This is a genomic window from Hyphomicrobiaceae bacterium (assembly GCA_041397645.1).
GTDB lineage: Bacteria > Pseudomonadota > Alphaproteobacteria > Rhizobiales > Hyphomicrobiaceae > Hyphomicrobium_B.
Window position 1 is genome coordinate 1,612,001 of record JAWKWE010000004.1, and the last position, 57,208, is coordinate 1,669,208.

The window sequence follows — 57,208 nt, forward strand, 5'->3', positions numbered from 1 at the left end:
GGCCAGAACGCACATTCTGTTTTGTCCTATACGCCTCGATCTGGGCCGGCGACATCAGGCCGGCATGATTATCCTTGTGGCCTTGGAAGGGGAGGCCGATGCCCTTGATCGTGTATGCGATAAAGCAAGTCGGCCGGTCGTGATCGACCTCATGGAAAGCTTCCAGCAGGCTTTCCATGTCGTGGCCGCCGAGGTTGGACATCAGCGCGATCAGTTCTTCATCCGAGCGCTTGGCGATCAACGCTCGCGCGGCGCTATTCGGGGGGAGGTCGCTCAATAAGCGCTTGCGGAATGCCGCACCGCCCTGGAAACACAGGGCGGCATAGAGCTGGTTGGGGCAGGCTTCAATCCAGGTCCTGAGATCCTCTCCACCCGGCTCCGCGAAGGCTGCCTGTTGCAGCTTTCCGAACTTGATGACCACCACGTCCCAACCGTAGTTGGAGAACATGGTCTCGAATTTTTTGTAGAGGTCTTCGTGCACGACGGCGTCGAGACTCTGGCGGTTGTAGTCGATAATCCACCAGGTGTTGCGAAGACCGTGTTTCCACCCCTCGATTAGCGCCTCGTGAATATTGCCTTCGTCAAGTTCTGCATCGCCCACGATTGCAATCATGCGGCCCTCGGGCCGATCTTTCATCAGCCCGTGGGACTTCGCGTAGTCCTGCACCAGTGATGCAAACAAGGTTTGCGCCACGCCCAGGCCCACCGATCCGGTGGAGAAGTCCACATCGTCGGTGTCCTTCGTGCGCGAGGGATAAGACTGGGCTCCCTTGAGTGCGCGGAAATTCGCAAGCTTGTCGCGCGTCTGGCGGCCAAACAGATATTGAATGGCGTGAAATGCGGGCGAAGCGTGGGGCTTCACCGCGACGCGGTCTTGTGGCTTCAAGACGTCGAAATAGAGGGCTGACAGGATGGTTGCGGAGGACGCGGAGGAAGCCTGATGGCCGCCGACTTTCAAGCCATCGGCGCTCTTGCGAAGGTGGTTGGCGTTGTGAATCATCCACGACGATAGCCACTGCACCTTCTGGTCCAGTGCGTTCAGGATCTCCAATTTCCGTCGTGCAACAGCCATGGCGCTTCGCTCCGGGGGTTTGTTATGAGCGCCGACTTTAGGCACAAACCCGAGACGAAGGATTCCAATTTAGTCCACTTTTCCCGAAATAATTGGACGATGGTACCAAAATATGAAAAAAATTGGATAAATCCACCAATGTGCTGGATGGCGGTCCGGGGCACTACCGCAAATAGGGTAAGAAATCTTCCGCATCTTGAACGTCCGGGCTTCCGGTTTTGGCGTGCGCCAACGGCCCGGTCTTGCGAACGTGAGACCACACAACCCCGTCGGAAAACGTAACGCGCGTCTCGATGGATTTCAGTCCTCCGGTCAACGCGCATGAGGAGCGCACCAGTTCCACGTGTCCCGCAGCAACCGCCTCCGCAATCGCGCCGAACAGGGCGAAGTCGTCTATCGCGCGATCCTCGAAGCGCTCGGTGCAAAGCGAAAGGTCGAATTTCTGATCGTTGCGCAGCACCAGCGTCATGGGACAAGCGCCGGACGTTTTCGGGCGGGCGCTGATGCGCCAGTAGCCGCTTGCGTCGCGGATCTCAATATTGGCCGCATCCTTGAGTGGGTCGGCCCATTGAGTCAACTGTTGAGTGACTGCCGCCAATTCGTTGCGGAAGACGTCATCGGGATACATTGAGCCCCCACCGCTCGTGCCTTGGCCCACGTGGCAGGGCCGTGTCTGTTAGCCAGCGATTTCGCCGTTGTGCGCAACTCTATGATCAAGCGCGGCGGCGAGCAACGCGCGTGTGTAATCTTCCTTGGGATGAGCGAACACGTCCGCTGCCGGCCCCTCTTCGACCACCTTCCCGTTACGCATGACGATGACATAGTTGGAAAGCGCGCGAACCACTTTGAGGTCGTGGCTGATGAAAAGGTAAGCCAACCCCCGCTTGCGTTGCAGTTCGCGCAGCAGATCCACGATTTGAGCCTGTACGCTCATGTCGAGGGCACTGGTGGGCTCGTCCAGCATGACGAACTTAGGTTCAAGGACCATGGCGCGCGCAATCGCGATGCGCTGTCGCTGGCCGCCGGAAAATTCATGCGGATAGCGATCCTGAGCGGCAGCTTCCAGCCCGACTTCGACAAGAGCCTGGGAGACGCGCGCGCGGCGGCCATCCTCGTCCAGCTGCGGCTGCAGGATGATGAGCCCTTCCTCGATGATCTGCCCCACTGTCAATCGCGGCGACAAGGATCCGTAAGGGTCCTGGAAAACGATCTGCATTTCCTTGCGGAGCGGTCGCATCTGCTTTGAAGAGAAGGCGTCGATACGCTGGCCCACGTAGGCGATCGGTCCCTTGGACGAGATAAGGCGCAGGATCGCGAGGCCGAGCGTCGTCTTGCCCGATCCGGATTCTCCCACCACGCCGAGCGTTTCGCCCGCCCGCAGCTTCATCGACAACCCGTCGACGGCCTTCACGTAGTCGACTGTTTTCTGCAGCAGGCCGCGCTTGATCGGGAACCAGACTTTGAGATCGTCGGTCTCGACCACGACCGGCGCATTGGGATTTGCTGCCGGGGGTTGACCTTTTGGCTCTGCCGCCAACAGGTGGCGCGTATACGGGTGCTGTGGAGATTGGAAGATGTCGCTCGCCTTGCCGTTCTCCACGATCAGGCCGTTTTGCATGACGTAAACGCGGTCGGCCATGCGCCGGACAATGCCAAGGTCGTGCGTGATCAGGAGCATCGCCATGCCCATCTCTTTCTGGAGCTGCTTCAGCAGTTCCAAGATCTGAGCCTGAATGGTTACATCGAGCGCTGTTGTTGGTTCGTCGGCGATGAGCAGATCCGGTTCATTCGCCAGCGCAATGGCGATCATCACGCGCTGGCGTTGGCCGCCAGAAAGCTGATGCGGATAGGAACTCAACCGCTTTTCGGGATCGCGAATGCCGACCTTGGAGAGCAGCTCGATGATCCGCGGCCGGGCTTGTGCATCGCTCAGGCCCTTGTGCAGCTTGATGATCTCGCCCACCTGCTTTTCGATCGTATGCAGCGGATTGAGCGTGGTCATCGGTTCCTGAAAGATGATGGAGATGCGGTCGCCGCGAATGGCGCGCATATCCTTCTCAGGCAGCTTCAGAATGTCTTTGCCTTCAAATTTGATCTCGCCGGTCGGATGACTGGCCGATTGCGGCAACAGGCGCAGAATGGAGAGTGCCGAGACCGTCTTGCCAGAACCGGACTCGCCAACAAGCGCAACAGTCTCGCCCTTGGCGATGTTGAACGAAACGCCCTTGACGACGCGCGCGGCTTGCGCGCCCTCGCCGAACTCGACGGACAGGTCTTTGACGTCGATGAGAGGAGCGATTGTCATTGCTATTTGGCCTGCCTGAAGGTTTTGCGCGGGTCGAGCGCATCGCGCACGGCTTCACCCATGAAGATCGCCAGCGACAGGATGATCGACACGGCGATGAAGCCGGAAATGCCGAGCCATGGCGCTTCGACGTGCTTCTTGCCCTGGAGCAACAGCTCGCCGAGCGATGGTGAACCGATCGGCATGCCAAGGCCAAGGAAGTCGAGGGCAGTGAGAGACGAAATCGCGCCCGACAGCCGGAACGGCAGGAAGGTCAGCGTTGCGACCATGGCGTTAGGCAGCAAATGCTTGAACATGATCTGCCAATCGGTGAGGCCGAGGGCGCGGGCCGCGCGCACGTACTCCAGATTTCGTCCGCGAAGGAATTCCGCGCGCACCACGCCGACCAGCGACGTCCACGAGAACAGCAGAAGGATGCCCAGCAGCGTCCAAAATCCGGGAATGAACATCGAGGAGATGATCAGCAACACGAACAGTTCTGGAATCGAGTTCCATATTTCCAGGATGCGCTGGAAGATGAGGTCGATCCGTCCGCCAAAATAGCCTTGAACGGCGCCAGCAAAGACGCCGATTGCCGACGACAGAATTGTCAGCAGCAAACCGAACAGGACAGAGATTCTAAAGCCGTAGATCACACGGGCCAGAACGTCGCGTCCCTGGTCGTCGAGCCCAAGCCAGTTGGTGTTGCCGAAGGCTTCAAACCGCGCGATCTGATCTGCGGGCGCGTCACACAGCGGCATCGAGGTCGCCCATGGCGGCGGCGCGGGATAGCCAAGACAGGTATCCTTGTCCTTCATCCTTCCCGGATAGTCGCGATTGATCGTATCGTAGGAGTAGCGGATCGGTGGCCAAAGCATCCAGCCGTTCGCGTTGATCTCTTCAATGATATGCGGTGCCTTGTAGTCCGTGACTGCGAGGAAGCCCCCGAATTTCTCTTCCGGATAATCGACGAAAACGGGCGAGAGCAATTCGCCCTTGTAGCTGACGAGCAGCGGGCGATCGTTGGCAATAAATTCGGCTAACAGCGTCAGGACGAACAAGGCCGCGAAGATGAGGAAGCTGCGGTAGCCCGCCTTGTGGGCCTTGAAGCGTTCCAGGCGACGGCGGTTGACCGGCGACAAAGAGAACCACGAACGGCGCGCCTTCGGCGTTTCTTTTTGATCGGCGCTCGCGACAGTATCGGATGTCTTCTTGTCCATGCTCACACCTCGCGCGTCTCAAAGTCGATGCGCGGATCGACGAGCGTGTAGGTGAAGTCGGAGATGATGCCGACCACCAGACCCAGAAGCGAGAAAATATACAAGGAGGCAAATACCACCGGATAGTCGCGCTTCTCGATGCTTTCCAGCGACAACAGTCCAAGGCCGTCGAGTGAAAAGATGGTCTCGATCAGTAGCGAGCCGGAGAAGAAGGCGCTGATGAAGGCTGCGGGAAATCCGGCGATGATGAGCAGCATCGCGTTTCGGAAGATGTGGCCATAAAGCACTTGGTTCTCGGTCAGGCCTTTCGCGCGGGCCGCGACGACGTACTGCTTTCTGATCTCATCGAGAAACGAGTTCTTGGTGAGAAACGTCATGGTCGTGAACGAGCCGATCGCCATTGCGATCATGGGCAGCGTCAAGTGCCAGAAGTAGTCGGTGATCTTGCCGAACCAGGACAGCTGATCCCAGTTGTCGGAGAACAGCCCTCGCGAAGGGAACCAATGAAAGAAAGACGAGCCGGCAAAAAGTATGAGCAGGAGTACCGCAAACAGAAAGCCTGGGATGGCATAGCCCACCACCAGCACGCCGCTGGTCCAGGTGTCGAAGCGAGATCCATCTTGGACCGCTTTGCGGATGCCGAGCGGAATTGAAATCAGATAGGTCAGTAGCGTCATCCAAAGCCCGAGCGAAATGGAAACCGGCAGCTTCTCCTTGATGAGGTCGAGCACCGGAATATCCCGGAAGTAGCTCTTTCCGAAGTTGAAGGTCAGATAGTTCTTCATCATCAGAATGAAGCGCTCATAAGCAGGTTTGTCGAAGCCATATTGCTTTTCAAGGCTCTTGATGAAGGCAGGGTCCAGCCCTTGCGCGCCGCGATATTTCGACGTCACGGCATCGGCGGCACCCTGGCCGAGCGCACCGGCTTGCCCCGCGCCAGCGCCAAGGCCATCGCCCGTTCCGCCGCCCATGCGTCCCGCGATGGATGAGGAGTGCCCCATCAGCTGTGCGATCATCCGTTCAACCGGACCGCCCGGTGCAAACTGAATGATGACGAACGAAAACAGCATGATCCCGAAAAGTGTCGGGAAAATCAGCAGAAAGCGTTTGAGCAGGTAGGTGGCCATTGGCGCGCTACTATTCCCTTCGCTTCATTTTGTGGCTTCGCCCGGAGCGGACTTTTCGGTCAAGGCATCCGCTTTGCCCTTATCATACCACCACGTGTCAAGCACGCCTGGATCGTACTTCGCACTCGTGGCAGGCCTTGAATACTTGTCCCAATAGGCAACGTTATGGACGGGCTTGTACCAGTGAGGAACCCAATAGTGGGAGCTTCTCAGCACGCGGTCGATCGCGCGGGTTGCGGTCACAAGCTCTTCACGCGATTTGGCCGCTGTTACTTTGTCGATCAACGCGTCGATTACAGGGTCTGCGATGCCTGACAGGTTTTGAGAACCATCCATCGTCGCAGACCTTGAGCCCCAGTAGCCCCTCAGCTCCACACCAGGCGTAAGTCGCAAGACATAACGCTGGACGGTGACGTCGAAATCAAAACTCTTCATGCGCCGTTCGTACTGCGCCGGATCGACACGACGCGCCGTCGCGTTGACGCCGATTTTGCGCAAGTTCTCGACATAGGGTTGAATGATGCGCTCGAAGGCGTCCTCGAAAAACAGGAACTCGATATCGAGCGTATCTCCCTTGGCGTTATGCTGCAGCCGATCGGGGCCAATGCTCCAGCCGGCGGCCTTGAGAAGGTCAAAGGCTTTGCGCAGATTTTCGCGGTTGTTTCCGCTGCCGTCCGTGACGGGAGGCGAGTAGACCTCGCCAAAGACGCCCGCGGGCACCTTGTCCTTGAAAGGCTCCAGCAGCGCCACCTCTTGCGGTGAGGGTTTGCCGGTTGCCTTCATGTCGGAGTTTTCAAAAAAGCTCTGGGTGCGTGTGTAGAGGTTGTAAAACAGCTTCTTGTTAGACCATTCGAAATCAAAGGCTTGATCGAGCGCTTCCCTCACGCGGACATCCTTAAACTTGTCGCGCCGCGTATTGAGGAAGAAGCCCTGTGCACCAGACGGATTGGCGTCTGGGAGCGTATCGCGAATGAGGCGACCATTCTTGACCGCGGCGACGTTGTAGCCCGTCGCCCAATCGACGGACGTGAATTCCTCGCGGTAATCAAGTCCACCGGACTTGATCGCCTCCAGCTCCGCCGTGCGGTCGCGGAAGGAATCGAAACGGATCTCATCGAAATTATTGCGTCCGCGATTGACCGGAAGATCCTTGGCCCAATAGTCGTCGCGTCGCTTGTAGGTAACGTAGGTTCCAGCCTTGAAATCTGAAATGAGATACGGCCCGGAGCCGAGCGGAGGTTCAAGGCTCGTTTCGTCGAACGGCTTTTTGTCGTAGTAGGCTTTCGAAAGCACGGGCAGACCGGCGAGGATCACCGGCAAATCGCGCACCAATGCACCTTGGAACGTGTATTGCACCGTGGCGTCGTCAGGCGCCTCTGCCTTTACGACTTCGCGCAGCGCAAGACCGATTGCGGGCGACCCCTTCTCTTTCAGAAGTTTAAACGAGTTGATAACGTCGGCGGCAGTGACAGGCGTTCCATCCGAAAACTTCGCCTCCTTGCGGAGTTTGAAGGTCACGGACATGCCGTCGGGCGCAACGTCGACCGTCTCGGCGACTAGGCCGTACATCGAGTCAGGCTCATCTTGCGCGCGCACCATCAAACTATCGAACAGAAGGTCTGTTCCAGTCGCGGCGTCACCTTTGATGATGTAGGCGTTGAACGTATCGTAGGTCGGCGTGCCATTGGTGACGAAACGGCCGCCCTTGGGCGCATCGGCATTCACATAATCGAAATGCTTGAAATCCGCCGGGTACTTCAATTCGCCGAATACGGACAAGCCGTGACGCGGCTCGGCTTGCGCGCCCGTGAGCGGCAACAGGGCGGTCAGAGCAGCCACTGTGACGGCACGGATCATTCCGCGCCGCTTCGCCGCCACTGCAATCCTCGTGTGCGTCATTCGCATCGGTTGGGGTATCCTCGTACTAGCGCCCACGTGCGGCTTGCAGAGCCTTGTCCTTGGCGGCATCCAGCCACCACGATTGAATGGGGGCGGCGGGAGATTGGGACGGCAGCTTTTCCGGCCGTCCGAATTTATCCCAGTAGGCGATGCGATCGACGTTCAGATACCATTGCGGGACCATGTAGAAATTCCACAACAGCACGCGGTCGAGCGCGCGCGTTGCGGCCACGAGACTTTCGCGGTCCTTGGCGGCGACGATATGGTCGATGATCTTGTCAATCGCCGGGTTTTTGATGCCCCCGATATTTGCGCTGCCCTCGCGATCGGCTGCTGCGGAGCCGAAGTAATAGCGCTGCTCGTTGCCTGGTGAATGTGACTGGCCGATGCTGTGGACGACGATATCGAAATCGAAGCTCTTGACGCGGCGCTCGTACTGCGAGCTGTCGACCATGCGCGCCGTTGCGTTGATACCGATCTTCTTCAGGTTCTCGATGTAGGGAAGCACGACGCGCTCGAAGTCGGGCTGCACGAGCAAGAACTCGACGTCCAATGTCTGGCCGGCGGCATTCGTCAGCTTCCCGCCCTTGAGTGTCCAACCGGCGGCTGCCAGTAGCTTCACGGCCTCGCCGAGCTTTTTGTGTAGATCGGATGAGGTTTTGTAGACGGGGTTCGCATACTCGGTGGTAAAGATCTCAGGGGGAACTTCGTCCTTAACCTCGTTGAGGACCTCAAGCTCCTTGCCCTGCGGCAGTCCTTTGGCTGCCAGCTCGGAATTTGCGAAATAGCTGTCGAGGCGCGTGTAAGCGCCATAGAACAGCTTGCGGTTCATCTCCTCGAAATCCATGGCGTATGCGAACGCTTGGCGCACGCGAGGATCCTTGAACTTGTCGCGGCGCAGATTGAAGGCGAAACCCTGCATGCCGGAAACGCGCCCCTCAGGCAGCATTTCCTGTTTTACAAGGCCCTTCTTGCGCGCATCGAAATCGTACTGCGTGGCCCAAGAGGAGGCGGAGGTTTCCGTCCAAGTATCGATTAACCCGGATTTGAAGGCTTCAAACGCAGGCACGCGATCGCGGAAGTACTCAAAGCGAATCTCGTCGAAGTTCCACAGGCCTTTGGAGACAGGTAGATCTTTCGCCCAGTAGTCGGGATCGCGCCCATAGACGATGTTGCGGCTCGCTTCGAACGATTTGATTTTGTAGGGACCGGATCCGAGCGGGACATCAAGCGAGGACTTGGTGATGTCGCGTTGCTTGCCCGAAGCGTCCGTACCCTTCCAATAATGTTCAGGCAAAATGGTCAACTGGCTGACGATGAGTGGAAGTTCGCGGTTGCCCTTCATGTCGAAGGAGAACCTCACTTCGTGCTCGCCGGTCTTTTCCGCCTTCACGACGTTCTTGTAGTAGAGGGCATACTGCGGATTGGCCGCTTTAAGCGCATCCAGTGAGAAGATCACGTCCTCGGGTCGGACAGGCTTGCCATCCTGAAAATGGGCCTCGGGGCGCAGCTTGAACGTGACGGATGAAAAGTCGTCCGGGTGCGAAAGGCACTCAGCGATAAGTCCATATTCCGTCGAGGGTTCGTCGGGGCTGCTGAAGAAAAGGCTGTCGTACAGAAGGCCAAGACCGGCGGCCTCCGATCCCTGAATTGTGAAATTGTTGAAGCTGTCGTATCCGCCCATCGACCATTGGCGCAGCGTGCCGCCTTTGGGTGCGTCTGGATTGGCCCAATCGAAATTCTTGAAGTCCGCGGGCATCTTCGGCTGGCCGAGCAGAGAGACGGCAGGCACGCATTCTTCCGACGACGCTGCCGTTGTCTGCGGTGCATCGCTGTCTTGTGCGTTGGCTGAAGAAGGGGCGAAAACGAATTGAGACAACAGCAAGAGTGCGGCGGCGCCGGTGAAATGAGGCTTGAAGCGCATGTCCGGTGTCGATCCTCCGAGTACCCTTGATGAATTCAGTAGTGCCAGCCTGCGCCTGCTCACGCAGCCCTTGAAATTAGCATGAGCGCATGATGCGGGCACAACTCACGCACACGTCCGCAAGTCGCCTCTGCTCCAACGAAAACGACCCTGCCGAGCGCCGGCAGGGTCGCAGGTTTTCTGGGGTGTTGCGAGTTAACTCGCTGTCATTTTGGCAGTTCCGCCGGGGTGTCGGATTGTGTCGCAAGATAGGCGATCACATCTGCCGCATCGGTCGGATTGGGCAGGCCGTTGAAGACCATTTTCGTACCCGGAACAAAGCCTTTCGGATTGCTGATGAATGCGGCAAGATCTTCGAACGTCCAGTTGCCGCCCTTTTCCTTCATTGCAGCCGAATATTCAAAGCCTTCGGAGCTTGCTTTCGGACGATTGACCACGCCCCACAGGTTCGGGCCGACTGCCTTGGGCTTGCCTTTCTCAATCGTATGGCAGGCCTTGCACTTGTTAAACAGCGCCTTGCCGTTGTCCGCGGAGGCCTTGGGAAGGTCTGCCAAGACGGCCTCGGGGCCTTTTGCAGCGGCCGGGGCACCACCTTCGGCGGCCTTTCCGGCGTCAGCGGCGCCTGCCTCGGCTACGGGCAGGGTAAAACCCGGCTTGGCGGGCGGGCCGGGCATACGCTCCTCGATCAGGACCTTGGTGCCAAAGATCAAAAGAAGAGCCGACAGGACCGCGCCCGCGATTTTGGTGAATTCAAAAGAGTCCATGAACCCCGATCCTCGTTTTTTCTGAATTGCGCCGCGACGCACACTGGGCATATCCCGCCGCAGGAGCTAAGGGAACCACCCTCGCTCTTGCAATAGACGAAAAGTGTGGTCTAGAGCCTAGCCGCGAGACCAATTGTCACGAAGGGCCGAAAGATCGCAGCATGTCGCGCGTTATCACCATCATTCCGGCCCGTATGCAGGCCACCCGCCTCCCAGGTAAGCCGCTGGCTGACATTGTCGGTAAGCCTATGATTGTCCACGTCTGGGAGCGCGCAATGGCGGCAGAGGTCGGCCGTGTCGCAGTCGCAACCGATAACGACGAGATTGCCGCAGCGGTCAGAGCCGCAGGTGGAGAGGCCGTCATGACCCGTGCTGACCACGCCTCGGGCTCTGACCGGGTCTTCGAGGCGGCCTCGCGCCTCGACCCGGATGCTGACGCCGACACAATCGTCAACCTTCAGGGTGATCTGCCAACACTCGATCCCGCGCTGGTGCGGGCATGTCTGTCGCCGCTCAAGGCATCCAAGACCACCGACATTGCGACGTTGGCCGCCGAGATCGTCGTCGACGAGGAGAAGACCAATCCCAACGTCGTGAAAGTCGTAGGCACGCCGCTTGGCGACGGACGCCACCTGCGCGCGCTCTACTTCACGCGCGCTACCGCGCCTTACGGCGATGGTCCGCTCTATCACCACATCGGCATTTACGCCTATCGACGTCCCGCATTGGAGCGGTTCGTCGCGTTGCCGCCGTCGCCGCTTGAGAAGCGCGAGAAGCTCGAGCAGTTGCGCGCGCTTGAATCGGGGATGCGCATCGACGTCGCCACGGTCGACACCGTGCCGCTCGGTGTCGACACGCCTGCTGATCTCGATCGCGCCCGCAAGCTGGTCGTCAAAGCCGAGGCATGAATTTCGAAATGATCAAGAAGACCGGAAGGGACCAGATGCCCAACAGCAACAAAACATCCCAAAAGAGCGGACGTATTTCCTACCAGGGCGAGCCGGGAGCCAATTCTCATCTGGCCGCACACGAGGCGTTCCCCGATCTTGAGGCCGTCGCTTATCCGACATTCGAGGACGCGCTCGCTGCGGTAAAGTGTGGCGAAGCAATCTATGCGATGATCCCGATTGAGAACTCGGTTGCGGGCCGCGTTGCCGACATCCACCATTTGCTGCCTGACGCTGGGCTGTTCATCGTCGCGGAACACTTTCTGCGCGTACGCCATCAGCTGATGGCGCTACCGGGCGCCAGCCTCGACACCATCAAGCGCGTCATGAGTCACACGCAAGCTCTCGGGCAGTGCCGAAACACGTTGCGCAAGCTGGGACTGAAACCGGTGCCGGAGGCCGATACTGCGGGCTCTGCACGAATGGTTTCGGAAAGTAACGATCTGTCCACCGCCGCTATTGCATCGCGTTTGGCCGCCGAGATCTACGGATTGAAGATCCTTAAAGAAGATATGGAGGATCAGACTCACAACACCACGCGCTTCGTCGTGCTTGCCAAGGAACCCGACGACGCGGAACCTGATGATGGACCTGTTGTCACCACATTCCTGTTCCGCGTGCGCAACGTTCCGGCTGCACTTTACAAGGCGCTGGGTGGCTTTGCCACCAATGGCGTCAACATGACGAAATTGGAAAGCTATCAGGAGGAAGGGACGTTCAACGCGACCATGTTCTTTGCCGACATCGAAGGCCATCCGGCGGATCGCTCGGTGCAACTGGCGCTTGAAGAGCTGTCGTTCTTCTCCACCGAGATCAAAGTGCTGGGGACTTATCCGGCGAGTTCCTATCGGAAGGAAGTGGCCGAGATGCTGAAGCCTCCGCGTATTTAGCGAAGGCGGTGCGCCGAGGTTCTGACCGCGGCAGGGAGTGGTGTGATCATGCGTCTGAAGGATAAGGTCGCGATCGTGACCGGAGGTGCTTCCGGTTTTGGGCGGGGTATCACGGAGCTGTTTGCGCAGCATGGCGCGAAGGTCGTTATTGCGGATCTCAACCAGTCCGCTGCGCAACAGGTGGCTGACGCTTTAGGATCTGAGCACGCCTTCGCCATCAAGACGGATGTCGCGCGCAAGTCTGACGTGGAGGTGATGGTGCGCGAAACGGTGGCGCGTTTCGGTGGACTCGATATCGTCGTCAATAACGCTGGCTACACACATAAAAACCAGAGCCTGTTGACGGTAAGCGAGGATGAGTTCGATCAGATCTACGCAATTAATGTCAAATCGATCTATCTGACGACGCTTGCCGCCGTGCCTGAAATGGAGAAGCGAGGCGGTGGCGTCATCATCAATACGGCCTCGACTGCGGGCGTGCGTCCGCGGCCTGGATTGACGTGGTACAACGGCTCGAAGGGTGCAGCGATCACGCTCACAAAGTCCATGGCGGTGGAACTGGCGCCCAAGAAAATCCGCGTCAATGCGATCAATCCCGTTATCGGCGAGACGGGTATGCTTGAACTTTTCATGGGAATGCCCGACACACCGGCGAACCGGGAGAAATTCCTTGCCGGGATTCCTTTGGGCCGTTTCTCCACGCCGCGGGACATCGCGAACGCTGCGCTATTCCTCGCCGATCCTGACAGCGCGTTCCTTACAGGCGTCGCCATCGAAGTGGACGGCGGTCGCTGCATTTGAGCCGCAAGTCTTGCCGCCGTGGTAAGGGTCGTCCTTACGGTTCTGTATGCTGTCTCAAATTGTTGTGTGAACGCATTCTGTGTGTGCGCAATTAACTGCGCGTATGTGATCGAAGCGTATCCATCGAAGACATAGAGTCCTCGAAAGGATGTTGTGTCATGCTCAAACGCACCGGCTCTCCAGACAAGCGCCAGTTCGGCTCCCGTCATACACAGGTGCGCGCATGGATACGCGTGTCTGGTAGACCTCCTGTTCAGTGTACCATTAGCGATGTGTCGAACGCCGGAGCGGTCCTGGACTGCGACGAAACTGTTTGGCTTCCTTTTGCGTTCCGCCTCGTCACGGACGACAAGTCGATAGATCGTGTTTGCGAGATCCGCCACGAAATTGGCCGGCGTAAGGACGTCGAATTCGTCGATCAAGTTATCCAGACTAGCGACGGCCCAAAGCCGTCGAGCGATGACGACTGGGGCGGCAGGCGAAGTGTCCCGCAAACTCGCTAGATATTGATGCGCCAGTAAGAGTTGAAGCGCTCAAAACAACTGCTTCCCACGTGCCATGTCAGGTCTGCTGCTTGTAGCTTTGTTTGCTCATAGGCAACTCGACCGTGCGCACACCAGTACCCGCAAGGAGCGCATTGGCCACGGCGGGAAGAATGACAGGTGTGCCGGGCTCGCCGACGCCCGTCGGCATCTCGGAAGAGTCCACGATGTGGACGTCGATCTTCGGCATCTGCGCGATGCGCATCACCTGATAATCGTGGAAATTCGATTGATCGACTTCACCGTTGGTCAAGGTTATGGCGCTGTAAAGTGCAGCGCCTAGCCCATAGCCAATTCCGCCCTCCATCTGCGCCTTGACGACATCCGGGTTGACCGCGATTCCGCAGTCAACGGCACACACCACACGCTCGACTTGGAACGTTCCATCTTCCTTGACGGCGACGTCGGCAATTTGCGCGACGTAGGAGTGGAAGCTCTCGTGGACCGCCACGCCTCTGTGCACGCCCGCAGGCGTTGGACTGCCCCAGCCAGCCTTTTCGGCAGCAAGCTTGAGCGCGCCGGCGTGACGGGGTTTGTCTTTCAACATCGCAAGCCGGAACGCGACCGGATCCTTGCCGGCCTCGCGGGCAAGAATGTCAATCATATGCTCCGTTGCATGCGCGGTGTGCGTGGACCCGACCGAGCGCCACCACAGCACCGGAACTTTGCTTTTGGGGGAATGCAGGTCGAGCGAGAAGTTCGGAATGGCATAGGGGAGGTTGCTCGCTCCTTCCACCGAGGTTGCATCGATGCCGTCCTTGATCATGCTGGCCGCGAACAGTGTTCCAGCCAGAATGGACTGCCCAACGATACGATGGTCCCAGGCGGAAATGTTGCCGTCAGCATCCAGGGCGGCCTTGATACGGTGCATGTAATAGGGCCGGTAATAGCCGCCTTTGACATCATCCTCGCGGGTCCACACAAGCTTCACGGGCAACGGTGTTTTGAGAGCCTTCACGATTTGGCAGGTCTCCGCCACATAATGGCTGTCGCCGACTGCACGGCGACCAAATGATCCGCCCGCCCACACGGTATGGATAGCGACGTTTTCCGGCTTCACGCCGAAAATTCCGGCCGCGACGCCCTGATCGATCGTCTGCATCTGGGAGCCGGTCCATACGTCGACTTTTTTTCCGTCGAATTGCACCACCGCGTCCATGGGCTCCATCGGAGCGTGGGCGAGATACGGGAATTCGAATATGGCTTCGACGGTCTTCGCACCAGCATCGAACGCCTTTGAGACGTCGCCCTCGACGCGCACTTGCGTGCCCGGCTTCTCCAACAGGAGGCTATAGTCATTGCGGAAGGCGGAAGTGCTGCGCGTCTCGGCGGCGTCGAAGTTCCACTCGGCTTTCACGGCGTCTCGCGCCTTGAGTGCCGACCAGGTCGAGTCGGCAACGATCGCGATGCCGCGATCGACGGCGATGACGTCTTTCACGCCAGTCATTTTCTTGGCGTCGGAAGCATCAAACGAGGTCAGCGTCGCGCCGAACCGCGGAGGCCGCAGCATCGTCGCGATGAGCATGTCCGGAAACGTGAGATCGAGGGTGAACTTGGCCTCGCCGGTGCATTTTGCGCGCGAGTCCACGCGCGGAAAACTCTTTCCGATGTAGACGAATTTGTCGGGGGTTTTGAGGGTTGGCTTCTTCGGCATCTCTTCCTGCCCGGCGCGATCTGCCATCGCTCCGAACGTGGTCTTGTCGCTACCATGGGTGATGATGCCGTCGGAAACCTTGAGCTCGTCTGGTGTTACGGCCCACATGCGGGCAGCAGCGGCAACGAGCATCTGCCGTGCAACTGCGCCAGCCTCCCTGTACTGCATGTAGGAATTGGAAAGGCCCGTGGATCCGCCAACGCCCTGGACGCCAAACGCGAGGTTCTTGTATTTGTCGGCATTGGCGGGCGCGAACTCTGTTTTGATCTGCGACCAGGCTGCATCCATTTCTTCGGCTACGAGTGACGATAGTCCCGTCGCGGCGCCTTGGCCCTTGTCGAGATGCTTGATGATGACCGTCACAGTATTTTCCGGCGAAACGATAACGAATGGATTGGGCGCGAACGTCACGCGACCGTCGGCAGCGCGTACTGGAAGATAGGCGCCGATCACCAAACCCACGCCTGCGCCGCTCGCCAGTTTGAAAAGTGTGCGTCGGCTTATCTTCGACGGCTCGTTCGAGACATCAGGGCTATTGAGGTGGAAAATGCCGTTCTGCTTGATCATCGGTTATGCTCCCGCGCTTGTCTGAAGCGCCTGTCGCGAAGTGTTCTCGTACAAAGCTTTCCGCATGTGGCTACTCAAAACTGCGCCAAATGCTGGTGCTGGCTATGGCTTGCCTGATCCCGTAGACGGACACGGAGCGCCCGCCGCCTGCCAGGCTTGCAAGGATTTGACGAACTGAGCGTGAGGCACGGGGACGGGCTCGCGCGTTCCGCCGGGGGCCCAGCCCCAAAGCACCAGCTTGTCGTGGGCCATGTGCGCCACAAGCTGAGCCACATCGCGCCCGCCGTTCTTGTCTTTGTCGAGAAGAGCCGCGCAAAGAGAAGAGTTATCGAGACCCTCCCAGCCCATCGAGAGCGGTGCCAAATGCCAATTGGGTGCGCCGGGCACACTCGAGTACGCGTTGTTCTCATCTCTGTGGCATGCGTAGCAACGCTTGTTGACGAAACCCATGTTATCGGGCCCGCGCTGCACGTTCATTTGATGAATATGACGATCCTCGCCTTGACGAGGATGGTCGTCTCGTGGATGACAATTCATGCAACGGGGATGTCGCAGAACCGTAGCGATCGGTGCGAAAAGATCGCCGCTCTCGGCGACCGAAGTCGTCGCTGCTGGTGGCGACGAGTTGGGTGCGCCCTCCGCGGCAGGCTCAGCACCGCTTTGTGTAACAGCAATGATGGTCAACCAGATACTTGCGGCGGCCAGCGCTGCCAATGTCTGGAGCGCGCGCCCGGACTGCATTGTAAAATTCCTCACGCTCACCCCGCCTTCTCCTTGAGAAGTGCCGCCGCATCGTGAATGGCGGCGCGAATGCGGTGATACGTGCAGCAGCGGCAAATATTACCCTGCATGGCGTTGTCGATATCGCTGTCGGTGGGATCGGGGATCTGCATCAACAACCCGGTGGCTGCCATGATCTGACCCGATTGGCAGAAGCCGCACTGGGCAACGTCATGCTTGATCCAGGCGGTCTGCACGGCCAGCCCTTCGCGCGTCTGCAGACCTTCGACGGTGGTGATATCTCGACCTTCGCCATCGCGAGCCTGGATTTGGCAAGACCTCACGGCCTCGCCATCGAGGTGGATCGTGCAGGCACCGCACAGGGCCTTTCCACATCCATATTTGGTGCCGGTCAGCCCTTGCGTTTCGCGGATAACCCAAAGGAGAGGCATTTCGGGGTCGCCGTCGAAATCGAGGCTCTTGCCATTGATCTTCAAGGCTATGGCCATACACCCTCCGTTTTGTCTGCTGCCGCCCAAGCCCAGCTAAAAGCCCATATCGGTACCGCGACCCACTTTGGCAACGTACCAATCGATACTTTGATCCATGCAGGGCATCTGACAACACAGGTACGACACGGCTATGGCGGGGTCGATGTTGCGGGTTGCCGAGGGCTGAAACGCACGGATGCGGCCTTTGGTTGCATCGCGGGATGGGCTTGTCCCGGCTTCCTCCGCAGCAAAGTCATCGCGCCGGGGTTGTGCGCCAAAAATTTAGGCTCCATTATAGCGGCCGGGAGGTTGGCGGCGGACGCTTCGTTCGCCAACCGGGTCAGGTCCGGAAGGAAGCAGCCCTAACGAAACTGACGCGGGTCGTTCGTCAGCCTCCTTGTTCTCTTTCGGGCCGCATCGCGTTGCGCATCGCGTAAAGCAGGTCCTCGTTGCGCTGGTCCGAGCAAGGGGCCAGGACCAGCGCGCGGCCTTCAGGTCCGTCCCGGACCGCAGGGACATTCGGCGCCACGCGGACATCATGGCCAAAAAGAAATCGACAGACGACGAGGATACGGCTGTGGGCGCGGACACCGCGGCCAAGCCCTATGTCGTGCTCGCACGCAAGTATCGCCCGCAGACGTTCGATGACCTCATCGGCCAGGACGCCCTGGTCAAGACTCTCAAGAATGCATTTGCGGCTGGACGGATCGCGCAAGGCTACATGCTGACCGGCGTACGCGGCGTCGGTAAAACGACGACGGCGCGTATTTTGGCGCGCGCTCTCAATTACGAAGCGCCGGGTATCGACCGTCCGACCATCGACATGCCGGGTCTTGGCAGGCACTGCGCCGAGATCATGGAAGGCCGCCACCCAGACGTCTTCGAGATGGACGCCGCGTCAAATACCGGTGTTGACAATATCCGCGAAATTATCGAGAGCGCGCAGTACACCCCGTTGGTGGCGCGCACCAAAGTCTTCATCATCGACGAGGTTCACATGCTGTCCAAGGGCGCGTTCAACGCGCTTCTGAAGACGCTTGAAGAGCCGCCTGGGCACGTGAAGTTCATTTTCGCGACGACCGAAATTCGCAAGGTTCCTGTCACGGTATTGTCGCGTTGCCAACGCTTCGATTTGCGCCGCGTCGAGCAACCGGTGCTTTCAGCGCACTTCCAGAAGATCGTAGCGAACGAAGGCGCCAAGGCTGACGACGACGCACTGACGCTGATCGCGCGTGCGGCGGAGGGTTCCGTGCGCGATGGCTTGTCGATCCTCGATCAGGCGATCGCCATGGGTGAGGGGCATGTCACCGCAGCCAGCGTCCGTTCCATGCTGGGCCTTGCCGACCGAGCGCGAATTTTTGATCTCGCGGAATCGATCTTCAAGGGAGACGCGGCTGCCGCGCTTTCCGGCCTGAAGAGTTTGCATCAAGACAGCGCCGAGCCCACGCAGATAATCTCTGATCTCGCGGAAGCTGTGCATATTGTGGCGCGCATTAAGGCCGTAGGCGAAGAGCCGGCGGGGGAAGCCTTGTCTCGCGAAGAGAAGGCGCGCGGTGGCGCACTCGCTGAGCGCCTGTCCATGGCGTACCTGGCGCGCGCCTGGCAGATGCTTCTCAAAGGCATTGAGGAAACCCAGCGTGCCCCAGTGCCATACGCAGCCGCCGAAATGCTGCTGATCCGGTTGGCTTACACTGCAGATCTGCCGACGCCGGACGACTTGATCACGCGGCTTGGCAGCGGTGCGATGCCTTCGCGCAACGCGCCGGCGCCGCGTTCGTCCGATCACCGCGAGGAGCGCGGTCCGCTCAACGAAGCAGCGCAGGGTCCGCGGGCAGAAGATAGAGTGCCGCCGGAGGCTGACAGTCACAACTCTTCTCCTGCCGGGGAGCAAATGGGGAGCGAGCTGTTTGCCGCTCTCGATTCAGAAGGCGACGCAGCCGAGTTCTCGGACATGGGCGAACCCATAGAAGACGATCAGCCGGTGTTGCAGGCCCAGCCGGTGATGATGCCGGACCCGCGTTCGTTTGCCGAGGTGGTCGCGCTCGCAGGTTCCAAGCGTGACATGATGCTGAAGCTGCATCTTGAGGACAACGTTAGTCTGGTGAAGTTCGATGCCGCGACCGGCTCCATCGATCTGCATCTTTTGCCCGGCGCTCCACCTGAGCTTGCCAACGACCTGCGCGAGAAGCTCAATCTTTGGACGGGGCGGCGCTGGATGGTGATGTTGTCGAAATCGGCAGGGGCTCCAGCCATCGGCGCCGTTCGCAGACAGCGTGAGGAATTAGAGCTTGCCGCAATCAAGAGCCACCCTGCGGTGCGCGCGTTTCTTGAGGCGTTTCCCGATGCCAAGATCGCGGATGTGCGGCGGCTGGCTGGTGGCGGCGCGTCCGGCGAGAGCGATGCGGACGATGAAAGCCAGGTCGGCTAAGGGATAGCGTTCCGACCGCCACCGTTTTCGTTATGATGACTGAAATGACGTTTCCAGCGAGGCTGCGATGAAAGACGTTATGGGTTTGATGAAACAGATGGGCCAGATCCAGGCTCGGATGAAGCAGGCGCAAGACGAGCTTGCCGCTATGGAGGTTGAAGGCCAATCGGGCGGCGGCCTCGTCAAGGTCACGCTCGACGGCAAGGGTGAAGTCAAGCGCGTGAGCATCGATCCATCGCTTGCCAAGCCGGACGAAGTCGAGATCCTTGAGGATCTCATCATTGCTGCGGCTGCCGACGCGAAGTCTAAGTCCGATGCAGCGATGCAATCGAAGATGGCTGAAGTCACCGGCGGGATGTTGCCGCCCGGCATGAAGCTTTTCTGAGATTAGGCCCTTTTAGAGACCGGCTGGCACACGCGCGCGGAAAGCGTCCCCGATGTCAAAGAAAATCGCAGGGCCCGAAATCGAGCGCCTGGTACAATTGCTAAGCCGGCTTCCAGGACTTGGTCCGCGCTCCGGGCGCAAGGCGGTGCTTGCCTTGCTGAAGCGGAGAAACGATCTGCTATTGCCTTTGAGCGAAGCGCTCAACGTGGCGGTCGAGAAGATCGCCGAGTGCCCGACGTGCGGGAATCTAGATACGGTTACGCCTTGTAGCGTTTGTCAGGATCCGCGCCGTGACGGCGGTTTGATCGTGGTGGTCGAAGAGGTAGGGGATCTGTGGGCGCTGGAACGGGCGGGTGTCGTGTCTGGGCGCTACCACGTACTTGGCGGACATCTTTCGCCCCTCGATGGCATCGGGCCCGACAAGCTGAATATTGCAAGCCTGATCGAACGAGTGCGCACGGGCAATGTCACTGAGATTTTGCTCGCGCTCAATGCCACCGTCGAAGGTCAATCGACCGCGCATTACGTTTCCGAGCAACTCGCGCCGCTTGGTGTAGCTGTTTCACGGCTCGCGCAAGGCGTGCCCATAGGTGGCGAACTTGACTACCTTGACGAAGGAACGCTGGCAGCGGCAATCAAATCGCGCCGTAGGCTGTAGCCTAACCAACACGACGCGCGTGGCTAAGCGCACGGAACTCCGGCAGGCGTGAACAGGGATAAGCCGAGATGGTAACGGGCAGGCGATGGCGCCCCGCGGCCGGGCCGCCCAAATTCGTCACCGGTTCGGTTTTGCGGCACATCATCGAGATGACCGCGGCCGGTGCACTCGGTCTCATGGCCATCTTTTTCGGTGATCTTGCCAACATCTATTTCCTCAGCGTGGCGGGCGATGAAACGGTCGTCGCGGCGATCGGCTACGCCAGCTCCATTCTGTTCTTCTCCACCTCAATCGGCATTGGGCTATCCATCGCGGCTTCCTCGGTTGTCTCTCCCGCGGTCGGTGCCAACGTGCGCTCGAAGGCGCGGAGGCTTTCAACCCACACCCATGTCCTCGCATTCGGCGTTTCGGCAGTCATCAGTGTTGTGATGTGGTTCTTTATTCCCTGGCTGTTGGAGCTTCTCGGAGCCAAGGACCGTGCTCATGCGCTCGCCAGCATCTACCTTGAAATTCTGATACCGACGATGCCTCTGATTGCGCTTGGCATCACGTCGTCGGCTGTATTGCGCTCGGTGGGGGACGCCAAACGGGCAATGTTTGTGACGCTCACGGGCGCGGTCGTGAACATGATCCTGGATGCCATCTTGATTTTGAAGTTGGGGTGGGGGGTTGAAGGTGCCGCAATTTCATCGGTTCTGGCCCGCTTCGCAATTTTCGCCGTGGGGATTTATGGCGTTGTCGGGGTTCACCGGTTGTGGGGCGCTGTAAAGCCGGACGTGCTTTGGGAGGACGCACGGCTGTTCTTTCGGATCGGTGTCCCAGCCATGTTGACCAATATCGCCACGCCTGTAGGTAACGCCTATGTGACGATGGCGGTGGCGGCATTCGGCAACGATGCGGTGTCGGGCTGGGCAGTGATCGGGAGAATAATTCCCGTAGCGTTCGGCGCGGTCTACGCTTTGTCTGGCGCGGTCGGTCCCATCGTTGGGCAAAATCTCGGTGCACGGAAGCCTGAGCGGATGCGCGCGATCCTGACGCAATCCTTGCTGGTGATGGCAGCATTCACGTTGACTGCCTGGATTATCCTGAGCATCTTGGCGGAACCAATGGCTGCCAGCTTCAATGCCTCGGGCGAAGCGCGCGAGCTGATAATATTTTTCTGCCGAGCGTTGTCGCCGATGTTTGTGTTTCTAGGGGCGATATTTATTGCGAATGCAACTTTCAACGTGCTGGGCAAGCCCCATCTATCGACCGTGTTGAATTGGGCCAGGGCTACTCTTGGTACGGTGCCGTTTGTCGCGCTCGGAGCCCACTTTGACGGTGCCCGAGGGGCATTGACCGGTCAGATGCTCGGCGGGGTCATTTTCGGATTCCTCGCAGTGGCACTTTCCTATCGACTTGTGGCGCGAATCACTCTCAGCATGAAACAACCGTAGTCGTGTTGAGGACGCCGCGCGCGTTGCGCGCATTTTTCTGGGGATAGCACCGCGAGTGTGTCCGCATCTATCTTGGCACAGTAGCTCCTCCACGGCTTATCTGAACTTTGATGGGCCTGTGTCGTTAGTCCGAGAGTAGTCGCGAGGCCTCGCAATTCCGGAATTAGCGAAGCAGGAAGCACGTGAGCTCATCGGTAATCGAAAATTCAAGTGCTGCACGCGTACGACATACGTTGCTCGGGCTGTCGCGTCATCAGAAGCGCGCGGTTTTGGCTGCGGCCGACATGTCGGTCCTGCTGGCGATTCTGTGGTGCCTCGCCTACCTGCGGTACAATTATGCCTTTTGGCCTGCGTCGGTGTTTGGCCATTTGGTCTATTGGTCGGGACCGTTCATAACCGTCGGAACCCTGGCTCATCTTGGCCTCTACCGCTTTGTCACCCGCTACTTGGGCTCCCAAGCGCATACGCGGATCGTGGGTGGTGTCGCCGTTTCGGTCCTGATCTGGTCGCTCCTCGTCTTCATGGCTGGCCAGCACGGGACGCCACGCTCCGTCATTCTCAGCTACGGCGTTTTTGCAGCCATTGCGGTCATCGGCATACGTTACGTTGTTGCGCGCTTCCTTCAATCATCGGGCATTGATCTACCGAAAGTGAAGCAGGGTCTGCCGTCGCATCCGGTTTTGATTTATGGCGCCGGTGAGCGAGGTATTGATCTGGCTCTCGCGTTGCGCCGCAGCCCCGATCGCGATGTTGTGGGCTTCTGTGATACTTCGCCTTCCTTATGGGGGCAGTATGTTGCAGGCTATCGCGTCTATCGGCCGGAAAAGCTCAGCTACATCATCGAACGTTACGGCATCAAAGAAATACTGCTTGCAATCCCTGCTGGCGACCGCAGCGAGCGGCGCATGGTGCTCAGGCAGCTTGAAACGTTCCCCGTAACTGTGAAAGTTTTGCCGTCGCTGGCTGAAATTGCCTCGGGCAAAGTGGCGCTCGCCGATCTGCGTCCGCTTCAAGTTGAGGACCTTCTTGGCCGGGATGCCGTGCCACCGAACCCAGAGCTCTTGTCGCGCGATACGCGGGACAAGAGCGTGCTTGTGACCGGAGCGGGCGGTTCAGTCGGCTCGGAGCTTGTGCGTCAGGTGCTGCTACAGAACCCGCGCCGTATTGTATTGTTCGATCTGTCCGAGCCTGCGCTGTACGAGATCGAGATGGAAGTTCGCGCGATCGTGGACGCAATGGGCCCCGATGTGCGAAAGCCCGAGATTGCCGTCATCCTCGGATCGGTGCTCGATGCACCGCTTGTTATGGATGTCCTGCGCAAATGTGCCGTCGATACGATCTATCACGCGGCTGCGTACAAACACGTGCCGATCGTCGAGAACAATCCGGCCGTGGGTCTCAATAATAACGTGCGAGGCACCGAGGTCGTCGCGGACGCGGCACTCGCTTGCGGTGTCGATCGCATGGTTCTGATTTCGACTGACAAGGCCGTTCGTCCCACCAACGTGATGGGCGCTTCCAAGCGATTGGCCGAGCTTGTTCTCCAGTCGCGCGCTGCCCAAGGGGGAGCGACGGTCTTTACTATGGTGCGGTTTGGCAATGTGCTGGGCAGCTCGGGATCGGTCGTGCAGCGTTTCCGCAGGCAGATCGAAGTGGGCGGTCCTGTGACCGTGACGCATCCCGAGGTTATTCGCTACTTCATGTCGATCCCGGAGGCGGCCGAGCTTGTGATTCAGGCCGGCGCGATTGCGCGCGGCGGCGAAGTTTTTGTTCTCGACATGGGAGAGCCGGTGAAGATCCGGGATCTTGCCGAACTGATGATACGCTTGAGCGGTCTCGATACAGTCAGTGACTCTAATCCCGAAGGCGACATCGAGATCGTCTATACGGGGCTGCGCCCAGGCGAAAAACTCTATGAGGAGCTGCTCATCGGTGGGTTACACACGTATGCTACCGAGCATCCGCGTATTATGAGATCTGACGAGCCATCGCTTTCGTCGAAGGACTTGCGTCGTGAACTCGACGTGCTCGACGCTGCAATGAAGAGCCGCGACATGGAGACCATTCAGGCTGTTCTGCTACGTACCGTAGAAGGCTACCAGCCTGATCCGGTCTTGACCAATACGCCGACCTCGACTTCCACCACGACTTGGGCCCAGCAGCATGGGCAGACCCTCCATTAATATCAGCGATATCGGCAATATGCCGAGCACGGCGCCGCTAGGCAGCTCCAGGCGTTTGCTTGTCGTGGGCCCATCCATGCGCGAGATGGCGCGTCAGCATGGCCGCTTTATCAAATCCTGCGTTCAACGTGGTGTCAGCGTGATGGTTCTCTCGCCGGAGACGTCGGCCAGTGGATCGGAGGGGCTGCTCAGACTTGGCGCACAGGCTCAGTCGATCTCTAAAGGGCCAGACGGGTTTTCGCTTTTTCGCGCACGTAAGGCGGCTCGTGCGTTTGCCGATCAAATTCGCAGCTTTCACCCGTCTGCGGTCCTGACTTTCGGGCCAAGCGTCATACCTGCTGCGGTGAGCGCTGCGCGCCGCGCGGGCGTGGCGCGGGTTGGAGTTCTGCTCGACGAGTTGCCTGAAGGCGGATTGTCCAAGCGCCTGACGCGCGCAGCCAAATCGTCCAGCGTCGTGATCGTTCACAATGCAAAGGATGCGCGTACCGTCGTCGAGGCTGTGGGCGAAGGAACTCATGTTGTACGGGTGCCGGGAACGGGATCTGATCTCACTCTTTCGCTCGGTGAGGCAATGCCTGTTGGGCAGGATCCCGTCATTTTTCTAGCTGCCGCGCGTCTCGATCGATCCAGGGGGATTTACGACTATCTGGAAGCTGCCCGTGTTGCCCGCGAGAATGGCTTGGCTGCTCGTTTCATGTTAGCGGGCCCAGATGGGGTCGAAGAAGGGGCTATCAAGCCAGAAACGCTGTCACGCTATGGCGCACATGTTGACTACATAGGCGATGCTGCCGAGCTTGGAGAATGCATAAGGCAGTGCCATGTGTTCGTGAGCCCATCGCATCGGGAGGGGATGCCGGCCGCTGTGCTGTCTGCACTCGCAAGCGGACGTGCAATTGTTGCCACCGATATCCCCGGCTCTCATGATACGGTGGACGAGATGGTGAACGGGACCCTGTGTGCACCTCAAGATCCCTCCAGCTTAGCGGATGCGTTCTCCCGCATGGTTCGCAATAGGCGGCTCCTCCAGACCATGGGACGTGCCAGCAGAAGCAAGGCCGAGCGGACCTTCTCGGACGCCGCCGTGCACGAGGCCTTGCAGGGTGCCTTACAGATTTAGGTGACGGAGTATCTGAAGATGCGCGTGCTCGTGACCGGTGCAAGTGGATTTGCCGGCCGCGTCCTTGTCGCAGAGCTTGCGCGCAACGGCTTTGTCGTTGTCGCAGGCGTGCGCGACGGCACTGGAGTGATCCCGGGCGCTTCAAGCCTGGTTGCGATGCCAGACCTTTCAAATACCTTCGACGCACGATGCCTCGTGAAGGATGTTGACGCGGTCGTTCATGCGGCTGGGCTTGCGCATTCTTCTCCTGAAATTCCCGAGCGGGTGTACCAAGCCATCAATTGCCAAGCCGCGCGCGCGCTGGCGCAAGCGAGCCGGGAATCCGGCGTGCGGCGCTTTATCTACGTATCGTCGGTACGTGCGCAAACGGGGCCGAGCTCCGATACCGTGCTCACGGAGGCCGATGAGCCAGCCCCAACCGATGCCTATGGCCGTTCTAAGCTCGCGGGCGAGCAGGCAGTGGTTGAGGCCCTGGCGGGGTCACAGACGGACCCTGTGGTCTTGAGACCTGTGCTGATGTATGGCCCAAACGCGAAGGGCAACATGGCGAGCCTGATGCGCTTAGCGCGAAGTCGCCTTCCATTGCCGCTGGGGGGGATTCCAGCGCGTCGTTCGCTGCTGGGACTTACCAATTTCAGCGGTGCCGTGGCCTTTGCGTTGAACGCACCAACGGTCTCGGGCCGGACCTTTCTTTTGGCCGACGCGGGCACCGCCTTGACCGTCGGCGAGATCTTGGCGGCGCTTAGGGCCGGGCTCGGGCGCCGTTCGGGCATCGTGAACGTTCCGCTGCCGGGGATGGAAAAGCTGCTCGTGGCAGCAGGCAAGGCCGACATGGCAGGTCGAGTATTTGGAGACCTCGTGGTCTCGACGGACGCACTTGTTGCCGCAGGCTGGCAGGCGCCGATGACCAGCGCCCAGGGCCTTGCAGCAGTAATGGCCAAGACCGGCGATTGACCGCGGCCCACCTTGTCCTTATTTCACACGCATGAGCATTCTGCCGATTATCACAATTCCAGATCCTGTCCTGCGGAAGATCTCCGAGCCGGTCGAACGTGTCGACGCGGAGGCACTTCGGCTGATGGATGACATGCTGGAAACCATGTACGCAGCGCCCGGCATAGGGCTGGCCGCCGTCCAGGTCGGTGTGCCCCGCCGTGTTGTCGTCATTGATGCCTCCGAGGAGGAGGACACGAAAAACCCGCTCTGTCTGATCAATCCCGAGATCGTCGGCCTGGGTCAAACGACGCGCGTCTATGAAGAGGGCTGCCTGTCCATCCCCGACGTGCGCGTTGAGATCGAGCGCCCGGAGACGGTGACCATCCGCTACATCGATCGGGACGGGAAACTGCAGGAGCTTGCGGCCGATGGGCTGCTCGCGACGGCCATTCAGCATGAGCTCGATCACCTCGATGGTCAGCTGATCATCGATTTTCTATCGCGGCTGAAGCGCGATATGGTCATACGCAAATTCAAGAAGGCGAAACGCGAGTAGCAATCACGCCTGTCCGGATGTGCCGGCCATGATGCCCGCTCCACCCGGGCAAGTCGGAGCCTTGAGGGAAGACAAGCACAATGGCGTTGCGCATCGTGTTCATGGGCACGCCCCAGTTCTCAGTGCCCGTGCTGGAAGCGATTGTGGCTGCGGGCCATAAGGTGGTTGGCGTGTATACGCAGCCTCCCCGCCCGGCGGGGCGCGGCATGGCTGAGCAAAAGTCGCCCGTCCATGTTGCCGCTCAGTCTCATGGCATCCGCGTTTTTACCCCGCGTAATTTCAAGGCGGCGGAAGATCGTGAGGCCTTCGCTGCGCTGAAGGCGGACGCCGCTGTTGTCGTCGCGTATGGACTGCTTCTGCCAAAGGAGGTTCTCGACGCTCCGTGGCATGGCTGTTTCAACGTTCACGCGTCGCGGCTGCCGCGCTGGCGCGGTGCTGCGCCCATTCAGCGGGCGATCATGGCAGGCGATAAGGAAACGGCCGTAATGGTGATGCGGATGGAGGAGGGGCTCGATACTGGGCCGATCTGTCTTTCTGCCAGCGTTCCAATTGAACCTCAGACAACCGCGGGCACATTGCACGACGAGCTGTCAGCAGTCGGCGCTCCATTGATGGTTGAAGCTTTGAAGCGTCTTGAGGCGGGCACGCTCAACGAAACGCCGCAGCCGGAAGTGGGTGTGACTTATGCCGCCAAGATCGATAAGCGTGAGGCGCGCATCGACTTTGGTCGGCCCGCCCATCTGGTGGCCGCCCACATTCGCGGACTGTCGCCATTTCCGGGAGCCTGGCTGGAGCTGGCTGGCAAGACACCTGAGCGGTTGAAGGTTCTGAACGCAGAGGAAGTGCCGGGTACCGGAACGCCTGGAGAAGTCATTGGCGGCGATCTTACGATCGCATGTACCGATGGCGCCGTGCGTCTCACTCGTGTGCAACGGGCGGGCAAGAAACCCGTGAGCGCGGAGGAGTTTCTACGCGGATTTACTTTGCCGGTGGGGACACGACTTAGTTGATAGGGTTGATATTAAGCATAGCCCCAAATCCTGACTCTTGAGCGCGCGCAAGCCTCTAAAGATTATCTTCAAGGTATCTCGTCGCGTTTCCAGTTCGGATAAGGAAAATGCTCATGCATCGCGCTCTCAGGCTCTTTGCCGTCGCAACAGCAGGATTGGCACTCTCTACCGCTGCCGCTTTCGCTCAAAGCACGACGCGCATCGAAACGCGTCCCTACTACGGTGCAACCGTCACGCTCGAAGCGGGCGTGCGCGTGTTCCGACCGCTTCCGCCCGAAGAACGGGTCATCATCAATCCTGAGGGGAAGACGCCGCTCTCGCTGGGCTTCAACGACACCCGAATCTACGAGCGCCGCGTCATCAAGAATTACAACTACAACGAAGGCGGTCCGAGTTACGCGCCGCGTGACGTCGTTGGCGGCTACTACAGCTATGGTTCGCCCTATGGCTACTACCGGGGCAATCGCTATAACCGCCCGGGCTATCCCGGTGGTGGCTATCCTAGTGGCGGCCGTCCCCACGGCTTTGGCGTCCACGGCGTTCGTTGACGCAGCGCCAAGGGTGCGGGTGTGCGAATGTGCGTTCTGGTTTCTTGAGCGCGCTGGCGCGAGCGGGTAGGGATGGGCATTCGCTCGCCATAAGAATTCACACCTAGCCAGTCCATGCCCCGCTATCGCATCACCATAGAATATGACGGAACGTCCTTCGTAGGCTGGCAAGCCCAAGCCGAAGGCGTTTCCGTGCAAGGCGCGCTTCGGGACGCGATCGGGCGGTTTTGCGGCGAGGCCGTCGTTGTCAAAGGCGCTGGACGGACGGATGCGGGCGTACACGCATTGGGGCAGGTCGCGCATTTTGATCTCGTCAAGAGTTGGGATCCGTTCCGCGTTCAAGAGGCGATGAACTTCCACCTCAAACCGCACCCTGCCGTGGTGTTGAGCTGTGCGGTCGTCGACGAACAGTTCGACGCGCGCTTCAGTGCCGTCCAGCGCCACTACTTCTATCGAATCCTGTGCCGGCGTGCGCGTCCGGTTCTTGATGCGAACCGCGTCTGGTGGTTGCCACACGACGTGGACCATGCCGCCATCGCTGATGCCGCGCAGGTCTTCATCGGTCGCCATGACTTTACGACCTTTCGTGCCGCTCAGTGTCAGGCGCAGTCGCCCGTCAAAACCCTAGATGAGTTCCGCGTTGAACGTGTGGGTGAGGAGATCCGTCTCTCGGTCTCCGCACGCTCGTTCCTGCACAACCAAGTGCGCTCGATGGTTGGCAGTCTCAAGATTGTGGGTGAGGGAAAGTGGTCGAGAGCAGATTTGCGCGATGCGTTGGAGGCCTGTGACCGCACGCGCTGCGGGCCGGTTGCACCTGCGGCCGGTCTTTATCTGGTTCGTGTTGACTACCCGGTCCAGACCGGCGCCGTTTGAGTTTGCCGGGCCGTAGGTCTGTCGTCTCCTGTCAAGTAAGGTTTGCCGTTCAGGCGCGCTCCAAATCATCCGTCACCATGGCAAGGAACTCCTGCCGGGTCATGGGATTGTCACGGAAGGCGCCGAGCATCCGGCTCGTGACCATGTCGGTACCGTGCTTATGGACGCCGCGCGTGGTCATGCAGTGGTGCTCCGCTTTTATGACCACGCCCACGCCTTCCGGTTGAAGCACTTTATCAATCGCATTCGCGATCTGCGCAGTCATTTTTTCCTGAATCTGCAAGCGTTTTGCAAAGGCGTCCACCACTCGGGCCAGTTTGGAAATGCCAACGACACGCCCCTTGGGGATGTAAGCGACCCAGGCTCGTCCCACGATAGGAGCCATGTGGTGTTCGCAGTGGCTCTCGAAGCGTATTCCGCGAAGGACGATCATCTCGTCGTAGCCCTCGATCTCCTCGAAGGTTTTTTGCAGGATCGCTTCAGGGTCGTCGTCATAGCCCTTGAAAAATTCCTGGAAGGCACGAGCCACGCGCGAAGGCGTCTCCTTCAAACCATCGCGGGCCGGGTCGTCGCCCGCCCAGCGGATCATGGTTTTGATAGCGGCTTCCACTTCAGCGCGAGTTGGCTTTTTTTCAGTGGCCATATTACCTCTGGATTTCGGCTTTTGGGACGTTGAAGAAACAATTCTTATGACACATTGCGGCTTTCGTGTACCACGAGTAGCCGCTAGGACAAGCTACGCGATTAAGGTCAGGATGACGGCACTCGTAAGGTGCGGAGGATTGTAGGGGCTTGGTCTTTACTCAGGAACTCGATCGCTCGCGTCATCCCGTCAGTATGCGGCTGTGGGGTATCTGCGTCGGCACGTGGTTGATGGGGTGCATCACGGTGTGCATGGTAAGTCCACGCACCATCGCATTTACGCTGCCGATCCTATTGGTTGGACTGCTTCTCTCCTACTACGCCCGGCAAGGGCTCTCTTTAAGCACATTTTCAGGCGTGCTGTATCACGGTGCGGCCGTATTGGTCTTTGCTGCCTTCGCGATGACGAGCGCGTTTTGGGCGGCGGACAAAAAGCACTCCTTGATCGCCTCAGCCGGGCTCATGACATGGGTTCTGGTTGCTCTGGCTGGCATTGCCCTGATGCGCAGCGAGCCGCGCCATAACCAGTTCCACATGGCGGAAGGGCTGTGGCTCGGGTTTATCATCGGCTTGATCTACTTGTTCATTGAAATTCTAAGCGATCAATCGATCAAGATATTCCTCTACAATACCTTTCACGTCCCAAAGTCGTGGCTGCGTCCACCGACATCCTTCACCTGGGCAAATGGAAAGGTAGTGTCCATTGCACCATTTGACCTCACCCGTTCAATTGCGCCGATCCCGCTTCTGGTCTGGACGGTGCTGCTTTGCTTGAGGGTAACGGCGCCGCGCAATAAGCCCGGCCTGTGGGGGTGGCTCATCTACGCACTCACCTTCGTCGTAATCATGGTTTCGGAAAGCGAGACGTCGAAAGTGGCGATCTTCGCGGCCTCCGCCGTGTTTGCGCTCTCGCGCTGGAATACGACAGCAGCCGCTTGGTTGTTGCGGATTGGTTGGGTAGCCGCCTGCTTGGCCGTCGTGCCTGTTGCTCTGTCGCTCTACCGGGCCAACCTCCACAACGCGCCGTGGTTGCAGATGTCAGCGCAACATCGAATTATCATTTGGAACAATACGGCCGAATATGCGCTAAAGGCGCCCTTGATCGGCGTCGGTGCCGGCATGATGTATCAGATGGATGTGGATGGCGAACTGAGCGCGGGGCACCGCGAGCGCATGTCTGCAAGCGCGCCACATGCGCACAACGTTTTCCTGCAGACTTGGTTTGAGCTTGGCGCCATTGGAGCGGCGCTGCTGACGTTCTTTGGGCTCGGCATCATTGAGGCCATTCAGCGCGTGTCGCGCAAGGACCAGCCTTACGGCCATGCCTTGCTGGCTTCCGCCATGTGCGTGGCAGCGTCAAGTTATGGCATGTGGCAGGCGTGGTTCCTCGCCATGTTCGCGATGTCAGCCATCTGCTTCACACTTGGCGCGCGTGTGAATGCCCGGGCTGAGGACTGAAGCGCAAGCTCACCGCCCCTTCATTCCGGATTAAGCCGCTCCAGTCGCTCAAATCCCGTGCAAGGCGTGCCCAAAGGGCCAAACGAGAAGCGGCGGGACATTGCCCGCCGCTCGTCAAACTTCGCTTGTTTGCGATCCCGGTTACTCGCCGGCGATGGAGATACTCTGGCCATTGGCGCCGTTCAGGTGACCATTGGGCTTCTTGGCTCCATCGAAGCCAAACGAGATTGATTGCGCACCTTTCCTGCGGCGATGCTCAACCGTGCGAATGAACTCGCGTATACGTGGCTGGATCTCAGTGCGCCAGCGGGTGCCGTTGAAGACGCCGTAGTGGCCGACGCCCGGCTGCACGTAGTGGATTTTCAGCTCATCTGGAATGCCGGAGCAAAGTGCTTGAGCTGCTTCCGTTTGGCCAAGACCACAAATGTCGTCGCGCTCGCCTTCGACGGTCATCAGCGCACATGAGCTAATGGCGCTGCAATCGACGTATTCACCGCGATGATAGAGCGTGCGGTCAGGCAGCGAATGATCCTGGAACACCGTCTTGACGGTCTGCAGGTAGAACTCGGCCGTCAGGTCCATTACGGAGAGATATTCTTCGTAGAAATCCTGATGCTGTTTGACGCTGTCGCAGTCGCCTTGCACCAGGTTCTTGAATAGATCCATGTGTGCGTTCATGTGGCGCTCGAGATTCATCGTCATGAACCCGGTCAGCTGCATGAAGCCGGGATAGACCGGCCGAAGGAAACCAGCGTGGGGGAACGGAACGGTGGAAATCACGTTGCTTTCGAACCAGTCGATTGAGCGGGTCGCCGCCAACTCATTGACTTTTGTCGGGTTGCGGCGCGTGTCGATCGGTCCGCCCATCAGAATGAGCGAGGCTGGTTGAAGACGATCGTTGCGCGATGCCATCAGCGAAGCGGCGACGAGCGCGGGTACTGCAGGCTGGCAAACGGCGATGACGTGGGTGTTGGGCCCGATGAACCGTACCATGTCGACGATGTAATCGACAAAATCGTCGAAATCGAAGCGGCCGACGGCGAGAGGCACGTCGCGCGCGTCCACCCAATCGGTAACATAGACCTCGTGCTCGCGGATCATAGCTTCCACCGTGCCGCGAAGCAGCGTCGCATAGTGACCGGACATCGGCGCAACCAGCAGCACCTTGGGATCGTTGCGCTTCGCCGTCACCTTGGGGTCACGTTGGAAGTGTACCAAGTTGCAGAATGGTTTTGAGAATACGATCTCTTCTTCGATCTTGGTTTTGACGCCGTCGATCTGCGTGGTCTTGATTGCGAATTCGGGTTTGCCGTATCGCCGCGTCACGTTCTCGAAAACTTCGCACGCTGCACGGATATTCTTACCGAGCATCGTGTGCGCCATGGGATTCAACGGCCAATCGAGAGTATGGCGTAACGCCTGCATTCCGAATCGCAACGGAGATACAACTGCGTGTGCCATCTCGTAGGCGTAGTAGTGCATTCGGCCGCCCTTCCTAGTTTAGGTCCACTTTGTTAGGCGCAGCAGCACGTTGTTGCTGCACCGCGAGAGTATAACCGATACTTGTTCAGCTCAATCAATAATACATTGGACTGCCTAACGTTAGATTCTCGGTGGGCTCAAATGGCACACTACCTGGGCTCATTTGCACCTTGTCTTTCTGCTGTGCACTCGCTGCCCTGCAGCGTGTTGCCTTGGTAGACTGATTCCTTCCAAGCAGGCTGCAAAGAAAGTCCGCCCATGCCGTCTATCAACGATTCTTCAGGAGAAGGTCCGCCTCATCCGCTATCGCGTTTCGTCGTCGTTAGGCATCACGAGATTTCGGCTCTCATGGCATCTTTTGCCATGTTTTTCGCGCTGTTGGCCGCGTATTACATCGTCAGGCCCGTGCGCGACGAGATGGGGGTGGAAGTTGGTAAAGACGAAATCCATCACCTGTTTACGATGGTTTTTTTCGTCATGCTGGCAGCCGTTCCGGCTTTTGGTTTGGTAGCCACGCGTTTTCCGCGTCGTCTGGTCCTGCCGAGCCTGTATGCGTTCTTCGCGCTCAATCTGATCGGCTTTTGGGTTGTGTTCCGCTTCTGGGGAATTGCTCCCGCGGCAGCCGGTACGTTCTTCGTGTGGGCGAGTGTCTTCAATCTATTCGTGGTATCGCTGTTTTGGAGCCTGATGTCGGAGCTTTGGTCGACGCAGGAAGCCAAGCGGCTATATGGCTTTATCGGGGCCGGGGGCACAGCGGGGGCTTTGGCGGGGCCGCTTCTGGCGCAGGGCCTGTTGCGAATCTTTCAGCCGGTCGATCTGCTCCCTGTTTCCGCGCTGCTGCTCGCCGTCGCGCTGGGGATGAGCCTGGTGCTTCGCGCGATCAGGCCAGGCCACGGTGAGCACGAAACGGAGCCCGCTGGCGGCGGTATTCTGGATGGAGCGGTGAAAGTGATGACCGACCCGTTCTTTGCGCGTATCGCGGGCTACGTTCTGCTTGCCAATATCGTTGGCACATTCTTCTACATGGAACAGTCGCGGCTCGTCGGCGCGGCGATAGCCGATAGCGCCGAGCGAGTGAAGTTCTTCGCCAGCAGGGATCTGGCGGTCAGCATTATCACGCTCACCGTGGAACTCGTTGGTACGGCTTATGTGTTGAACAAGCTGGGAGTCGCGGTTGCGCTTTTGGCATTACCTATTGTGGCTGCGGTAAGCGTGCTTGCGCTCAGTTCTCATCCCATCCTCTGGGTGGTAGCGGCTGCAATGGTGGCAGAGCGCGTCTGTGCGTTTTCACTCTCAAGTCCAGCTATAAAGTTGATGTACACGCTCGCTACTCCAGCCGAGAAGTACAAGGTGCAAAGCTTTGTCGACACCGTTGTTTATCGCGGCGGAGATGCGGTGTCGGGCTGGGCGTTCAGTCTGCTGGGCGCCGGGGCAGGGTTTGCAAGCGCAGTCGTGCCCGCGGTTGCACTGCCGCTTGTCGGCCTGTGGCTATGGAACGCGCGGGCTCTGGCATCGGTATACGACACGCGAAGCCGCGAGAGCCACGTCTAATCTGACGTGCGGACGATACCAGCGGAATCAGCGGCGGCGATGACCGCCGGGAGGGCCGCCTGAAGGAGGACCGCCGGCTCCGGCGCGAGCGTCTTTGTGACGGAACGTGATACGGCCTTTGGTGAGGTCGTAGGGGGTCATGGTGATCGTGACCCGGTCGCCGGCAAGAATACGGATTCTGTTTTTCTTCATGCGTCCAGACGTGTAGGCGACGACCATGTGACCGTTGTCGAGCTTCACGCGGCAGCGGGCATCCGGCAGGACTTCATCCACCACGCCCTCGAATTCCAGTTCCTCTTCTTTAGCCATTCAATCTCCCTCGCCCTTGGGCGGAATGTTCTGACGGGTCTTAAGTCACGCGTGCGCCTCAAGCGCAACCTGCTGCTACGTCGCACGACGCCCGATGCAGCCCCAAAGTCTCTTCTTCGCGGGTAAAGCAAACGGGGAGCAGACTTCTCTGCTCCCCGCGCAATCTGCAGTGGCTCTAGAAATTAGAGCGGACGCAGGTTCACGGCTGCGATCTTGCCATTGCGGCCGCGCTCGGTCTCGAAATAAATCTTCTGACCTTCGCGAAGCGACTGCAGGCCAGCGCGTTCAACCGCCGAGATGTGGACGAACACGTCGCTGCCACCCTCTTCCGGTTGAATAAAGCCGTAACCCTTTTGACCGTTGAACCACTTAACAGTGCCGTTTGCCATTCAATGCCTCCAAAGCCTTTTGGCATCCCTCGAGGCGGAAATACCTCAAGGGCCATCAAATCGCGCGATGGAGACGTCTTAGGGCAGGCGGTAGCGCTGTCTTAGAGTGAGCCAAGGCGTGTTCGATGGTGCATATATGCCTCGGATGGCGATAGAACGCAAGAAGCCAAGCCCTCCACATCCCACACCGGATGCAAAGGCGCCCAAGCTCGGCTCAACAAGTTCATTAGCGAGCAGTGCCCAATTCCGTACGTTGGCACCGCATGAGATAGTAGCATATTAGGACCATCCGATCTCCTGCCGCAATCCAATTCGTCGATGTGTTGGAGCGACAAAGGGTTACGCCTAATTCGACTTTCGCAGGAGGGCGAAAAACGTAAGGGGCCGCCCCCGGCAGGAGCCGCCCCTTTTTCTTCAATAACTTACCGGAGCCTCAGTGGCCGCTGGGCCGGTTGAGCGCCACGAAGCGGTAGCCGACGTCAACATGGATGTGATCCATGTCCGAGTACGTCATTGTGCCTCCCGAACGGTGGTTGGCGATCAGCCACTGAACCACCTCACGCTTACGGCCCGGAACACGGAAATCGATGGCCTGTCCAGACGCATGTTTGGAAGGTCGGCCGCTGGTGGCGATACGAGCGCCGGGACGGCAGGTGGAGATGATCTGGACCTTGCCGAAGCGGGCCTGTATGCGTCCCAGCAGGGAGCGGGCCTCGGAGGTCAGGCAGCCTGAACTTGCACTGGCCCCACCGCGCCGCGACGAGCGCTTGGCGTATTTGCGCGAGGATTTCTTGATGTGGGTGTTTCCGGTCATGCGGCTTTGTTTACGAGCGCCGTCCGAATAGTGTGGCTTTGCTTCGGCGGCAACTGGTGTCAGCGCAAGAGCGAACGCGACAAGCAACAACGACATGCAATTACGCATGGTAACTCCTCTGGAATTTTCGATGGATTGGAGGACGCCGGGCGATCTGTAGACACGTCGCCTTCGTGCGTTGCCCCTCGCGGAACCGCGAGGGTTGATCATGGGTAGACCGCAAGCGCCAGCCTCACCCCGTACCGAGAAGCACCAGCCGCCAGACGTTCCCTATCGTCTTCATTTGAGCTGGCTCGGGGATGAGCGCGGTGAGATTTCCTGCTGCCCTTCCCGTCGGCGCCTCTGGTGCTCGTCAACTGCTGCGGCCAAAATGTGGCCAAGCGACCGATTCAGCCCTATGGTGCGACCACCCGGCGCAAGCAGGAGGTGGGCGGAGGGTCTTATTGACGCGGTCAAACTTTAAGCGTTTTGCGATCATGACGGGTAGAGACGAGAGAGTAGGGCGGCTAAGGACAAACGCGCTTGGAGCAACTGAGCACGGCCGTCTTGGGGAAGATGAAGGGAGCTTGAGAAATGAATATGCTGAAGGCGATGGTGCTCGGATTTATTGCCGGCGCGATAGCGACGGTGACCGTGCACGAACTGATCAGTTTGATCTTTACCAACCCCTCGCTGTGGACCGGTTGGGAGCGTGTCTCATGGGATATGTCGCCTAACGACTACGGCGTGCCGAAGATTGCAAGCGCCGCTTTCTGGGGCGGTCTTTGGGGTGCGCTCTTTCCCGTGGTTTTCGGAACGCTGCCAAAGGGTCCGCTGACGTTCAAAGGAATGCTGTACGGTTTGATTGGACCGGCGCTGATCGGCGTATTTATCGCCGTGCCGCTGATCACCAAGCGCTTCCCGATCTTCATGGACGGACAGGCGAGCCTCATCATTCCGGTGTTGTGCATCCTGGCAGGTTTCGGCGCATCTCTGGGCTGGCTGTACGGTTTCTTCGCCTACAAACGCCTGCCATAGTCGCAAGAGAGCGAAGGCAACGAACTTCGAAAGGCGGTCTGCACGGGCCGCCTTTCTTGTTCCATGAAGTCGAAGATTGGGACTGAGAGACCGGTCAAACGCTTAAGAGCGGGCGAGGGCGTGATCGCACTGCACGGCGCACGTTTCGCCATCTCCTTGCTCTATCTGCAACGTGACGTGCGCGATGGAATAATGATGATTGAGCGTCTCGCCGACGGCACGCAGGAAGTCATCGCCGGGATGACCCGCTGGTATGACGAGGTGAGCACTTAGCGCGGTCGCGGTGGCGCTGAGCGGCCAGATGTGCAAGTCGTGCACGCTCTCCACGCCCGGCGCCTTCAGCAGAGTCGAGCGGACCTCGGCGGCGTCGATCCCCGGCGGCACACCTTGCACGGATAACCGGGTCGCTTCCGTCAACAGATCCCACGTACTCCACACAATAACGGCGGCGATAATGATGCTGATGGCTGGGTCAAGCCATGTCGTGTTCCAGACCATCATAGCAAGGGCCGTCAGTACGACGCCGGCGGAAACGGCAGCATCCGCCGCCATATGTAGAAATGCGCCGCGCACGTTGAGATCGTGTTTGGCGCCTGAGTGAAAGAGCATGGCGGTTGCCAGGTTGACGACAATGCCGAACGCAGCAACCCAGAACACGACCTGCGCATCGACGTGCTCGGGTGCGGCTATCCTTTCAACCGCCGCCCACACGATCGCAATCACAGCAATCAAGAGCAGTACCGCGTTGATGAGCGCAGCATGGATGGAGGCAGTGCCGAAGCCGTACGTGAAGCGCATCGAGGGCGGCCGTTTGGCGAGGGCTGCTCCTGCCCATGCGACGACGAGGCCGGCAACGTCGCTCAAGTTGTGTCCGGCATCAGCCAACAGCGCCATGGAGTTAGCATAGAAGCCGTAGCCGGCCTCCAGGGCCACGAAGGCAATATTGAGCGCTATGCCGATCGCAAACGCGCGCCCGAAGTCTGTTGGCGCGTGGTGGTGGCCGTGTGCATGATCGTGGGCGTGCCCGTGACCAACGTCATTGGCATGTAAATCTTCGTGCTTGTGCGTTGCGGCCGGATCAGCCTGTCGCGAATTGCGGCCGTGTTTGTGATCGGTCATCGGGTGCGAGTATAGGTGGACTGGATCCGCTTGTCGGTATTAAAAGCTCTCCACCCAAGGGCGCAGATCGGACTCGAATGTCCAGGCGTTTCGCGGTTGTTTCAGAACTGCCATGTAAGCGGCCGCTATTGCATCGGAGTCGAGCATTGCGTCGGGATGAGATGGGTCGGCAGGTCGCGCGGCCGATGTCACCATTCCGTCGATGATGAAGTGCGCGACATGAATGCCCTTGGGCTGCATCTCGCGGGCGAGGCTTTGAGCAAGCCCGCGTAGAGCGAATTTCCCCATCGCGAATGGAGCCGATTTCGCATAGCCCTTCACACTCGCTGACGCGCCGGTAAAGAATATGGCGCCTTTTCCCTGGGGCACCATGCGGCGCGCAGCTTCCTGAGCAACGAGAAAACCGCCGTAGGCAGTTGCCAACATCGCTTGAGCAACCGCTTCGCCATCAAGATCGAGAAAGGCACCGGGAACTCTCGCGCTCGCGTTGAAGAGAACGAAGTCGGGTGTGCGGCCTTGGCTATCGAGGTCTGTGAAGAGTGCCCGCACTTCGGCAGCTTGCGATGCGTCGCATGTGTGACGCGTAGCGTCGGCTGCGACTTCAATGCTTTTGCCAATGATAGAGCGGGACGCGAGCGCAACATCCCAGCCGTCCGCCAGAAGCGCACGCGCCATTGCGGCTGATATTCCTCCACCCGCTCCGACAATCAATGCGTGCTTCGTCATCGAAAGCCTCCGCTTCACCTAATCGTGCCTTGTCATTCCACATCGAGTTCGAACTGTCACGGACGCGGATATCGAAGCCGTTTTGCATGACATCTTTCCTTGCGCGCGCGTTGCGGGGAACCATGAACAGCGCGAGACGTTTAACAACCTTTATCGTGGAGAGAAACGACATAAGGAGATTTTTTGATTATGTATAAATTCATTCCTGCGACAGCGTTAGCGACTCTGTTCGCTCTGGCGCCAATTGGTGCGGTAAATGCGGAAACGCAGGCAAACGCGCCTCCTGATATGAAGCTGACACAGAAGCAATGCGAAACGCTCTGGAGCCAGGCCCATGCTGGCGGAAGCGGCGATCTCTCGATGCAAAAGGCCAAGCCATATTTGAAGGATTTCGAGAAGGCCGACATCGACAACAGCAAGAGCTTGTCGTCTGACGAGTGGAACGGGGCCTGTGATAAGGGCTGGGTGATGAGTGAGGCGACCGTTCCTGCGGCAGGCGCGGCGACCGTCTCTCCGGATGCGGCCCAGCCGGGCGGTGAAACATCGGATCGCACGCCGGGCGGAGCTACAGACCGCAAGCCTGGATCGACGACGGCGGGTGCGCCAGGCGTTGCAGCGGGGCAGACGCCAGATGGAACGTCCGATCGTACACCCGGCAACTAAACAGTCAGGGTTAGATTAGGGCTGAAGGAGAGCCCGTCGGGTCCAATTGAAAGCAAAGAGGCGGCTCAGTAAGCCGCCTCTTTCTATTTTCCGCGATGCCGAATGACGATTTCTGCGATCAGTTGTCATCCATCTTAAGCGCGTTGATGAAGGCTTCCTGCGGAATTTCGACCTTGCCGAATTCGCGCATTTTCTTCTTACCGGCCTTTTGCTTTTCGAGCAGTTTGCGCTTTCGGGTGATGTCACCGCCATAACATTTGGCGAGAACGTCCTTGCGAAGAGCCTTGATGGTTTCGCGCGCGATGACTTTTGCGCCGATGGCTGCCTGAATGGGAATCTGGAACAGGTGGGGCGGGATCAACTCCTTGAGCTTCTCGCACATGGAGCGTCCGCGGCTTTCTGAGCGTGCGCGATGTACTATGATGGACAGTGCGTCCACCGGCTCACCGTTGACGAGGATCGACAGCTTGACGAGGTCGCCCTCCTCGTAACCGATGATATGGTAATCGAATGAGGCGTAGCCGCGCGATACGCTCTTCAGGCGATCGTAGAAATCGAACACGACTTCGTTGAGGGGAAGATCGTAGATCACCATGGCGCGCGAACCGGCGTAGGTCAGCTGCTTCTGGCGCCCGCGGCGATCCTGGCAGAGCTTCAGAACCGAACCCAGATGCTCATCGGGAACCAGAATAGTGGCTTCGATCCACGGCTCCTCGATATGGTCGATCTTTACGACGTCGGGCATGTCGGCGGGATTGTGCATCTCCACCACCGAGCCGTCCGTCATATGCAAGTGATAGATGACCGATGGCGCGGTCGTGATGAGGTCGAGATTGAACTCTCGCTCAAGACGCTCGGTGATGATCTCAAGATGCAGAAGTCCGAGGAAGCCGCAGCGGAACCCGAAGCCGAGCGCGGCCGACGTTTCCATCTCGAACGAGAACGACGCATCATTGAGGCGCAGTTTCGCCATTGCGTCGCGAAGATCTTCGAAGTCCGCAGCGTCAACGGGGAAGAGGCCGCAGAACACGACGGGCTGAGCTGGCTTGAAGCCAGGAAGCGGCTCGGGTGTCGGGTTCTTTTCGTCCGTCACCGTGTCACCAACCCGTGTGTCGGCAACTTCCTTGATGGCGGCGGTAAAGAAGCCGATCTCACCTGGGCCCAGCTGATCGAGCATCTGTTGTTTGGGGCGGAAAATGCCGACGCGCTCAAGTTGATACGTTGCGCCGGTCGACATCAGCTTGACGCGCTGGCCCTTCTTCATCACGCCATCGATGATACGTACCAGAACGATCACGCCGAGGTAGGCATCGTACCAGCTGTCGATCAGCATGGCCTTCAATGGTTTGGTGGCGTCCCCTTTGGGCGGGGGAAGGCGTTCGACGATCGCCTCCAACACCGCCTCGACGTTGAGGCCCGTCTTGGCCGACACGCCGACGGCGTGAGAGGCATCAAGACCGATCACGTCCTCTATCTGCTCCTTGACGCGGTCGGCGTCGGCTGAGGGAAGGTCGATCTTGTTGAGAACGGGTAGTATGTCGAGGTTGTTGTCGAGCGCCTGATAGACGTTGGCCAGTGTTTGAGCCTCCACGCCCTGCGACGCATCGACGACTAGAATGGCACCCTCGCAAGCCGCAAGCGAGCGCGACACCTCATAAGCAAAGTCGACGTGGCCTGGGGTGTCCATCAAGTTGAGTTGATACATCTTTCCATCAGCGGCTTTATAGTCGAGCCGGACGGTCTGGGCCTTGATGGTGATGCCCCGCTCGCGCTCGATGTCCATCGAGTCGAGAAGCTGCTCCTTCATCTCGCGGTTCGTGACGTTGCCGCACAGCTGGATCAACCGATCCGACAAGGTGCTCTTGCCGTGGTCGATATGTGCGATGATGGAGAAGTTGCGAATGTGAGAGGTGTCGGTCATGGCCCGGCTCATAGCAGGCGGAACTCGCGGGTAAAAGAGGCGTTTTGCTGGTTGAAGGGGGGCTGTGGCAGGCCGGTTGATCGTCACGGCGGCAATTGGCACCCGAATTGGGCTATAGCCACCGTCACGGGCTTGTGTCAGGCTCTAGCTGCCCCCACGGATGGTCTACGTATTGGAGAATATAGATATGTCGAACGAGTCCTCGAAGTCCCGCTTCACCGTTGCCGGCGGCAGCGTTGGCGAGGACGCCCGCAAGGCCATGAATGCCGCGATCGACGCCTTCTCCGGCTGGCGCGACGACATCGCGCAGCAGTCTGAAAAGAACTCAAAGGCCGTTTTCGACCAAATGGCGTCGGCCGCCAAGGCGTTCGGCTGGCCCGCAGAATTCGTCGATATGACGCGCCAGCAGATGCAAAATGCCTCGCGCATGCAGATCCAGTTCATGGATCAAGTCATGGACGTCTGGGAAAAGCAGCTCAAGAACCCCGGCAGCTTCGAAGTGCCGGATGTTTGGACCGACGCGATGAAGAAGTTGTCCAGCGGACAGGGCTTCAGCTTCCCGGGCATGTCGAACTTCCCGGGGATGCCCAACTTCCCCGGCATGCAGGGCACCAATTTCCCGGGTCTCGGGGCCATGAACGGTATCCCTGGAAATCCATTCCAGTTCTGGATGCAGGCTGCGGAAATGTGGCAGAAGTCCTGGGAGCAGGGGATGAAAGCGTGGATGGACGCTCAGTCGAGCCTGACTGGGCGTAAGTAGTCACTTCCCTGAATCCAATTAATAATTTGATGGGCACATCGGCTCGGTCGATGTGCCCATTTGGCTATTTGCACATTGTCGCATGCAGGAATGCGCCAGCGGCCATTGTGTTTTTTCTCTCATCCGGTCAGAAAAGCTTATCGCACAATAAACAAGACCTTTGAGGAGCACCCTCGGCTGAAACACGCCAGGGTTTGAGCGGACATGAGTGACATTGCGGCCCCTAACCAGGGCAAGGCTGCCAGTACAATTGGCAGTGATCTGCTGGCATCCATTGTCGTGTTCCTGGTCGCCTTGCCGTTGTGCATGGGTATTGCCCTCGCCTCCGGTATGCCGCCAACCTCTGGCATTATTACCGGCATTATTGGCGGGCTGGTGGTGGGCTTAATCTCCGGCTCGCCTCTGCAGGTTAGCGGCCCGGCGGCGGGACTGGCCGTTCTGGTCTACCAATTCGTAAAAGACTTCGGTCCCGAGATGCTCGGCACCATCGTCTTGTTTGCTGGAGTTCTGCAGTTCATCGCTGGACAACTCAAGCTTGGGCAGTGGTTCCGTGCGGTTTCTCCGGCGGTAATTCACGGCATGCTGGCGGGAATTGGCGTCCTGATCTTCGCGGCACAGTTTCACGTCATGCTGGATGGACAACCCATCGGCACCGGAATTCAAAACCTGCTTGGCATTCCAGGTGCAATTCGGGATGCGATAAGCGCGGGCGACAGTCGGTTGAACGCTGGCGAAATTGGTGTGCTCACCATCGCCTCGATTGCCTGTTGGGCGGCCTTCGCTCCAAAATCCTTGCGGTTGATTCCTCCTCCGCTGGTTGGCGTGCTGGTGGGCGTTCTGGCTGCGGCGGTGTTCAAACTCGACAACGTCAAGTTCGTGAGCGTGCCGGAGAACTTCTGGTCCACGGTCGTATTTCCGACGCCAGAGCGCATCACGCGGGTTTTCACCGATGCTCAGATGCTGATCAGCGCAGCGGCAATCGCGTTCATTGCATCGGCGGAGACGCTGCTTTGTGCAACCGCAGTCGACCAGATGCATTCGGGCGTGCGCACGAAATACGATCGCGAGCTGTCGGCACAGGGCATCGGCAACGCAATCTGTGGCACGCTAGGCGTGCTGCCTATGACCGGCGTCATTGTGCGTTCTGGCGCCAACGTGGAGGCGGGTGGAAAAACGCGGTTATCCACGATTTTTCACGGTTTATGGCTGCTGCTATTCTCCAGCGTGATGCCGTGGACACTGACATACGTTCCGCTGTCGGCATTGGCCGCGATCCTTGTCTATACCGGCTATAAGCTGGCCTATCCCAAGGCCATTCCGACGCTGCTGAAGTATGGCTATGCCAAGGTCTTCATCTATGTGGCGACGGTCGTCATGATCGTGTCGACGGATCTCTTGAAGGGTGTGTTGACCGGACTTGCGCTGTCACTGGCGCGGACCTTCTATGCGCTGTCGCGATTGAATATCCGCAAGGAATACGATCCAGAGAGCAACCGCATTGACGTTTATCTCGATGGTACGGCAACCTTGATCCGCTTGCCCAGGCTGGCGCGCGAGCTTGAGACGATGCCGGCCGGTTCCCAGGTGCGGGTCCACATCAAGGACCTTGAGTATATCGATCACGCTTGCCTCGATCTGATGTCGAGCTGGGACAAGCAGCATCGGGCAACCGGCGGCTCGTTGACCATCGAGTGGGACGACCTCGCGAAGAAATACCACGAGCGTCACGGCACCGGGCTCAAGAGCGACAAACCTGCTTCAAAGGCGACCTCGTCGCCAGCGTAAGAGGTGGAGATAAGAAAAGGGCCCCGGGAAACCCCGAGGCCCTTCAGCTTTCAAATCTCATCGCGCCTTCAGAATTCTGCAGCAACTCGCGCAGGTGCCGAGTTTGCTTCGGTCTTGGGCGCACGTTGGAAGCGCTTTTTCAGTAAGGCCGCGCTAGCCTGGAACGGCCGCAGAAGGATCACTTCCATCGAACGGAAGTCAGGCGTCTCCTCGCCAAGGCCGAAGCCCTCAATCTCACGTCCCTTCGGGATGTGGAGCGTGCCGAACATGCGATCCCAGACAGCGAGCGAACCTCCCATGTTGCGATCGTAGTGCTCTACCTTGTCGGAGTGGTGGATCTGATGCATGGCTGGAGAAATGATCCAGTGCTCGATGCTCGGTCCAAAGCTGATCCAGAAGGGTGAGTGGCGCAACGCACCGCCGGCGAGGTTGAACACGAACAGGAAGATGTTGGCGCCCGCAACCGTCGATACCGTCACGTGCTCTCCGAACAGGGCAATGAAAATTCCGTTCACGACTCCGTAGGCCGTGGTCAGCACGGCGGCCGTTACCAGGACTTCGACGGGGTGATGGCGCTCAGCTGTGGCGAAGTTCAACACCTCCGCCGAGTGATGCACCTTGTGGAACTCCCACAACTCGGGAATCCGGTGGAAAAGGAAATGGACGTACCAGCGCAGGAAGTCGTCCACGACGAAGAGCATCACGGTCAGCACGAGGCCGAGGGCGACCGCAGTGCCATCGTTGACGGTTCCCGAAACGCCAAGCGCAGTTAAAAAGGAAACTACGAAGTCCTTAACCTGGGTCCAGTTGATGGTCGCCCAGGACAGGATGGTCAATCGCATCGCCGGCGTGATGACGAGAATGATGTAGTCGTTGATGGCGCTCTTGGAAGCCCAGGTCTCCCGGTTAAAGAGCGTATCACCGAAGCCGCCATATTCCCGGTGCCGGGCATAAAAGAACGCGGCGATGACCAAGCCGCTGACACAGTAGAGCCAGAAGTAGCGCGACGTGGGGTCGGCGAGGAAATCGTAGACAGGCATCACAGCGCCGACCATGAGCCGGCTGCAGGCGTCGTTGATCCATTCGAGCATGGCGGTTGTCCAAAAAAGAGTGTTGGCTCGGATGCACAACGCTAGGCCCGATGGGGTGAAGACCGCCTTAACCCGCCATTTGGATTTGCTGATCGACGTCATCAGTGGCGTTCCTGCGACGATGTGTCGAAACCGGCTGCGGCCGTTGATCTTTAACCCTCGAAATCGTATTTAGAATGTTTCTAAGTTGGCTGTTAACGCCTGGATCCTCTCATGCCCCGCTTTTCAGAACTCAGCGAACCGGAAGTTGTGGCTCTCGCCATTTCGTTGGAGGAGGAGCACGGGCGGATCTATTCGGAGTATGCGGCCGGGCTTGCCGATAGCTATCCCGCGTCGGCGCGGATCTTTTCGGAAATGGCCGAAGAAGAAAACGAGCATCGGCGCTGGCTGATCACATTGTTTCAGCAAAAATTCGGCGAGCGCATCCCCTTGGTCCGCCGCGAGGACGTCGCAGGCTTCGTGCGCCACGATCCCATTTGGCTGGTGCGCCCGCTCGGGCTCGACAAGGTTCGCGCTCAGGCCGAAGCGATCGAGCGCGAGACGCGCAACTTCTACCGCTCGGCGCTGGCACGCACTCAAGATGCGGCGATCCGCAAATTGCTAGGCGATCTGGTGGCGGTGGAGGAACGCCACCTGGGCGTCGCGCAACATCTAAAAGAACAGCAATTGACCGAAGACGTCATCCAATCGGAAGCCCACGCTGAACGGCGCGCTTTCGTGCTCCAGTACGTGCAACCTGGATTGACCGGACTGATCGACGGCTCGGTATCCACCCTGGCGCCAATCTTCGCGGCGGCCTTCGCGACCCAGAACACGTGGCAGACTTTTCTCGTCGGTCTCGCGGCTTCCGTGGGTGCGGGCATATCGATGGGCATCGCGGAGGCGATGGCCGATGACGGGTTGATTTCGGGACGTGGGCACCCGTGGATACGCGGCGCCATAACTGGAGCCATGACAGCGGTGGGCGGTCTGGGGCATACGCTACCTTATCTCATCCCAAAGTTCTGGACGGCGACCGCCATCGCTGCCGTGATTGTGCTGATCGAGCTGTGGCTTATCGCATGGATCCGTGCGCGCTACATGGATACCAAATTCCTGCGCGCCGCGTTCGAGGTGGTGTTGGGCGGTCTCATCGTCTTCGCCGTCGGCATTCTGATCGGGAGTGCCTAGTCCTTACAGAGCCTTGAGAACTGAGCGGGGACCGCAAGTTTTTGCCGCATGTGTCAGTCGGTGCGCGTTTTACCGGCGGCCTCACTGGCGCCACTTTCCCTTGACGCCTTGATGCCAAAAGGCAAACTGCCGGCGTTTTGGTACGAGGGAAATGAATTTCATGCGTCATCGATTGACTTCGCGGTTAGCCGCGGCGGTATGCATTCTGCTTGGTGTATCAAGCGCAGCTATTGCTGAAGTCGCGCCACCGCCGGAACCCAATTCGCGCAGTTGCAAGAATACGGTCCCCTTCAACACCTGGATCGTGGCCTTCAAGAAGGAGGCAATCGCGGAGGGTATCAGGCCGCAGACCATCGAAGCGACGATCGGCGGCATGACGCCGGATATGGGCATTGTCTCGCGCGACCGACGCCAGGGCTTCTTCTCGCAGACCTTCATTCAATTTTACGGCAAGCTGGCAACCAAGAGCCGCGAGAAGATGGGTCGCTCCTATCTCAGCAAATACAAATCTTTGTTTGATCGCGCCGAGGAAGAGTACGGAGTTCCCGGGCCTGTTATCACCGGCTTTTGGGCTCTGGAAAGCGACTTCGGCGCTGGCATGGGCAACTTGCCCGTCATGCGTTCGTTGCTCACGCTGGCCTGGGACTGCAGGCGAGGCGAGCTCTTCCGCGGGGAGCTGAAAGCCGCGATGAAGATCATTGAACGCGGCTACCTACGCTCTGACGAGATGATCGGTTCGTGGGCGGGGGAACTTGGGCAAACGCAATTCCTGCCGCAGCACTATCTCAATTACGCGGTTGATTTCGACAACGACGGCCGCCGCGATCTCATCAGGGACATTCCAGATATTATCGGCTCAACCGCACACTTCATCGGTCAGATGGGCTGGCGCCGTGGAGAGCCGTGGCTGGAGGAAGTTCGTGTAACAAAAGATCTGCCATGGGATCAGGCGGATCTTGAGATCCTGCATCCGCGCTCCCAGTGGGCGAAGTGGGGCATCAAGGGTGTATCTGGTGCACTGCCTGACGATAATCTGCCAGCTTCGCTTTTACTACCGATGGGTAGAAACGGTCCGGCGTTCCTCGCTTATCAAAACTTCCGCGTCTATCTGCAATGGAACCAGTCGTTGACGTATGCGATGACGGTGGCGCATCTGGCGATGCGGATGGCTGGCGCGCCGATGCTGAGCAGCGGAAATGGCCAACCGATCGAGTCTCTCAGCTATGAACAGACCAAAGAGCTCCAGCGTCTATTGACGAAGCGCGGCTTCGACGTCGGAGAGGCGGACGGCAAGATCGGCGCAGGCACACGCAAGGCGGTCAAGGCCATGCAGATCAAGTACAACCTTCCGGCCGACAGCTATCCGACGCCCGAGCTGCTGGGGGCGATGAGCGCGAGGTAACGCTTCGCGATCCGCTGCCTGCATTGACGAAATCGAGAGAGGGGCTGCGCTCAGATGTGAGCGCGGCCCGTTTTCCTCTCTTTAGGCGATTGCAGCGCCACCATCGCCGAAAGCAGGCCCAAGAACGTCGAGCTCGCGTGAGGGTGCGGCGTAAGGCAGAAAGCCGTGGGAGATCGCCACTTCGTAGAGTTTCGAGATTTTGCCGCTATCACTCAGGTAGTCGACGCATAAAACCGGCACGTTGCTATCGAGGAAGTCGCGCACGAGCGCGTCGATTGCCTCCTCGTCGGGTGCGAAGGGATTGTTTTCCGGCTTATCGCCACGGAAGAACAGATCTTCGCACGCGATGGCGTTGATGGTCTCGAGATAGGCGTCGCGGCGCGGATGATCCTCGTCCTCAAGAGCGTCGATGATGTAGGCGCCGTTCTGTGGAATGATGAGGAATTCTGGATTGGTCTCGCGCGCGTGTGCGGCAAGCGCCGCGACGAAATCAATCATCCGGGCCGCGGCCTCGCGTTCATTTTCCGGATCGCCCTTGCGCCGCTCCTCCGGTGGAACCGCCGTGCCCCAGTGATAATAGCCGTCGATGATGTCGAGGTAGGCGCCATCAAAGCCGGTTTCGACGATGCGGTCGAGCCAGCCCGTACGCTCCGCGTTGAAGATTACGTCTTGCCAGCCCTTTTCCCAGTAACGGACCTTGCGGGAGCTCGGCCAATCCTCGTTCCAGGCTCCGAGCCAGCTTGGTGCGACGTCGGTCACTTCTCCGGCCGCTCTTTGATCGCAGTCGGTATAGTTCGTCCATCCATCTTGCCAATGATCGCGATAATCGGACGCTTCCCCGATGGAGATATATGAGACGACAACCGCGTTCGTCCCGTGCCGCTGCTTCAGCTTTTGGATGTCAGCGGAAGAGAAGGCTTTGGCTGCGGAGCCATCCTTGGAATAGTCCATGACGATCAGGTCGTGCGGGGCCTTGGCCAGATCCGAAACCTTCAGCCCCCCGGTCGCCCCCGAATGTGAGCGACCTTGAAGCAGATAGCCCCAATTGCGTACGGTCTTGAGCCCGTCTGCCGTCATCAGGCCAGCTGAGACGTTTTTCGTTTTCATGCAGGCTCCCTGCGTGCGTGGCGATCGTTTAGAGCGGGACTATGCCGCTCGACTCGGTCTTCGCCTTGTTGTCGGGCTCGACGTGGATGACGATCTGCGATCCCGCAATTTCCTGCTCCAACGCATCCTCGATGCGGTCGCAGATGACATGGGCATCATAAACCGACATCGAGCCCGGCACGACGAGGTGGAATTCGACGAACAAGGCGGACCCCGCCTGCCTCGTGCGGATGTCGTGAGCCTGTAAGGCGCCATCCCCGTTGGCGGCAATAGCTGTACGAATTTGACTTTCGATCTCGGGGCTCGCGGCTTGGTCCATGAGATGAGACATGGACTCCAGCGCGATGCGATATCCGGTCCAAAGGATGTTGACCGCAACGACCGCCGCCAGCAGCGGGTCGAGGAACAGCCAGCCGGTGAGCGTTGCCAAAATCAAGCCGATGAGGACGCCGGCCGACGTAATGACGTCGGTGAAGAGGTGCCAGCCGTCGGCGGTGAGAGCAGGCGACCGCCAAGCACGGCCGCGGCTGATGAGTAGCCAAGCCCACCCTGCGTTAAGCCCAGAGGCCACCGCGTTGATCGCCAAGCCTAGTCCGGGTTGCTCAAGTGTCACGCCGGTGCGCATGGCATTGATCGCCTTGATTAGGATGACAACCGCCGCCACGATAATCATCGCGCCTTCGAAGATCGCAGCGAAAAACTCCGCTTTGTGATGTCCGAAGGGGTGGTTCTTGTCTGGCGGCCGTGAGCCGACTTGCAGTGCGATCAATGCCGCGACGGCGGTCATGACATTGACGATGCTTTCAAGCGCATCCGAATAGAGGGCGACCGATCCCGTCACCAAATAGGCAACGTATTTGATCGCCATGACGGCGGCGGCGACCACGATACTGGCAGCGGCGACAAGTATCGTGCGGGGGATACGCGGTTGCGGTTCAGAGGTCATTGCGCTTCTTGAGCTCCACTCAATCGGCGATGTGCCACATCGAGCGCGCATGCTCCAGACAAATAAGTGGTAATCCGCTTCGCTGCGGCGCGACACAGCAGACCATCGGGAGATTTTCCGGCCCGGCCTTATCCACAGTCTGTGGAGCGCCTGGACCTCGCGCTTGGGGAGCGAATCTGATGGTCAGGAAGGATTGGCGTCGCGGCGCTTTCGAAGCGCGCGTGCGACGGCGCGCTCGCATCAAAGGAGGCGCTCATGGCAAACTTTTCAACCCACATCGGCGCCGGAACGGTGGTTTCGGGAGCCTTGGCGACTTTGACGCTGGCGGCTGATGTTGTTGCCCCTGAGAACCTGGTTGCCGTCACCATGGCCGGGGTGCTCGGATCGATCCTCCCGGACATTGACCTTAAGGACTCGCGTCCAAGCCGCTTGATGTTCGCTGGTCTTGCCGTGTTCTTCTCCTTTGCAGTGTTGTTCAACACGGCAATGAAATTTTCCGTTGCCGAGATGTGGATCGCATGGCTCGGCACCCTCGTTGTCATACGCTACGGGCTCCACACCGTCTTTCATCGTCTCTCCGTTCATCGCGGGATCTGGCACTCGTTGCTTGCTGGTGTATTCTGCGCCGTGGCGACGGCAGTCGTTTTCTATCGGGTGCTGGGGCGTCATGAAGGCGTCGCCTGGCTTGCCGGTGGCTTCATGTTCATTGGTTATTTGACCCATCTTGCGCTCGATGAAATCTACTCGGTCGATGTAATGGACACGCGCATCAAGGCTTCGTTCGGCACCGCCTTGAAACTTTTCGATAAGCGCCACTACATGGCCTCCGCAGCCATGGCCGCAGCATTGGGGCTTGCGATCATGGTTGCTCCTCCGACCGGCGCATTTGTGAATGGGATTGGCTCAAAGAGCCTGTGGAGCGAGCTGCAGGGACGGCTCTTGCCTCAGGGCAAGTGGTTCGGCGTTATTGACGCCAAGCAGCTGGCTCATCTCGGCAAGACAAACGAAGACGGGATAACGACTGGATCGATCACACCTACTTCGCCGGGCAAAGAGCCTGTTCAGGCGGTCCCATCTCAGTCAGAGCCTGTCCCAGCAGAGCCTTCTCAAGACGAGAGTGCGCAATAGCACATATTCGACTTGGTTCATCGCGCCAATTTGTATAGGAAGCAATCGACCAGGGTCGAGACGCAGCGCTTAGCGGTTTCCGGAGGTATTGAGCTGAACCTCCCAGTGACCGCTATTTCTGAGATGCCGTGGATGCTGGCCCATAGGGCTTGCGCAAATACCTGGATTTCGGGCTCGCGTGCGTGGGGCATCGCGGACCTAATCGTGCCTTCCAAAAGAGCAATGATGCCGTTGAAATTTTCGTCGATGGTTTTCGCCCCGGAATTTCCGTTCTCCGGCAGCAGAAGCAAATTCCAAAGCTGCTTGTTGCGCAGCGCGAAGTCTATGTAGCCATCGCACAAGGCGCGAAGACGACCATCGGTGGGCATTCCCTCAGGCAAAGATCTCAGTTCGGACAGAGCCTCTTCCAGCAAAGAGCTCTGTATGGTCATCTGGAGTTCGTCGAGGTTCTTAAAAACGTTATAGAGCGTGCCCGGCGAATACCCGATGTTCTTGGCGATGGCTCGCGCTGAAAGGGCATTAGTCCCTGATTTCTGCACGATCTCTCTAGCGGACTGCAAGATCAGCTTACGCAGTTCTTCCGGCGAGTGTGACGAGCGCCTTCCCATTGTGCCACGAGAACCCCAGATCCGCGATCCACGACGTGCGCTTCGGATTACTCCGTTTGCGACACTTATGCGGCAGATAGCAGATGAGGGGAAATCACGTACAGTGATAAAGCGGTGCTTGCGAATATAAGAAAAATTATTCTGCAGCCAACCGGTCAACACTAGAATATTTGTCGAGTATAACTCCGAGAACCTTGAAATCTCATGCTAACAGAAATGCGTTTGGACGTGCACTTGTCGGAAGAATGGTGTGCGGGCACAGAAATGTGCCGCTGCATTCGCGCCAGTAGGTTTCTTGGTATCACCAACCCGCACAAAGCTCGCCGCAGTTGCTTCCGTCGAACCCGACACAGCTTGCCTTACGTGGACTGTAAGTAATGGTGTCGTTCCAAGTCATCGTTGTCTTGAAGCCTGGAATGAGGTCTTTAAGTAGCGGCGCGTATCCGAAGGAAGACTCCACCACGATGGCGGTATTGCCGGCGTTGATCATGCCGGTTGCCGGCATAGCCTTGTCAGTGCATGTCGACTGCGCAGTGTTCAGCTTGGAATCGTAGTTCCATTCAGAGCGCGTGCGTGACGCGTCATCGCTTTTGGCGCGCAAGGAGTGGACCTTGATGACGAGGCTGTCGGTGGAGAACGGGTACATCACCTGTTCGGCCGATAGCATCATTCCGTTGATGGCCTGGAGCGCGCCGCCCGGTGCCGTACCGACTGTCTGTTCGCGAGATACCAGGTCGCCGATCATGGCGCTGACGCGTTGGAATTTCTTATGCATCATGACTGCGCGCGAGACTTCGACCGTACCGAAGAGGGCGAGGATGAGCAGGGGGGCGATATAAGCAAATTCCACCGCGGCCACACCTTTGCGATTGCGCGCGAAGCGGGCGATCGAGCGTTTCAAGAGGGGGCTGAGTTTCGTGAACATCGGCATTGATCCTGTAACTTTGAAGCTGTGCCTTGCTTTGGGTGGCAGACCTTAGTTCGCCGAATACGGCTCTGTGCGGAAAGCGGTGGTGTTTTGCATCATGAGAGATCCGTCGCTCATTTGCCCCATGTGGAAGAAGGGGACCTTGGAGGCGAACTCCCACTTATAGCAGGCAGTGACGAGGACGATGTCGTTTGCTTCGCCAGCGTACTGCGCAAGCTTGTCGTCGCCGTTGGCGGTATTCACCACAGCGTCGTTGTTTGAGATGCACGGTTGGGGCTGAACCTGATCCCAATCGGCAAACTTCTGCACGAAGACCTGCAGCTTGTTGCATTTGACCCAGGATCCGGCTTTGTTGCACACGGCCTGTTTGAACTCGTTGACCGTCATGTCGGCTGTTTGGGCTTGACCGGTACGGATAAGGCGAGCGTTTTGCTCCATTCCTTTATCGATCGAGGTCATGATGAAGAAGTAGCTCGCGACGCCCATCAAGCCGAAAATGAACATGAAGAAGGGGACTGCGACGATCGCAAATTCGATGGCGGTTGTGCCATCGTTGTGTCGCGTTAGAAATCGCACGAAAGATCGCTTCGCGCACGGCAAAGCCTGGTGCGGGTTCGGTTCACTCGACATACGCATACTTTAATCCTCGGGCATCGCCGGTTCGCAAGCTCGGAGGATAGTGTGCGGGGAATTAAAGAAACATATAGATCTTTGCTGACCGAACGGCGTGGTTTCCAAATCGTAAATTCATGAACCGGATCGTCTGCTTTGCGCGTAACACACTACTAGCAACGATCGCAGTTGTGTTTCGACACACGCTCCAATTTTACGGAATGTGCAGGCGCGCCCCTGGTTGCCGCTTTGGGCGCAAGCGCGTCTCGCCTTCTATATTAAGGTGCTCTGCGCTGGTGGTCATTTTTGGCCACACAAAGAAGCGCGGCATCGATGTGCCCCCATCGATGCCGCGCCTATTCTCTGCATTATATATATGTACGCTTGCAGCCCGGCTGTTGCCGGAAGGAGAGCCAGCACTGCTCCGGCATGCAGAGCGGTTATTGACTGTTTCCACCGCTACCCGACGCATCGGCAGCGGATTCAGAGAAGCGCGTCTTGTCGGAGTTGTGCTTGTTGATGGTGGCGAAGAAATTTTCATCGTCGCCGATCGTGAGGTTCGGCTCGCAATTGGGCGTGCAGGAAAATGTGTAGCGCGACCCGCCTTTGTGCAGGTTGACGACCCGTGTCTCATCACGTTCCACGACGACCCGTTGATCCTGGATGACGTTGCGGTCCGCGTCGAGCGCGATCACGTTCGTGATTCCGAAAGTTTTGCCCGTCACCACCAGAAGATTGCCGCCCTGGAGCGCAACGTCGGCGATCGAGGGGTTGCCGATGATCACTTCCGTCGCCGGACGCGGAAGGCGTAGCAGCTGGGATTGATCGTAGCGCACAATCAGATCCCCGGCGCTCGCAGGGCGCGTATGACAGGGGAGCGCCAGCGCGAGAGTAAGGGAGATAAAAAGTGTTCTCTTTGCCACTTTGGCGATCTCGGCGGGCAGGATATTGCGCAGCCACATGGGTGTGGGCTCCTTGATGAAGTACTGGTGTGCCTATCTGCCCAGGAAATGGTGAAGGAAACGCAAACGCGTGTGCCGCGATGGGCTGCTTTGACCGGTCACGTGCGTCAATTGAGGAGAGCAGGGCTGATGCTTGTCGTTGTGGTGCCCCAGCCAGTGGACGCTATCAACCGCAATATTTGAACGATGTTGAGTATTTGAGGCTGGGCAACTTGAATTTGGCCTCTTGCCCTGATCAAGGTTGACCAGAAGCAGACCAAAACCTCCAGCTTACATCGCAGAAAACCAATTATTAACGAGGCTGTTCTTGAAAGTACTGAGTTTAGTTTGCGGGCATCTAAGTATAGACGGAATATATACTTAGAAAATTTGTGTAGTATCGAAATTTATAACAATTGATACTAATATATTAAAGGGCTCGCAGGAGATATTTATTTGGCGCAGCTGCGTTTTTACGGCGTTTTAACTTGTGGGGTCTATTGTCATCCTCAGTTCAGCGGTGAGGACGAGTGCTTCCCCCCGATGGACACGATCGGAAGATCACTCAGTTATAATTGGGAGAGAGTAGTCATGAAGACCATCGTTTCGCGTTTCGTTAAAGACGAGTCGGGCGCCACGGCCATTGAATACGGCCTGATCGCTGCTCTGGTTGGCGTTGGCATCATCGCCGCCCTGCAGAACCTCCGCACGGACCTCCAGAACACCTTCGGCACGGTCTCGAGCGAACTGCAGTCTGCTGCCAACTAATGGCCGGGCCGGCTTAGGCCGGCACGACAAAGGTTGATGGATCCCCATGGATCTCGGCGAAACGCCCGGAGTACGGCTCCGGGCGTTTCTCGTTTTCCGGCCATCCACATTTGATGCGCTTTTGGGAGTTTCGCGCTGAAACAGCTGTTCCGCCTAGCGCGATTTGATTGGACGGCTGATTAACTAATCTCGCGTAACGTCGCCTCAACCGCCAGGAGACTAGCGGTGCGAAAATTGAAAGGTGATGCATGCCTGAATTGTCCAGATGCTGGTTGTCTTTTGTAAGGAATGAAAGCGGCACGACGTCGACCGAATACGCGCTTATCGCAGTGATATGCAGCGTTGCAATCATCGCCGGGTTGTACGGCACCCGCGATGGGGTCAATGATCAACTGGGCAGCGCGGCAAGCGGGCTGCAGGGTGCCGCCAACTAGCCCAAGGCGCCCGCACAAGCGCAAACCGTAAGTATGCAGCCTGAACTGAAGCGACGCTTAATCAACCGTTAAGCGAAGCACGGCATAGTCCGACGAGGCTCGGTCCGCTCGGAACTGTTCGCCAATCAATCAGACAGTCGTTTAGTCAGACACTATTCTAAGGAGCTCATCAGGTGATCGGTTTCGCCCTGCTGCTGGTCTTCCCCATTGCCATGGCATTCGCCGCGGCCAATGATCTTTTCACGATGACGATCCCCAATAAGATCTCATTGGCATTGATCGCGGCCTTCGTGGTTGCGGCTGTCGTCGTGCGTGCCCCTATTGATCAAGTCATGATTCATGTGGGCGTGGGAGCTGCAGCCCTTGTCGTCGGTTTCGGACTCTTTGCCCTCAATCTCTTGGGTGGTGGCGACGCCAAGCTGATGGCCGCAGGCGCGATGTGGATGGGCTATGACCTGGCGTTGCCCTATGTGGCCTACATTACCATCTTCGGCGGTGTTCTTTCGTTGGTCATTCTGGGCTATCGCCGCTTTGTGCCGGTACATGCCATGAGCTTGCCCGGTTGGGCCGTCCGGCTGCACACCAATGGCGGCGGAATCCCCTACGGTATCGCGATCGCCGCTGCCGGCCTTGCGCTTTATCCGCAGACGACGTGGTTTCACGTGCTCTCTATGTAATCGAGCCGCCGCTCTACGATGTCGAAACTCCTAGACGGACGCCTGCAAGGCGTCCGTTTTTCTTTACGCATTGCTAACGCAGAAAGGAGCCGATCGCGTTCTTTGTTTTCTTCTGAGACGCCAATTAACCGGACATTGACGTTTCAGAGGCATTGTCAGGATCGAAATCTCTGGACAATCGGCCTGAAAGGACCATGAGCGCAAATGAAGAGAGCCCAATTTTTAGGCTTTGCTGTGGCTCTAGTCGCGGCTGTGGGGGCCTTCTTCATTGCGAACTCGATGATTGCGCCGCCGCCCGCGCCTACGATCGTTGAAACGCAAGTGAACACGACGGAAGTTCTCGTCGCAAGCTCCGATATTGCGATTGGCCAGATCGTCAACGAAGCCAATATGCGTTGGGTTGCTTGGCCTGCCGATGGCACTGGTCGCGGTTACGTCACCAAAAATTCCGGTGGCCTGACAAAGATGCGCGACATTTCGGGATCTATAGCGCGCTCGGCAATCTTTGCCGGCGAGCCCATCAATCCGCGCAAGTTGATCAAGGCCGGGCAGGGCGGGGTGCTGGCGGCGGTTCTGCCGTCGGGTATGCGCGCCGTATCGACCAAGATCAGCCAGGCGACTGCCGCTGGCAGCCTCATACTCCCCAATGACCATGTCGACGTCATTCTGATTCGCGAGATGCGCAGCAAGAACGGTGGTCAGGACTACGTGAGCGATACGCTCTTTACCAACGTGCGCGTCATCGCCGTTGGACAACAGATCGAGACCAAGGAAGGCAAGAAGTCGGCCGACAACGACGCCAAAACGGCGACGTTGGAGCTGACGCCGCGTCAAGCAGAGATGCTCGCGCTGGCAAATAAGATGGGTGAGATCACGCTTACGTTGAGGTCGGTTGCAGATATGCAGGCCAGCAGCGGCGGAGCGGGAATGGATTTGAAAAAGCAACGGGGCAACGCCGTCCGAGTTCTGCGTTACGGAGCCAAATCGCGTGTGTACGGAGTGAACTGAGTACACTTACGTCGATAGTCGTCATAAGGCAGAAAAAATCATGCGCAAGAAAGTTGGATTAGTCGCGGGGCCCATGCTCGGAGCGGTTGCCTGGTTTGCAGCAGGCATCTTCGCTGTTACCAGCGGGATAAGCTCGGCCGTGGCGAATGGGGCGGGACATTCTGCCGATATCGATTCGATACCAGCAGCGGCTGTGCACCAGTCGATCATCCGGGTTCAGGACACGGGCGGTGCGCCGGTTCGCAAGAACATCAAGATCGGGCTGGGAAAATCAGCCCTGATCGAATTCCCTCGCGACGTACGCGATGTAATGGTTTCCAACCCTGCGGCGGTCGACGCGGTGGTGCTCAGCGCCAATCGCGTGTTTCTATTGGCGCGCAAGATCGGCGAAGCCAACGCCTTCTTCTTTGACACGACGGGCGAGCAGTTTGCGACCTTCGAAATCTTCATCGAGCGCGAAACCGCTGGCCTTGAGAGCTTGCTCAATCGCTTGATCGTGGGCTCCTCGATCAAGGTGGAAATGCTCAATCAGACAGTAGTTTTGACGGGCTCAGTAAAGACTCCGACTGATTCGGTTCGCGCAGCAAACATCGCGCGCCAGTTCGTCAACGTTCAGTACGAGACGACCAGCAAGGACAAGGCCGACGGCGCAACGATCGACAAGTTCGAGAAGTCAGACACAGAAACGGTGATCAACATGCTCTCGGTGGAGGCCGAGGA

Annotated in this window: 55 protein-coding genes and 1 other RNA gene (2 of these 56 cut by a window edge); 30 read left to right on the forward strand and 26 right to left on the reverse strand. The window is 58.5% G+C overall.

All coding sequences use genetic code 11. The features are described 5' to 3' along the window. The 8 genes from R3D51_07380 to R3D51_07415 form a co-directional block, all read right to left on the reverse strand. Positions 1-1,072: the start of a transketolase gene (locus R3D51_07380; GenBank protein MEZ5899301.1), read on the reverse strand. Its footprint begins 1,268 nt before the window's first position; 1,072 of the gene's 2,340 nt are visible here — the first part of the coding sequence; it begins with the start codon at positions 1,070-1,072; its stop codon lies off the left edge, out of view. 163 nt (positions 1,073-1,235) lie between these two features. Then, positions 1,236-1,700: a hypothetical protein gene (locus tag R3D51_07385; GenBank protein MEZ5899302.1), complete on the reverse strand. Its 465-nt coding sequence runs from the start codon at positions 1,698-1,700 to the stop codon at positions 1,236-1,238. A 48-nt stretch (positions 1,701-1,748) separates the two neighbouring features. Continuing rightward, positions 1,749-3,377, reverse strand: coding sequence for an ABC transporter ATP-binding protein (locus R3D51_07390; GenBank protein MEZ5899303.1), 1,629 nt, complete (start codon positions 3,375-3,377; stop codon positions 1,749-1,751). Between the two features lie 2 nt (positions 3,378-3,379). Further along, the gene (locus tag R3D51_07395; protein ID MEZ5899304.1) at positions 3,380-4,576 is read right to left on the reverse strand and encodes an ABC transporter permease; all 1,197 of its coding nucleotides are present in this window, start codon (positions 4,574-4,576) and stop codon (positions 3,380-3,382) included. 2 nt (positions 4,577-4,578) lie between these two features. After that, complete coding sequence (gene yejB / locus R3D51_07400) at positions 4,579-5,703, reverse strand: microcin C ABC transporter permease YejB (protein MEZ5899305.1); 1,125 nt, start codon at positions 5,701-5,703, stop codon at positions 4,579-4,581. 24 nt (positions 5,704-5,727) lie between these two features. Then, positions 5,728-7,608, reverse strand: coding sequence for an extracellular solute-binding protein (locus R3D51_07405; protein MEZ5899306.1), 1,881 nt, complete (start codon positions 7,606-7,608; stop codon positions 5,728-5,730). 19 nt (positions 7,609-7,627) lie between these two features. Next, a complete protein-coding gene (locus R3D51_07410) occupies positions 7,628-9,526 on the reverse strand; it encodes an extracellular solute-binding protein (GenBank protein MEZ5899307.1) in 1,899 nt (632 codons plus the stop codon). 206 nt (positions 9,527-9,732) lie between these two features. Beyond that, positions 9,733-10,290, reverse strand: a complete 558-nt coding sequence (locus tag R3D51_07415) for a cytochrome c family protein (protein ID MEZ5899308.1) — start codon at positions 10,288-10,290, stop codon at positions 9,733-9,735. 161 nt (positions 10,291-10,451) lie between these two features. Here R3D51_07415 and R3D51_07420 point away from each other — a divergent pair, with 161 nt between their 5' ends. The 4 genes from R3D51_07420 (at position 10,452) to R3D51_07435 (ending at position 13,431) form a co-directional block, all read left to right on the forward strand. Further along, positions 10,452-11,198 carry a 3-deoxy-manno-octulosonate cytidylyltransferase gene (locus R3D51_07420; protein ID MEZ5899309.1) on the forward strand — a complete coding sequence of 249 codons (747 nt, stop codon included), beginning with the start codon at positions 10,452-10,454 and terminating at the stop codon, positions 11,196-11,198. Between the two features lie 35 nt (positions 11,199-11,233). Further along, complete coding sequence (locus R3D51_07425; protein MEZ5899310.1) at positions 11,234-12,127, forward strand: prephenate dehydratase; 894 nt, start codon at positions 11,234-11,236, stop codon at positions 12,125-12,127. A 48-nt stretch (positions 12,128-12,175) separates the two neighbouring features. Continuing rightward, entirely contained in the window at positions 12,176-12,928 is a 753-nt protein-coding gene (locus R3D51_07430; protein MEZ5899311.1) for an SDR family oxidoreductase, read from the forward strand. Between the two features lie 158 nt (positions 12,929-13,086). Continuing rightward, a complete protein-coding gene (locus R3D51_07435) occupies positions 13,087-13,431 on the forward strand; it encodes a hypothetical protein (GenBank protein ID MEZ5899312.1) in 345 nt (114 codons plus the stop codon). Positions 13,432-13,489: 58 nt separating this feature from the next. Here R3D51_07435 and R3D51_07440 read toward each other — a convergent pair whose 3' ends face one another. From R3D51_07440 to R3D51_07450, 3 genes are all read right to left on the reverse strand, one after another. Next, positions 13,490-15,691: a xanthine dehydrogenase family protein molybdopterin-binding subunit gene (locus tag R3D51_07440; protein MEZ5899313.1), complete on the reverse strand. Its 2,202-nt coding sequence runs from the start codon at positions 15,689-15,691 to the stop codon at positions 13,490-13,492. Between the two features lie 102 nt (positions 15,692-15,793). Further along, entirely contained in the window at positions 15,794-16,432 is a 639-nt protein-coding gene (locus R3D51_07445; GenBank protein ID MEZ5899314.1) for a hypothetical protein, read from the reverse strand. A 17-nt stretch (positions 16,433-16,449) separates the two neighbouring features. After that, positions 16,450-16,920 carry a (2Fe-2S)-binding protein gene (locus tag R3D51_07450; protein MEZ5899315.1) on the reverse strand — a complete coding sequence of 157 codons (471 nt, stop codon included), beginning with the start codon at positions 16,918-16,920 and terminating at the stop codon, positions 16,450-16,452. Between the two features lie 286 nt (positions 16,921-17,206). Between R3D51_07450 and ffs the strand changes: the two genes are divergently transcribed. The 12 genes from ffs to truA all read left to right on the forward strand — a co-directional run bounded on the left by ffs (position 17,207) and on the right by truA (position 29,032). Beyond that, an RNA gene (gene ffs, locus R3D51_07455) (signal recognition particle sRNA small type) lies at positions 17,207-17,302 on the forward strand. A 138-nt stretch (positions 17,303-17,440) separates the two neighbouring features. After that, positions 17,441-19,330 (forward strand): DNA polymerase III subunit gamma/tau, encoded by a 1,890-nt coding sequence (locus R3D51_07460; protein MEZ5899316.1) that lies wholly within the window; start codon positions 17,441-17,443, stop codon positions 19,328-19,330. A gap of 67 nt (positions 19,331-19,397) precedes the next feature. After that, the gene (locus tag R3D51_07465) at positions 19,398-19,715 is read left to right on the forward strand and encodes a YbaB/EbfC family nucleoid-associated protein (GenBank protein ID MEZ5899317.1); all 318 of its coding nucleotides are present in this window, start codon (positions 19,398-19,400) and stop codon (positions 19,713-19,715) included. A gap of 52 nt (positions 19,716-19,767) precedes the next feature. Further along, positions 19,768-20,373 (forward strand): recombination mediator RecR, encoded by a 606-nt coding sequence (gene recR, locus R3D51_07470; GenBank protein MEZ5899318.1) that lies wholly within the window; start codon positions 19,768-19,770, stop codon positions 20,371-20,373. 68 nt (positions 20,374-20,441) lie between these two features. Then, positions 20,442-21,809, forward strand: coding sequence for an MATE family efflux transporter (locus tag R3D51_07475; protein ID MEZ5899319.1), 1,368 nt, complete (start codon positions 20,442-20,444; stop codon positions 21,807-21,809). Positions 21,810-21,991: 182 nt separating this feature from the next. Next, positions 21,992-23,992 (forward strand): nucleoside-diphosphate sugar epimerase/dehydratase, encoded by a 2,001-nt coding sequence (locus R3D51_07480; protein ID MEZ5899320.1) that lies wholly within the window; start codon positions 21,992-21,994, stop codon positions 23,990-23,992. Continuing rightward, complete coding sequence (locus tag R3D51_07485; protein MEZ5899321.1) at positions 23,973-25,109, forward strand: glycosyltransferase; 1,137 nt, start codon at positions 23,973-23,975, stop codon at positions 25,107-25,109. The genes R3D51_07480 and R3D51_07485 overlap by 20 nt, the downstream gene beginning before the upstream one ends. 18 nt (positions 25,110-25,127) lie before the next feature. Further along, positions 25,128-26,063 carry an NAD-dependent epimerase/dehydratase family protein gene (locus R3D51_07490; protein MEZ5899322.1) on the forward strand — a complete coding sequence of 312 codons (936 nt, stop codon included), beginning with the start codon at positions 25,128-25,130 and terminating at the stop codon, positions 26,061-26,063. 31 nt (positions 26,064-26,094) lie between these two features. Then, positions 26,095-26,601 carry a peptide deformylase gene (def, locus tag R3D51_07495; GenBank protein ID MEZ5899323.1) on the forward strand — a complete coding sequence of 169 codons (507 nt, stop codon included), beginning with the start codon at positions 26,095-26,097 and terminating at the stop codon, positions 26,599-26,601. An 80-nt stretch (positions 26,602-26,681) separates the two neighbouring features. Beyond that, positions 26,682-27,611 carry a methionyl-tRNA formyltransferase gene (gene fmt / locus R3D51_07500; GenBank protein ID MEZ5899324.1) on the forward strand — a complete coding sequence of 310 codons (930 nt, stop codon included), beginning with the start codon at positions 26,682-26,684 and terminating at the stop codon, positions 27,609-27,611. Between the two features lie 113 nt (positions 27,612-27,724). After that, on the forward strand, positions 27,725-28,159 hold the full coding sequence (locus tag R3D51_07505) for a hypothetical protein (GenBank protein MEZ5899325.1): 435 nt from the start codon (positions 27,725-27,727) through the stop codon (positions 28,157-28,159). Positions 28,160-28,273: 114 nt separating this feature from the next. After that, entirely contained in the window at positions 28,274-29,032 is a 759-nt protein-coding gene (gene truA / locus R3D51_07510) for a tRNA pseudouridine(38-40) synthase TruA (protein ID MEZ5899326.1), read from the forward strand. A gap of 49 nt (positions 29,033-29,081) precedes the next feature. Here truA and folE read toward each other — a convergent pair whose 3' ends face one another. Further along, positions 29,082-29,675, reverse strand: a complete 594-nt coding sequence (folE, locus tag R3D51_07515; GenBank protein ID MEZ5899327.1) for a GTP cyclohydrolase I FolE — start codon at positions 29,673-29,675, stop codon at positions 29,082-29,084. A gap of 149 nt (positions 29,676-29,824) precedes the next feature. Here folE and R3D51_07520 point away from each other — a divergent pair, with 149 nt between their 5' ends. Next, a complete protein-coding gene (locus tag R3D51_07520) occupies positions 29,825-31,132 on the forward strand; it encodes an O-antigen ligase family protein (protein MEZ5899328.1) in 1,308 nt (435 codons plus the stop codon). A gap of 141 nt (positions 31,133-31,273) precedes the next feature. On the opposite strand, the gene phaZ is transcribed toward R3D51_07520, so the two are convergent. After that, positions 31,274-32,614 (reverse strand): polyhydroxyalkanoate depolymerase, encoded by a 1,341-nt coding sequence (gene phaZ, locus R3D51_07525; protein ID MEZ5899329.1) that lies wholly within the window; start codon positions 32,612-32,614, stop codon positions 31,274-31,276. A gap of 258 nt (positions 32,615-32,872) precedes the next feature. On the opposite strand from phaZ, the gene R3D51_07530 reads away from it, so the two are divergent. After that, positions 32,873-34,165: an MFS transporter gene (locus R3D51_07530; GenBank protein ID MEZ5899330.1), complete on the forward strand. Its 1,293-nt coding sequence runs from the start codon at positions 32,873-32,875 to the stop codon at positions 34,163-34,165. A gap of 27 nt (positions 34,166-34,192) precedes the next feature. Here the strand turns inward: R3D51_07530 and infA are convergent, their stop codons facing one another. From infA to R3D51_07545, 3 genes are all read right to left on the reverse strand, one after another. Beyond that, positions 34,193-34,474 carry a translation initiation factor IF-1 gene (gene infA, locus R3D51_07535; protein MEZ5899331.1) on the reverse strand — a complete coding sequence of 94 codons (282 nt, stop codon included), beginning with the start codon at positions 34,472-34,474 and terminating at the stop codon, positions 34,193-34,195. Between the two features lie 182 nt (positions 34,475-34,656). After that, a complete protein-coding gene (locus tag R3D51_07540; GenBank protein ID MEZ5899332.1) occupies positions 34,657-34,863 on the reverse strand; it encodes a cold-shock protein in 207 nt (68 codons plus the stop codon). A gap of 433 nt (positions 34,864-35,296) precedes the next feature. Continuing rightward, on the reverse strand, positions 35,297-35,785 hold the full coding sequence (locus R3D51_07545; GenBank protein ID MEZ5899333.1) for a D-Ala-D-Ala carboxypeptidase family metallohydrolase: 489 nt from the start codon (positions 35,783-35,785) through the stop codon (positions 35,297-35,299). A gap of 465 nt (positions 35,786-36,250) precedes the next feature. Here R3D51_07545 and R3D51_07550 point away from each other — a divergent pair, with 465 nt between their 5' ends. Next, positions 36,251-36,694, forward strand: a complete 444-nt coding sequence (locus R3D51_07550) for a hypothetical protein (protein ID MEZ5899334.1) — start codon at positions 36,251-36,253, stop codon at positions 36,692-36,694. Between the two features lie 102 nt (positions 36,695-36,796). On the opposite strand, the gene R3D51_07555 is transcribed toward R3D51_07550, so the two are convergent. Then, positions 36,797-37,813, reverse strand: coding sequence for a cation diffusion facilitator family transporter (locus R3D51_07555; protein MEZ5899335.1), 1,017 nt, complete (start codon positions 37,811-37,813; stop codon positions 36,797-36,799). A 39-nt stretch (positions 37,814-37,852) separates the two neighbouring features. Continuing rightward, complete coding sequence (locus tag R3D51_07560; GenBank protein ID MEZ5899336.1) at positions 37,853-38,539, reverse strand: SDR family NAD(P)-dependent oxidoreductase; 687 nt, start codon at positions 38,537-38,539, stop codon at positions 37,853-37,855. A gap of 189 nt (positions 38,540-38,728) precedes the next feature. Here R3D51_07560 and R3D51_07565 point away from each other — a divergent pair, with 189 nt between their 5' ends. Continuing rightward, positions 38,729-39,202 carry a hypothetical protein gene (locus R3D51_07565; protein ID MEZ5899337.1) on the forward strand — a complete coding sequence of 158 codons (474 nt, stop codon included), beginning with the start codon at positions 38,729-38,731 and terminating at the stop codon, positions 39,200-39,202. 118 nt (positions 39,203-39,320) lie between these two features. Here the strand turns inward: R3D51_07565 and lepA are convergent, their stop codons facing one another. Then, complete coding sequence (gene lepA, locus R3D51_07570; GenBank protein MEZ5899338.1) at positions 39,321-41,123, reverse strand: translation elongation factor 4; 1,803 nt, start codon at positions 41,121-41,123, stop codon at positions 39,321-39,323. Between the two features lie 187 nt (positions 41,124-41,310). On the opposite strand from lepA, the gene R3D51_07575 reads away from it, so the two are divergent. After that, positions 41,311-41,883, forward strand: a complete 573-nt coding sequence (locus R3D51_07575; protein MEZ5899339.1) for a hypothetical protein — start codon at positions 41,311-41,313, stop codon at positions 41,881-41,883. A 204-nt stretch (positions 41,884-42,087) separates the two neighbouring features. Then, complete coding sequence (locus R3D51_07580; protein MEZ5899340.1) at positions 42,088-43,668, forward strand: SulP family inorganic anion transporter; 1,581 nt, start codon at positions 42,088-42,090, stop codon at positions 43,666-43,668. A gap of 68 nt (positions 43,669-43,736) precedes the next feature. Here the strand turns inward: R3D51_07580 and R3D51_07585 are convergent, their stop codons facing one another. Further along, entirely contained in the window at positions 43,737-44,861 is a 1,125-nt protein-coding gene (locus R3D51_07585; protein ID MEZ5899341.1) for a sterol desaturase family protein, read from the reverse strand. A gap of 111 nt (positions 44,862-44,972) precedes the next feature. Here R3D51_07585 and R3D51_07590 point away from each other — a divergent pair, with 111 nt between their 5' ends. Together R3D51_07590 and R3D51_07595 are read left to right on the forward strand one after the other, a co-directional pair. Further along, on the forward strand, positions 44,973-45,929 hold the full coding sequence (locus R3D51_07590; protein ID MEZ5899342.1) for a ferritin family protein: 957 nt from the start codon (positions 44,973-44,975) through the stop codon (positions 45,927-45,929). Positions 45,930-46,089: 160 nt separating this feature from the next. Then, the gene (locus tag R3D51_07595; GenBank protein MEZ5899343.1) at positions 46,090-47,331 is read left to right on the forward strand and encodes a lytic murein transglycosylase; all 1,242 of its coding nucleotides are present in this window, start codon (positions 46,090-46,092) and stop codon (positions 47,329-47,331) included. 81 nt (positions 47,332-47,412) lie between these two features. On the opposite strand, the gene R3D51_07600 is transcribed toward R3D51_07595, so the two are convergent. Both R3D51_07600 and R3D51_07605 read right to left on the reverse strand, forming a co-directional pair. Next, a complete protein-coding gene (locus tag R3D51_07600) occupies positions 47,413-48,438 on the reverse strand; it encodes an endo alpha-1,4 polygalactosaminidase (protein ID MEZ5899344.1) in 1,026 nt (341 codons plus the stop codon). Between the two features lie 28 nt (positions 48,439-48,466). Further along, the gene (locus R3D51_07605) at positions 48,467-49,384 is read right to left on the reverse strand and encodes a cation diffusion facilitator family transporter (GenBank protein MEZ5899345.1); all 918 of its coding nucleotides are present in this window, start codon (positions 49,382-49,384) and stop codon (positions 48,467-48,469) included. Positions 49,385-49,639: 255 nt separating this feature from the next. On the opposite strand from R3D51_07605, the gene R3D51_07610 reads away from it, so the two are divergent. Further along, entirely contained in the window at positions 49,640-50,512 is an 873-nt protein-coding gene (locus R3D51_07610) for a metal-dependent hydrolase (protein ID MEZ5899346.1), read from the forward strand. A 17-nt stretch (positions 50,513-50,529) separates the two neighbouring features. On the opposite strand, the gene R3D51_07615 is transcribed toward R3D51_07610, so the two are convergent. The 4 genes from R3D51_07615 to R3D51_07630 form a co-directional block, all read right to left on the reverse strand. After that, complete coding sequence (locus R3D51_07615) at positions 50,530-51,279, reverse strand: TetR/AcrR family transcriptional regulator (GenBank protein MEZ5899347.1); 750 nt, start codon at positions 51,277-51,279, stop codon at positions 50,530-50,532. A 142-nt stretch (positions 51,280-51,421) separates the two neighbouring features. Continuing rightward, positions 51,422-52,045: a TadE/TadG family type IV pilus assembly protein gene (locus R3D51_07620; GenBank protein MEZ5899348.1), complete on the reverse strand. Its 624-nt coding sequence runs from the start codon at positions 52,043-52,045 to the stop codon at positions 51,422-51,424. Between the two features lie 51 nt (positions 52,046-52,096). Then, entirely contained in the window at positions 52,097-52,684 is a 588-nt protein-coding gene (locus tag R3D51_07625) for a TadE/TadG family type IV pilus assembly protein (protein ID MEZ5899349.1), read from the reverse strand. 416 nt (positions 52,685-53,100) lie between these two features. Beyond that, positions 53,101-53,622, reverse strand: coding sequence for a pilus assembly protein N-terminal domain-containing protein (locus R3D51_07630; protein MEZ5899350.1), 522 nt, complete (start codon positions 53,620-53,622; stop codon positions 53,101-53,103). A 570-nt stretch (positions 53,623-54,192) separates the two neighbouring features. Between R3D51_07630 and R3D51_07635 the strand changes: the two genes are divergently transcribed. The 5 genes from R3D51_07635 to R3D51_07655 all read left to right on the forward strand — a co-directional run. Continuing rightward, on the forward strand, positions 54,193-54,369 hold the full coding sequence (locus R3D51_07635; protein ID MEZ5899351.1) for a Flp family type IVb pilin: 177 nt from the start codon (positions 54,193-54,195) through the stop codon (positions 54,367-54,369). A 248-nt stretch (positions 54,370-54,617) separates the two neighbouring features. Next, entirely contained in the window at positions 54,618-54,803 is a 186-nt protein-coding gene (locus R3D51_07640; protein ID MEZ5899352.1) for a Flp family type IVb pilin, read from the forward strand. A 173-nt stretch (positions 54,804-54,976) separates the two neighbouring features. Then, positions 54,977-55,480, forward strand: a complete 504-nt coding sequence (locus R3D51_07645) for a prepilin peptidase (protein MEZ5899353.1) — start codon at positions 54,977-54,979, stop codon at positions 55,478-55,480. A gap of 204 nt (positions 55,481-55,684) precedes the next feature. Beyond that, the gene (cpaB, locus tag R3D51_07650; GenBank protein MEZ5899354.1) at positions 55,685-56,488 is read left to right on the forward strand and encodes a Flp pilus assembly protein CpaB; all 804 of its coding nucleotides are present in this window, start codon (positions 55,685-55,687) and stop codon (positions 56,486-56,488) included. Between the two features lie 40 nt (positions 56,489-56,528). Then, positions 56,529-57,208: the beginning of a type II and III secretion system protein family protein gene (locus R3D51_07655; protein MEZ5899355.1), read on the forward strand. It continues 994 nt past the right edge of the window; only the first 680 of its 1,674 coding nucleotides appear in the window; its start codon is at positions 56,529-56,531; its stop codon lies beyond the right edge, outside the window.

Coding starts and splice junctions, on each gene's coding strand:
- R3D51_07385 (MEZ5899302.1), bottom strand. CDS start 1,700: ATGTATCCCGATGACGTCTTCCGCAACGAATTGGCGGCAGTCACTCAA.
- R3D51_07390 (MEZ5899303.1), bottom strand. CDS start 3,377: ATGACAATCGCTCCTCTCATCGACGTCAAAGACCTGTCCGTCGAGTTC.
- R3D51_07395 (MEZ5899304.1), bottom strand. CDS start 4,576: ATGGACAAGAAGACATCCGATACTGTCGCGAGCGCCGATCAAAAAGAA.
- yejB (MEZ5899305.1), bottom strand. CDS start 5,703: ATGGCCACCTACCTGCTCAAACGCTTTCTGCTGATTTTCCCGACACTT.
- R3D51_07405 (MEZ5899306.1), bottom strand. CDS start 7,608: ATGCGAATGACGCACACGAGGATTGCAGTGGCGGCGAAGCGGCGCGGA.
- R3D51_07410 (MEZ5899307.1), bottom strand. CDS start 9,526: ATGCGCTTCAAGCCTCATTTCACCGGCGCCGCCGCACTCTTGCTGTTG.
- R3D51_07415 (MEZ5899308.1), bottom strand. CDS start 10,290: ATGGACTCTTTTGAATTCACCAAAATCGCGGGCGCGGTCCTGTCGGCT.
- R3D51_07420 (MEZ5899309.1), top strand. CDS start 10,452: ATGTCGCGCGTTATCACCATCATTCCGGCCCGTATGCAGGCCACCCGC.
- R3D51_07425 (MEZ5899310.1), top strand. CDS start 11,234: ATGCCCAACAGCAACAAAACATCCCAAAAGAGCGGACGTATTTCCTAC.
- R3D51_07430 (MEZ5899311.1), top strand. CDS start 12,176: ATGCGTCTGAAGGATAAGGTCGCGATCGTGACCGGAGGTGCTTCCGGT.
- R3D51_07435 (MEZ5899312.1), top strand. CDS start 13,087: ATGCTCAAACGCACCGGCTCTCCAGACAAGCGCCAGTTCGGCTCCCGT.
- R3D51_07440 (MEZ5899313.1), bottom strand. CDS start 15,691: ATGATCAAGCAGAACGGCATTTTCCACCTCAATAGCCCTGATGTCTCG.
- R3D51_07445 (MEZ5899314.1), bottom strand. CDS start 16,432: ATGCAGTCCGGGCGCGCGCTCCAGACATTGGCAGCGCTGGCCGCCGCA.
- R3D51_07450 (MEZ5899315.1), bottom strand. CDS start 16,920: ATGGCCATAGCCTTGAAGATCAATGGCAAGAGCCTCGATTTCGACGGC.
- R3D51_07460 (MEZ5899316.1), top strand. CDS start 17,441: ATGGCCAAAAAGAAATCGACAGACGACGAGGATACGGCTGTGGGCGCG.
- R3D51_07465 (MEZ5899317.1), top strand. CDS start 19,398: ATGAAAGACGTTATGGGTTTGATGAAACAGATGGGCCAGATCCAGGCT.
- recR (MEZ5899318.1), top strand. CDS start 19,768: ATGTCAAAGAAAATCGCAGGGCCCGAAATCGAGCGCCTGGTACAATTG.
- R3D51_07475 (MEZ5899319.1), top strand. CDS start 20,442: ATGGTAACGGGCAGGCGATGGCGCCCCGCGGCCGGGCCGCCCAAATTC.
- R3D51_07485 (MEZ5899321.1), top strand. CDS start 23,973: ATGGGCAGACCCTCCATTAATATCAGCGATATCGGCAATATGCCGAGC.
- R3D51_07490 (MEZ5899322.1), top strand. CDS start 25,128: ATGCGCGTGCTCGTGACCGGTGCAAGTGGATTTGCCGGCCGCGTCCTT.
- def (MEZ5899323.1), top strand. CDS start 26,095: ATGAGCATTCTGCCGATTATCACAATTCCAGATCCTGTCCTGCGGAAG.
- fmt (MEZ5899324.1), top strand. CDS start 26,682: ATGGCGTTGCGCATCGTGTTCATGGGCACGCCCCAGTTCTCAGTGCCC.
- R3D51_07505 (MEZ5899325.1), top strand. CDS start 27,725: ATGCATCGCGCTCTCAGGCTCTTTGCCGTCGCAACAGCAGGATTGGCA.
- truA (MEZ5899326.1), top strand. CDS start 28,274: ATGCCCCGCTATCGCATCACCATAGAATATGACGGAACGTCCTTCGTA.
- folE (MEZ5899327.1), bottom strand. CDS start 29,675: ATGGCCACTGAAAAAAAGCCAACTCGCGCTGAAGTGGAAGCCGCTATC.
- phaZ (MEZ5899329.1), bottom strand. CDS start 32,614: ATGCACTACTACGCCTACGAGATGGCACACGCAGTTGTATCTCCGTTG.
- R3D51_07530 (MEZ5899330.1), top strand. CDS start 32,873: ATGCCGTCTATCAACGATTCTTCAGGAGAAGGTCCGCCTCATCCGCTA.
- infA (MEZ5899331.1), bottom strand. CDS start 34,474: ATGGCTAAAGAAGAGGAACTGGAATTCGAGGGCGTGGTGGATGAAGTC.
- R3D51_07540 (MEZ5899332.1), bottom strand. CDS start 34,863: ATGGCAAACGGCACTGTTAAGTGGTTCAACGGTCAAAAGGGTTACGGC.
- R3D51_07545 (MEZ5899333.1), bottom strand. CDS start 35,785: ATGCGTAATTGCATGTCGTTGTTGCTTGTCGCGTTCGCTCTTGCGCTG.
- R3D51_07550 (MEZ5899334.1), top strand. CDS start 36,251: ATGAATATGCTGAAGGCGATGGTGCTCGGATTTATTGCCGGCGCGATA.
- R3D51_07555 (MEZ5899335.1), bottom strand. CDS start 37,813: ATGACCGATCACAAACACGGCCGCAATTCGCGACAGGCTGATCCGGCC.
- R3D51_07560 (MEZ5899336.1), bottom strand. CDS start 38,539: ATGACGAAGCACGCATTGATTGTCGGAGCGGGTGGAGGAATATCAGCC.
- R3D51_07565 (MEZ5899337.1), top strand. CDS start 38,729: ATGTATAAATTCATTCCTGCGACAGCGTTAGCGACTCTGTTCGCTCTG.
- lepA (MEZ5899338.1), bottom strand. CDS start 41,123: ATGACCGACACCTCTCACATTCGCAACTTCTCCATCATCGCACATATC.
- R3D51_07575 (MEZ5899339.1), top strand. CDS start 41,311: ATGTCGAACGAGTCCTCGAAGTCCCGCTTCACCGTTGCCGGCGGCAGC.
- R3D51_07580 (MEZ5899340.1), top strand. CDS start 42,088: ATGAGTGACATTGCGGCCCCTAACCAGGGCAAGGCTGCCAGTACAATT.
- R3D51_07585 (MEZ5899341.1), bottom strand. CDS start 44,861: ATGACGTCGATCAGCAAATCCAAATGGCGGGTTAAGGCGGTCTTCACC.
- R3D51_07590 (MEZ5899342.1), top strand. CDS start 44,973: ATGCCCCGCTTTTCAGAACTCAGCGAACCGGAAGTTGTGGCTCTCGCC.
- R3D51_07595 (MEZ5899343.1), top strand. CDS start 46,090: ATGCGTCATCGATTGACTTCGCGGTTAGCCGCGGCGGTATGCATTCTG.
- R3D51_07600 (MEZ5899344.1), bottom strand. CDS start 48,438: ATGAAAACGAAAAACGTCTCAGCTGGCCTGATGACGGCAGACGGGCTC.
- R3D51_07605 (MEZ5899345.1), bottom strand. CDS start 49,384: ATGACCTCTGAACCGCAACCGCGTATCCCCCGCACGATACTTGTCGCC.
- R3D51_07610 (MEZ5899346.1), top strand. CDS start 49,640: ATGGCAAACTTTTCAACCCACATCGGCGCCGGAACGGTGGTTTCGGGA.
- R3D51_07620 (MEZ5899348.1), bottom strand. CDS start 52,045: ATGTTCACGAAACTCAGCCCCCTCTTGAAACGCTCGATCGCCCGCTTC.
- R3D51_07625 (MEZ5899349.1), bottom strand. CDS start 52,684: ATGCGTATGTCGAGTGAACCGAACCCGCACCAGGCTTTGCCGTGCGCG.
- R3D51_07630 (MEZ5899350.1), bottom strand. CDS start 53,622: ATGTGGCTGCGCAATATCCTGCCCGCCGAGATCGCCAAAGTGGCAAAG.
- R3D51_07635 (MEZ5899351.1), top strand. CDS start 54,193: ATGAAGACCATCGTTTCGCGTTTCGTTAAAGACGAGTCGGGCGCCACG.
- R3D51_07640 (MEZ5899352.1), top strand. CDS start 54,618: ATGCCTGAATTGTCCAGATGCTGGTTGTCTTTTGTAAGGAATGAAAGC.
- cpaB (MEZ5899354.1), top strand. CDS start 55,685: ATGAAGAGAGCCCAATTTTTAGGCTTTGCTGTGGCTCTAGTCGCGGCT.